Raw genomic sequence first — 56,002 nt, 5'->3', positions numbered from 1 at the left:
CGTATGCGGGCCTCGCGCATCAGACCGATCAGGGAGCTGATGCCGGAGGAGTCGCAGAAGGTGACCGCGGAGAAGTCGAGCAGCAGGCACCCCGGGCCCTCGCTGATGAGCCGGCGCGCCTGGCTGTACAGGGCGTCGGCGCTGCTGAAGTCGATCTCGCCGGTGACGGCGGCCACCGTCCACGTGCCCATCCGGCGAGCGTCGTGCACCGTCAGGTCCGTATCGGCCATGCCCTGCCCTTCGCTGTGGGTCAATCCGCCTGCCGTGGTCCTGGTAGACCCCGCTCGCGGCCTGGGCCGGCAGCCGGCACGGCCAGCGCCACCACGGCCACGTCGTCGCACACCGCGGTCTCCAGGTCCGTCAGCAGCGCACTGATCGCCTCGGTCAGTGCGGCAGCCCCGGCCCCGGCCTGCGAGGGCAGCAGACGCGCCAGGCCGTCCTCGCCCAGCAGGCTGCTGTCGGCAAGGCGTGCCTCGGTCAGCCCGTCGGTGTACAACAGCAGCGCGTCGCCCGGCCCCAAGTGGGCATCGCACTCCGCGAAGGTGGCCTCCGCCAGGGCTCCGACGAGCATGCCACCCTCCGGCCGCAGGCGTTCGACCGTGCCGTCGGCGCGCAGCACGAAAGCGCTCGGGTGGCCGCCGCTGCCCAGCACCATGGTGAAGCCCCGCTGTACCGGCGGCCGGCCGGCGGGGTCACGCCGCAGCAGCCCGTACATGGCGGTGCAAAAACCCGGCCGCCCTTCCCCGGGGGCCGTCAGCAAGGTCCGGTTCAAGGCGCCCAGCACAGCCGTAGGCGCCGGATCGTGCAGGGCCTGGGCGCGGACCGTGTGGCGGATCAGCGCGGTCAGGGATGCGGCCTGGGCTCCCTTGCCGCATACGTCCCCGACCACGAAGGCCCACTGATTCCCGGGCAGGGAGAAGACGTCGTAGAAGTCACCACCGATCTGCCGGGGGCCGACGGTGCGCAGATGACTGGCGAGTTCCAGCCCCGGCACGGTGGGCAGTTGCGGCGGGGCGAGCATGCGTTCCAGCGTGGCGGCCAGCAGCTCCCTCTCGGCCGACTCCGCCTCGGCCCGCTTTCGGCGGCGGCGTTCGGCGCGCACCGTCGAGGCGGCGCGGCAGCGCGTCTCCAGTTCGTCCATGACCACCGCGGCCAGGTCCTGCAGCGCCTCCAGTTGCTCGGTGGTGGCATGGCGGGGGCGGGTGTCCCACACGTCCACCGTGCCCAGCCGGTGGCCCTCGCGCGTGGTCAGCGGGCAGGCGGCGTAGAACCGTACGCCCGGCGGCCCGGTGACCAGCGGGTGGCCGGACGCCGCCGCGTCGCGCAGGGTGTCGGGGACGACGTACGGGCCGTCAGCCAGCAGCGCCGCTTCCGCCAAGCCAGGGCACCGAGCGGCGTCGGTGATCCCTTTCAGACCGCGGGAAGCCTTGAACCACGCCCGGTGCGCGTCGACGACGGTCACGGTGGCGATGGGTGCGTCGAACCAACGGGCCGCCAGGGCCACGATGCGGCCGAAGGACGGCTCGGCGGGGATGTCCACGATTCCGTAACGGGTCACTGCGGCCAACCGGCCCCTTTCCGTGACAGCGGTGTTCATCCTGCCCCTCCCCTGCGGCCCGGTCACGGTGCGGGCTCACCATCCCGCCCTGCTTCTCGCCCTTCAGGGCAGCGCGGTGGCCGATGCAACGGCGCCACAGCTGCTGCCGCCCCTGGGAGAACAGATCACAAAGCACGCGCCCCCGATGCACAGGCATCGTCGCGAGCGTATCGGAGCACCGCGGCACACGCTCCCCCAGCGCCGCCTTCGCCTTCGATCGTGTGAACGGGGCCACCCAAAGGTTTGATTTCGAAACCGAGGACAGAGACAGAGCACGTCGGGGGTTTCGCTCGCCACCGCGCCCCCCGCCCCGTTCGCTGCTCCGTTCGCTCTCCGCTCGCCGCTCCGGCGGGCCCGTGATCTGCCCGCACCGCGGCAACGGCAGCGCGCGGACGGCTTGTTGTCCGGTGGCGGCGGGCGCGGCGGCGGTGACCCGGTCACGGCGTACGGGCGGCGTGCCCGCCTCCGTACGGACTTGGTCCAGACCTATTGACGGCCCCTGCGCGTCACCCTACGGTTCGGGCAGCGCGACGCGCGGGTTCCGGCCACCGCCCGCACGCCGCCACCCCCGCACGCCCCCACTCGGCACCACCCCCACCCCGCTCCACCGGTCCCCCTCCTCCGTCACCGCCGGCCACCGCCGGGAAGGAGCACATCATGTTCGGTCGGGCGCTTCGCCTGCTCGGAATCGGCCTGGCGATGGTCTGCGCCGCCCAGGTGCCGGCCGCCGCGGCCCCGCACGCCGCACCCCGGGACGCCACCTGTCCGGTCAAATCCAGACCCGCGGGCAAGGTGCTCCAGGGCTACTGGGAGAACTGGGACGGCGCCGCCAACGGCGTCCACCCGCCGTTCGGCTGGACCAGGATCACCGACCCCCGGATCGCCCAGCACGGCTACAACGTCCTCAACGCCGCCTTCCCCGTGATCCGCTCGGACGGCACGGTCCTGTGGGAGGACGGCATGGACGCGACGGTGAAGGTCGCGACGCCGGCCGAGATGTGCGAGGCCAAGGCGGCGGGCCAGACGATCCTGATGTCCATCGGCGGCGCCGCGGCGGGTATCGACCTCAGCTCCAGCAAGGTCGCCGACCGGTTCGTGGAGACGGTGGTGCCGATCCTGCAGAAGTACAACTTCGACGGCATCGACATCGACATCGAGACCGGGCTCACCGGCAGCGGCAACATCAACACCCTGTCCGCCTCGCAGGCCAACCTGATCCGCATCATCGACGGGGTGCTCGCCAGGATGCCGTCCAACTTCGGCCTGACCATGGCGCCGGAGACGGCGTACGTCACCGGGGGCAGTGTGACGTACGGCTCGATCTGGGGCGCCTACCTGCCGATCGTGAAGAAGTACGCGGACAACGGCCGCCTCTGGTGGCTCAATATGCAGTACTACAACGGGAGCATGTACGGCTGCTCCGGCGACGCCTACTCCGCCGGCACCGTCCAGGGCTTCACCGCGCAGACGGACTGCCTGAACAAGGGCCTGGTGATCCAGGGCACCACCATCAAGGTCCCCTACGACAAGCAGGTCCCGGGCCTGCCGGCGCAGCCCGGCGCGGGCGGCGGCTACATGTCACCGGGCCTGGTCGGCCAGGCGTGGAACACCTACCGCGGCGGGCTGAAGGGCCTGATGACCTGGTCGGTCAACTGGGACGGCTCCAAGGCGTGGTCGTTCGGGAACAACGTCAAGGCGCTTCAGGGGCGCTGATCCGAACCGCACGTCCGAAGCGGTACGCATCCGAAGCGGTACGTGTCCGATCCGGTACGCATTCGGCCCCGTACACATCCGAACCGGTACGCGGCGGGCCCGGGCATCCGTCCGGGCCCGCCCGCGTACGGGCTCAGCTCTCGCCCTCCTGGGAGGGGTGCAGGCCCAGCATCTCCAGGAGCATCTTCAGCTCGTCGGCGTCGCGGGCCTGGCCGGCCAGGGTCAGCCGGGCCTGCTGCCGCACGGCGCCGGCCTCGTCGCCCTCGGGCGCGGCCGGGTCGGTCGGGTTCTCGCTGCGGTGGTCTTCCTTAATCATCACCGCCATTGTCCCATCACCCCGGAAGGCGCGGACACCCCGGGGCCCGGCCGGCCGCGGTTCCCCGGAGCGCAGCCCGCGCGGCCGATTCCTGAAGCCGCTCTCAGGAAATGCGAATTCCGCCGCCACGGGCCGGCCGCTCGCCGGTAATTCTGAAGGCGCTTTCAGATCCGCCGGAATTACCGAGGCCTTTTGACCACCTCACGCATTGCGTGCCATCATTCTTTTCGGCGCCGGTCGCAGGAGGCCGCCGCGCCGCCGTGCCGAAGAATTCGAGGAGGTGGTCGTTGTGCTCTACGGCGAACCTCCCAGTTACCCTCGCCGTCCCCGCTGACCGGGCCGGACGGCCCGCGGCGAACCCTGTCGGGCCGTGCTCCCCGTGGCCGCCGCCACGCCGGGCCGCCCGCATGAATTCTTACGGGTACTTCCATGAAATTCCACCGGTTTCCGGCCGGTGGCGCACTGCGCGCTGCCCGCCTGCGCCCCGTGGACCTGCTGGTCCTCTGCGGCGTTCTCGCACTCCTGTATCTCGTCATACGGGTCGGCGCCACCGCCGACCGTCCTTTCGACCCCGGAAATCCGCCGGCCGTCTCCACCGATCCGCGGCACCTGCCGTACTACGCGGCGCGTTCCGTGCTGCGGATGTTCGCGGGGCTGGTGCCCGCGGTGCTCTTCACCTTCGTGTTCGGGACGTGGGCCGCCCGGTCCCGGCGGGCGGCCAAGGTGATCGTCCCGGCGATCGACATCCTCCAGTCCGTACCGGTGCTGACCTTCCTGAGCATCACCGTCACCGGCTTCGTCGCGCTGTTCCCGCACTCCACGCTGGGCCTGGAATGCGCGTCGGTCTTCGCCGTCTTCACCGCGCTGGTGTGGAACATGGCGCTGGCCTTCTACCAGTCGCTGACCACCCAGCCCAGGGAGCTGGACGAGGCGGCCCGGCTGATGGGGCTGACCCGCTGGCAGCGGTTCTGGAAGCTGGACGTGCCCAGCGGCATGATCGCGCAGGTCTGGAACGGCATGATCAGCTTCGGTGCCGCCTGGTTCGCGCTCAGCGCCTCCGAGACGATCACCGTCAACAACCGGGACAACGCCCTGCCGGGCATGGGCTCGTACGTGGCCCGGGCGCTCGCCGACGGGGAGGGTGCCCGGGTCGCCCTGGCCATCGTCGTCATGGTCGCGATGGTGGTGTCGGTCAACTTCCTCTTCTGGCGGCCGGTGACGGCGTGGACCGAGCGGTTCCGTACCGAGGACTGCGAGATCGCCGAGCAGCCGCGCAGTCTCGTGCTGGAGCTGCTGCGCCGCTCCACGCTGCCGGGCCGCCTGGGGCGCGCGCTGCGCCCGGCCGGTGAACGGCTCGACCGCGCGATGCGGGTGCTGGGCACCGGCGGCGGGCGGCCCCGGGCGGCGCGCGACGAGGCCCGGCGCAAGCGGGGCGACCTGGTCTTCTCCGTGCTGTACGCGCTGGGCGTCGCGGCGATCGTCTGGCAGGCCGTCTCGTACGTCCTGGCCCGTGTGCCGCTCCCCGAGATCGGCCACGACGCGCTGCTCGCACTGATCACCTACGGCCGGGTGCTGCTGCTGGTCGCCTTCTCCACCGTGGTGTGGGTGCCCATCGGCGTGTGGATCGGGATGCGCCCGAGGGTCAACCGGTTCGCCCAGCCGGTCGTGCAGGTGCTGGCGTCCTTCCCCTCGAACTTCGTCTTCCCGCTCGTCGTCATCGTGCTGGGCGCCTCCGGCATCTCGCTGAACTGGGGCTGCGTCGTGCTGATGGCGCTCGGCGCCCAGTGGTACGTGCTGTTCAACGTCATCGCGGGAGCCAGCGCCATCCCCGGCGACCTCCGTGAGGCCGCCGCCGACCTGGGGCTGCGCGGCCGGCTGCGCTGGACGAAGCTGATCCTGCCGGCGGTCTTCCCCTCGTACGTCACCGGCGCGCTGACCGCCTCGGGCGGCGCCTGGAACGCGTCGATCCAGGCCGAGATCGTCACCTACGGCAGCACCACGCTCACCGCGGTCGGCATCGGCGCGTACATCCAGCAGGCCACCGCCGACGGCGACTTCGCCCGCAACTTCCTCGGCGCCGTGCTGATGAGCGTCTACGTCGTCGTCATCAACCGGCTGTTCTGGCGGCGGCTGTACCGCTTCGCGATGAAGCGCTGCGCCCTGTGACGGTCCCCTCACCCACTTCGTGACGGCCCCCTCACCCCTTCCCCCGGCCCGGGCCTCCGGACCGCCGCCGCGCCCGGGCCGCCGTACACCTCGGAGTCATCCCATGAACACCCGCACCACCCCTGTCATCAGCGTCCGCGGCCTCCGCAAGGACTTCCCCGGCCCCTCCGGCGGCGTCCTGCCGGTCCTCGACGACGTCACGTTCGACCTGTACGAGGGGCAGGTCGTCGCGCTGCTCGGCAAGTCCGGCTCGGGCAAGTCCACACTGCTGCGCCACGTCGCCGGACTGCTGGCGCCCTCCGGCGGCACCGTGCACTACCGGGGCGAGCCGGTCACCGGCCCCCACCCCGGTACGGCGATGCTTTTCCAGTCCTTCGCCCTGATGCCGTGGCTGACGGTGCAGCAGAACGTCGAACTCGGCCTCCAGGCCCGCGGCGTGCACGCCGCCGAGCGGCGTGGCCGGGCCCTGCGCGCCATCGACATGGTCGGCCTGGACGGCTTCGAGAACGCCTACCCCAAGGAGCTGTCCGGCGGGATGCGGCAGCGGGTGGGCTTCGCCCGCGCCCTGGTCGTCGAGCCGGACGTGCTCCTGATGGACGAGCCGTTCTCCGCCCTGGACGTGCTGACCGCGCAGACCCTCCGCAACGAGCTGCTGGAACTGCTCGCCCACCCCGACACCCCCACCCGCACCGTCCTGCTGGTCACCCACTCCATCGAGGAGGCCGTCCAGCTCGCCGACCGCGTCCTGGTGCTCGACACCCGTCCCGGCCGGATCAAGGCCGACCTGCGGGTCGCCCTGCCGCAGCCCCGCGACCGCCGCGACCACGGCTTCCAGGCGCTGGTCGAGGACGCCTACGAGGCGCTGACCGGGCAGCGCACCACGCCCGCGGCCGGTCCCGGCCAGGATCCGCTGCGGGCCGCCGAGCCGCTGCCGACGGCCACCGTGGAAGCGCTCACCGGCCTGCTGGAGCTCCTGGACACCCGGGGCGGGGCGGTGGACCTGCCCGCGCTGGCCGACGCGCTGGCGTACGAGGTGGACGATCTGATGCCGGTGGTCGAGGCGGCGCAGCTGCTCGGCTACGCCAGGGTCGCGGGCAACCGGCTGCACCTGACGGGCACCGGCCGCGGCTTCGCCCGCGCCGACATCCTCCCGCGCAAGCACCTGTTCGCGGCCGCCGCGCTCGCCAACGTCCCGCTCATCGCGACCATCCGCACGCTCCTGCTGGCCTCCGACAGCGGCCGGCTGCGCGAGCCGTACCTGATCGGACGGCTGCGCGGCAACGCCTCCGAGCGCGCCGCGCACCGGCAGCTGGCCACCGCGGTCACCTGGGGCCGCTACGCCGAACTGTACGAGTACGACGCGGACGACCGCGTGCTGCTGCTCCCCGCCGAGCACCGCCGCGACGCCGCCTGAACGCGGGGCCCGGCGCTCCGGGCCCCGACCGCGGCCACAGGACCGTGCCCACAGGACCGCGACCACCGAACCGCGCCCATCGGTACTCCCGAGGAGGACCACCGTGAAGCCGCACCAGATACCCGTGCAGCAGGGACCCGTGCAGCAGATGTCCGTGAAGCCGCATCGGACCGTGGCGGGTCCGACCGTGCCGGATCCGACGGTGCCGGGTCCGACCGTACCGAGACCGGTCGTCCCGGGCCCGCCGGCGTCCGGCGCGGGCCCGGCCGGGGCCCTCCGCGCCCTGCTCGCCGTGGCCGTGCTGCCGGCGCTGGTGGTCACCGCCGTCGCGCTGTCCCCGCCGGCCGTCACCCCGCTGATCTGCGCGGGACTGCTCGGCGCGGGCTGTACGGCGGTGGCGTTCGCCGTCGTGGGATGGCACTGCCTGTCCCGCCGTACGCAGAGGGGCGGGGCCCGGTGAGCACGTCCACCCGGGGCGCCGCCGCCCGTGCCGCGCGACGCCCGGGGCTGCGCATCGCCGTCCCCGCCCTGCTCCTCGCCGGGCTGCTGGCCTTCCCCGGGCTGCTGCCCAACACACCGGGGCACCTCGGGAGTCTGGCCGAGACCGCGCTGCCCTGGTTCGGTGCGGTCGTGCCGGTCCTGCTGGGGTGGGCGGCACTGCGCCGCTCGGTGGCGGGGGCGGCCGCCGCGCTGGTGCCCGGGGTGGTGTGGGCCTGTGTGTTCCTGCCCGGCTACCTCTCGGGCGGGGACGGCGGGCGGGCCGACTTCCACGTCCTGACGTTCAACGTCGGCGGCGACCGCACGGCACCCGCCGAGGTCGCCCGGCAGGTGATCGGCACGGGGGCCGACGTGGTGGCGCTGGAGAAGGTGCCCGCGTCGGCCGTGCCCGCGTACGAACGGGCGCTGGGCGCGGTCTATCCGTACCACGTGACGGCCAACACCCTCGGCCTGTGGTCCCGTTACCCGGTACGCGAAACGGCGGCCCTCAATCTGGGCGGCGCCTGGCCGCACGTCGTACGGGCGCTGGTCGGCACCCCGGGCGGCGACACCGCCGTCTACGCCGTGCGCCTGCCGTCCGTACGGGTGCGGGCCGACGCGGGATTCACCGTAGAGGCGCGGGACCGGAGCGCGGCCGAGCTGGCCGGCCGGGTGCGGGAGGACCCGGCGGACCGTGTGGTGCTGCTCGGCGATCTCAACGGCAGCCTGCGCGACCGGGGGCTGGCGCCGCTGGCCCGGCAGCTGGCCGCCGCGCAGCGGGAGGCCGGGCGCGGTCCGGGCTTCACCTGGCCCGCGGCGTTCCCGCTGGTCCGCATCGACCACGTCCTGCTGCGCGGCCTGACGGCCACCGCGTCCACCGTGCTGCCGGACCACCTCGGCAGCGACCACCGGCCGGTGCTGACGGGGCTGCGCGGGGCCGGTGGGGCGGGTGGTACGTGAGGCGGGTGGGGCGGGCGGCACGTGAGGCCGCCGGTGGCGGGTGCGGCGGACCGCGCCGCCCGGACGCGCGGCCGACGTACCGGAACGGCCGATCGCCGGGTTTGTCCGGGCGGACCGCTGGACACCCAGTCTGCGTACGGGCAGAACGATCTCCCTTCAGAACGATCTCCAGGAGGCGTCCATGACAGCGCAGGTCGGCGACGAACTGTGGGACGAGTTCCACCGGGCCGTCAACATGACCTCACGTGAGCTGCAGGAGTGGCTGAGCGTCGAGGCCGCGGGCGAGAACAGCGAGGAGGTCCCCGACCGGGCCGGGCGGCCCCTGGGGCGGCAGGTCCTGGAGATCCTCGGCAAGCGCCGCACCGACCTCACCGACGACGACGCGGCGGCCATGCGCCGCGTCGTAGAGATCGTCGGCACCCAGCGCCCGGCGGGTACGGACGTGACGGCCGGCGGTACGGACTGGCGCCACGGCCTGATGGACATCGGACACGATCCCCTGAAGCCGCAGTGAGCCCTCGGGATCGGGAACGGCCACCACGGACCGAAGTGACCGCCCGACCGCTTGCTCACCTCCCCAGCGCCCGCGTCCGCAACGCCAGCAGCGCCGCGAAGCGGAAGTCCGGGTCGGCGAGGCGGCCGTCGAAGAGGGTGTCCAGCTGACGCAGGCGCTTGCGGGCCGTCTGCGGGTGGATGCCCAGGGCCTGGGCGACCTCGGGGGCACTGCGGCCCCATGACATGAGCAGGGCGTCGAGCGTCTCCGCCAGCCGCGCCGCCCGGCCCGCGGGCAGCCCGTCGAGCGCGCCCAGCGCACGGTCCGCCAGCAGGCGCCCGATGTGCGCGCCGCCCAGCAGGTGCACGTCGGCCAGCCGGTCGGCGACGACCAGGAGGCCGCCGTCCGGCGCGCCCGTGTCCCGGTGGTGGTTCAGCGCCAGCCGCACGCACACCAGCGACACCCAGGCGTCGCGCGGCGCGACGGCCGGGCCGAGTGCCGCGGTCCGGCCGCGGACCGCGCCCCGTACGTCCTCGATACCGGCCGGGCCGCCGTCCCCCGGCTCCGGGAGAACCACCACGAGGTCCGCTCCGCGCGACAGCGCCAGGACCTCCCCGCCCAGCCCCGGCACGGTGAACCGGCTGCCCGCGGCGTCCCGTACGACGAGGCAGGCGACCTTGCGGGGCAGCGGCCAGCGGGCCCGCGCGGCGAGCGCTTCGAGCGGCTCGCGGGGCGTGCCGCGCGGCTGTTCCAGCAGCGCCTGCGCCAGGGCGCGCCGACTGCGCTGCACCTCGCCCTCCGCGCGGGCCTGCGCGGCGACGAACCCCCTGACCGCCTCGTTGGACAGGGCGTTGATGTGCGTCAGCACCGCTTCGTGCAGCGGCAGGACGATCTCGGTGGGCAGCGAAGCCGTCCGGGCGATCTCCGCGTAGCGGCGGCTGCCGACCCGCGCGCCGACGCGGAAGGCGGCCTGGAGGCCGTCCGTGGTGCGCCCGTTGAGGAATTCCACGCGCCCCAGGTGGCGGAAGTGCCGTACGTGGTGGTCCTGCGCGCTCTCGGGGGCCTCCGCCAGCTCCGCGAACTGGCGCATCGCACGGCACACCGAGTCGACCAGGTCGCGCCCCAGGGCGGAGTCGAGCGGGCGCCGGTAGGCGGGCACCTCCTCGCGGATGGCCTCGACCATGTCGGTGGCGATGGTGTCGATCCTGGGGCGCAGCAACGAGCCGAACGACGACGGCAGTTCGTGCCAGGGCCCGCGCGCGAACGTCTCGCCGGGCGGGTTCTGCATCGCGGGCCTCCTCCGGACCATGGGCGGCAGGGCGTTCGAGTCCCCGGGCCGGGATCGTGCCCCGTTCCGGCCCCGGCGGTCCAGCCTCGTACGCGCCCGGGGGCGGCGACGGCCCGCCGCCCACCGCCTCCCGTAGTCCCTCCACCGGCTCCGGTGGCTGACCCGGCGGCCCCCGAAGATGTCATCCATGTGACACATTTCTCGCCACCGGGCCCTTTTCCCTGGCGTAACGGCCCTTGCGGCGCGAGCGTGGTCCCGACGTTACGCGCCGGTAGCTTCTTCCCGGCCCCGGTACACGGGGTGCCGGTCCGGCGTGCCGCGTCCGCCCTTCTTGTGTCCGTACCGATCCACGGCAAGAGGAGTACACGTGATGCGCAGCAACGGGACCATGCGCACGAGACGCCGCCGACGGCCACTGGCCGCGCTGACCGGCCTGGTGGTGACGGCCGGTCTGGTGCTGACCGGCACGGTCACGGCACCGGGCGCCCAGGCCGCGACCGCACGGGCCACCGCCGCGACGGCGGCCTCCGCACCGCACGCGACCGCTTCCCCCACCGCCGCCGACCCCGTCGGGCCGCGGCAGGGCGACTTCCTGTCCGCCTTCCTCTACTCGGTCGCCAAGCCGACCGCCCTGCCCATCGGCGCGAACGACTGGTCGTGCAAGCCGGGCCGGGCGCACCCCCGCCCGGTCGTCCTCGTGCACGGCACCTTCGAGAACCGGTACGCCAACTGGGCCGCCCTCTCCCCCACGCTCAAGGACGCCGGCTACTGCGTCTTCGCCCTCAACTACGGAGGTGCCCAGGGTCCCGTTCTCGCCACCGGCGACATCGCGAAGTCGGCCGGGCAGCTCGCCGCGTTCGTCGACCGGGTGCGGGCGGCGACCGGCGCGGACAAGGTCGACCTCGTCGGCTACTCGCAGGGCGGCATGATGCCGCGGTACTACATCAAGAACCTGGGCGGAGCCGCGAAGACCGGCAGGCTCGTCGCCTTCGTCCCGCCCAACCATGGCACCTCGCTCCTCGGCCTCGGCCTGCTGGCCCGGCTGATACCCGGCGTCGACGTCGTGGTCGGCGCGGCCTGCCCCGCCTGCGAGCAGCAGGTCGTCGGCTCGCGCTTCCTCAAGGAGCTGAACGCCGGCGGCGAGACCGACCCGGCCGTCGACTACACCGTCATCACCACCTGGTACGACGAGGTCGTGACCCCCTACTCCTCGGCGTTCCTGGCGCCGGCCCGCAACGTCACCAACGAGACGGTCCAGAGCCACTGCCTGATCAGCCCCATCACCCACCTCAACATCACCTACAACCGGACGGCGACCCGCCTCGCCCTGAACGCGCTCGACCCGGCCCACGCCCAGCGCCCCACCTGCTGACGCGGCGGGGCCCCGGCGGGCCGCGTGCGACCGCCGGGGCCCTGGTCGGGGAAGGTCCGGAGTACTGGCAGTATCGAAGGATGGCAGAACTGATCACCGCCGCCTGCGACGGGGCGTCGAAAGGAAACCCCGGGCCCGCGGCCTGGGCATGGGTCATCGCGGGGGCCACGGGCGCCGTGGAGCGCTGGGAGGCCGGGCCGCTGGGCACCGCGACCAACAATGTGGCGGAACTGACCGCGCTGCGGGAGCTGTTGGCGGCCACCGACCCCGCGGTGCCGCTCCAGGTGCGGATGGACTCGCAGTACGCGATGAAGGCGGTCACCACCTGGCTGCCGGGGTGGCGGAAGAAGGGGTGGAAGACCGCCGCGGGCAAGCCGGTGGCCAACCGGGACCTGATCGTCGCGATCGACGAGCTGCTCGCCGGGCGGTCGGTGGACTTCGTGTACGTACCGGCGCACCAGGTCGACGGCGACCCGCTGAACGCGGCGGCGGACGGAGCGGCCAGCGAGACCGCCCGCACCCAGCAGGCCATCGGCAGCGCCCTCGGCTCCGCGCTGCCGGAACCGGAGCCGCCCGCCGCCTCCTCCGGCGGGGCGGCGCGGCCGTCGCGTGCCGGGCGGGTCCCGGCGGCGCGCCAGGGCAAGGGCCCGCGGCCGTCGCGGGGGACCATCAAGGCGCGGTTCCCCGGACAGTGCCGCTGCGGGCAGGCGTACGGCAAGGGCGAGCCGATCTCGAAGAACTCCGAGGGCTGGGGCCACCCGGCGTGCGCGGCGGGTGCCGGAGCGGCCGGATAGCAGCGCGGACGGCGGCACGGACGGCGGCGCGCCCCGGGAATTCCGGAGGTGCGCCGCCGTCGGCGTTTCCCGCCGGTTTCTCCTCGCGAAAGGCGGCGGGGCCGGATATCCGTCGCCTTCGCGGTCGCACAGCCACATGAAAAGCTTGTCCTACTTGTCGTACGACCCACTCTCGGCATGGATGTCGACTGCGCCCCGGATAACTCGTCCGAGTGAAGTACCAGCCTGTTGACGCCGGCGTACTCCTCCAAGGAGGCCCGGTGATGGAATCCTTTCTTCCTGTGATCAGGGAGCTGCCATCCGGGGAGCCCCGCGACTCTGCAACTCCTGCCTTCCGCCCTGCACTTGGACCGCCACCGCGCCCCGGCGCGCGGCGGTGTGCCGGCATTCCGGAGGACGGAATTGCGGAAAGAGTGGCTGGTAGAATTGAAGTTTTCTCGGTGTACGGCACTTGTGGCCGCGGTGGGATCCTTGGCCGCCGTTCTCACGGTCGGCGCCCCGACGGCGACACCGCAGGAACCGCCGTCGGTCGCCGCGGACTCCGCCCGTTATGCCCACGAAGGTGAGCAGCGGGCTTTCCGGGACGAACAGCTCCCGCAGAGCGCGATGCCCGGCGGCCGGTCGAAAGGGGTCATCTCCCCCATCGGCCACCAGGGCTTCCGCCTCCGTTACGACGGCTCGGACCGCGGCCGCGTCCTCGCGCTCGAACGGCGCTTCCGCGCACTGCGGCCGGTGTCCCTCACGTCCTGGCTGAACACCCGCGCGTACCCGGCGCCCCACCTCTCACGCTGCCCCACCAGGGTGCCGCTGGCCGGCGCGGACGGCTTCTGCTGGCAGCGCGGGTCGTCGGACGACCTGGGATGGGCGTACGTGCCGCAGGGCCTGACCGGTTCGGGGGAGGCCGAGCCGCGCTCCGGACGCTGGCAGGGACGCAGCATCGTCGCCGCGAGCTGGGCGTCCAGCTACAGCCACCCGAGCGCCCCGCGCAACCGGCACAACCGCCCCTGGCGCGGCGCCAAGCAGATCGACCACTTCATGAAGGTGTCGTTCACGGACGTCACCGACCAGGGCCGGGCGCGCTACCGCAGCGCCCTGCTCGTCGCCCCGCAGCGCAACGGTTTCGCCGCGCTGAAGGGACACGGCGACACCCTCTCCTGGTACGGCCCCTACCTGTTCCTCTACAGCAACGAGCGGCTGCGCGTCTTCGACGTGCGCCACCTGTGGGCCACCACCGCGACCTCGGGGCGCGTGGGCGTGCACCGCGGCGCGGTGAGCGCCAACTGGCAGGCGGCCGCGCTGCCGCAGGTCGGCGAGTACTCCTTCATCGGCCGCCGCGGGTGCGGCAGCAGCCCGCACGAGACGCCCTGCTTCAGCGGCGCCTCCATCGACCACGGCTCGTCGTTCTCGCCGTCGCTGGTGACCGTCGAGACCAGCAGGCCCACCTCCCGTGTGGTGCGGTGGCCGCTCAGCCCGACCAGCCACCTGCTGCGCTCCGACAGCCGCGGCCTGGTGCAGGCCACTGCCGGGTACCAGGTGCCGCTGGCGGGTCCGCAGGGTGTCGTGCAGCTGGAGGACCGGTTCTACTTCACCGCGATGTGCCCGGACGCGCGCCGGCGGTTCGGTGAGCCGTACTGCCTCTACCGGGGCAGCGCCAACGGCCCGGTCCGCGTATGGAGCCGCACTCCGGCGGCCGCCGAGAACCTCTCCTACTGGCCCGCCACCGAGCGGCTCTGGGTCTCCAACGAGTCCCCGTACCGCAAGTACGTACGTCCGCACCCCGAGCTGAACGGACGCGTCGTCTACAACGTGTCCCTCTCGGAGGACTGACACCGGTCCTCTTCGGAGGGCCGGCACCGGCCGTCTTCCGAGGGCCGGCGCACGACCGCGATGTCCGCCCGGCCGGGCCCCTTGACGGCCGGGCGGACCTCTCCCGGGGTGCGGCCGAACCGGTCGCGGAAGACCCGGGTGAAGTGCGGCCGGCCGGCGAAGCCCCAGCGGTGGGCGATGTCCGCGACGGTCAGCCGGGCGGACGCGGGGTCGGCCAGGTCCTGCCGGGCCCGCTCCAGGCGGCGTTCCAGGATGTACCGGGACGGGCTCGGACCGGCCTTCCGGAAGTCGCGGCCGAGCTGGCGCGTGGAGACACCGAGCGCGTCCGCCACGTGCGTGGGGCACAGCCGGGGTCGGCCAGCCGCGGGCTGCCGAGGCCGGTGTTGGCCTGCGTGGCCGGCAGGCCGTCCTCGGAGTACGGGGAGCACGTCAGGCCGACCAGGGCCCGCCGGTTGTAGTCCTCCCACAGGTCCACACGGCCCGCGGGGGCAACCGACCGGGTCGAGATCCGGGAGAAGGCGGCGGGACGTCCGGCGCGCGGGCTCAGCGGAACAGTCCGTCGACGTGGCCGGCCCCGAGGCCGACCCGCTCGTAGTGGGCGCGGCACATCGCGATGTAGTCGTGCACGTCGAAGCAGCCGGTGGGCTCGCCGTGCTCGTCGAGCCAGATCAGCGGGCCCTTGACGATGAACAGGGTCTTCATCGGCTCGTCGCTCTCGTACGCGACCAGGGTGTGGCCCTCCCCCGGCGCCTCGTACACGAAGTCCCCGGCGCGCGCCGTCCAGGGCCGTTCCAGGTACCCCCACATGCCGGAGAGGGTGTACGCGAACACCTCGTGCGGGTGGTAGTGCCGGTTGACCAGGCCGGCTTCCTTCGCGCGCAGGATGTCGGACCAGGAGTTGTCCTTGACGTTGATCCGCAGCGGGCGCGAGCCCACGGTCCCGGTGAACGGCGCGTAGTAGCGGTCGTCGCCGGTGGCCGCGCCCGGGATGCGGACCTCGGGCAGGGCGTCCGGCTTGAAGGAGTTCTCGATCGGCTTCAGGTTCTTCCAGAACCCGTCGGCTGCCTGCCGGGGCATGGCGTACTCCGTTGCGGTCGTCCGGTTCCGTCGGACGGGTGGCCGGAAGTCAACCGCGGCCCCGGCCGTCCCGTCTTGCCCGCGACGGACACCGCCGTTGCCCGATCCGGCCGTCCCGCCGGCCCGGTGCGGCTGAAGGGCGGACCCGGTGACAGCGAACGGGTGGTTGTGGGCCTTGCGGCGCCGTCCGCGGGCAGACGGATACGGAGGGGGGCGGTACGGATTGTTCGATACGGCTTCATCGGTACGGCTTATGACGAGGATGGGTCAGGCATGAGCGAATACGAGCGTTCCCGCACGATGCCCGCGCTGCCCGAGCACGTATTCGACCAGGCGAGCAACGTGGGGCAGCTCGACAGCTGGCTGCCGCAGGCTCTGCACGTCCGCGCGGAGGAGCTGCCGGCGGTGACCGTGCACGAGGACCGTACGGGCGAGGACGCGCCCGCGCTGTTCCGCGCCGAGCGCGAGCAGATGCGGCTGGAGTGGGGCACCCGCGAGACCGGCAGCTACGCCGGCTGGCTCCAGGTGTCCGGGATCGGCAGCGGCGCCAGCGAGGTGACGGTGCACCTGTCCTTCTTCGAGGAGCGGCACGACCCCGGCGAGAAGGAGGTCAACGCCGAGTTGGACCGCAGCCTGGAGCGCCTGGCGGAGCAGGTACGGCTGCGGGTCGACGTCGGGGGCAGCGGCTGACCGGGGCGGCCGGGCCACGCGTACGGCACCGCGCCCGGCCGTGGCCGCGGTGCCGCGGGCGGCCCGCCCAGCGCGGCCGTTCCCCGGCCCTTGCGCCGGCAGGTCACGCCCGGGCCGGGGAGGCAGCGCTCGCGGTACCGGAAGGCGGACCCTTCCGGCGGAGGGTCAGCGCTTGCGCTGGAAGGTCTTCCCCCGGTGCGCGTCGGCCGAGCACGACGCCTTCTCGGCCGCCGTCATCTTCCGCGTCTTGACGACCACCGCGTTGCTGACGCCGTCCGTACCGTTGGCCGCCGGACCGGTGACGGTGTCCGGGACGAACCAGTAGTAGTGCCCCCACTTGGGGCTGTCGTAGTGCGTCTGCCAGGTGCCCGAGACGGTCTGCATCACCTGGGCGCGGGAGATCCAGCCCACCTCGCCGGGCTGGACGGTCATGTCCAGCGAGCTGTTCTCGGTGTGCGAGCTGGACCAGGTGTGGCTGTACTGCGCCGTGACGCTCAGGTCGATGATGCCCGCGAGCTTTCCGCCGGCGGTGACGGAGACGCCCGCCGTGTCGGTGGACCCCACCGTGTCCGACCAGCCCATCGACTGGGTGGCGGGCGACGAGGTGCAGTTGTACAGCGAGTTGGACACCTGCCGGAAGTCGCCCAGGTACGCCTTGCCGAGCACCGGCTCGTTGAAGCTGCACTTGCCCTCGCCGGACGCGCAGTCGGCTATCAGCTGCTTGCGGTCCGGGCCGTCGGCCGCCGCGGCCGGCCCGGTCATCGCCGCGGCCAGGCCCGCGGCCGTCGCCGCGAGCACCAGCGCGCGTCCTCCGTGCCGCACGGTGCGGTTCTTCGCCATGTTCCGATTCCTGCCTCTCGCCTTGCCTCGTGGATGCGGCCACGCCGTTGAATCCTCAACCGGCCTGTGGTAACCGCCTGTTGCGTGAGAGGCTGATGCAAAAGGTGTTCCCATGACACCAAATGTTGGTCAAGTTGTAGGTGTTCGTTACAGGCATTCCCCCCGGCACCCGGCCTGCCGCGCGTCGGCGGCGTTCACGACGGACGCCGGCTCTCCGACCGGGCCGGACCGACCAGGACGTCGCTGTGCGGGGAGCGGGCCTTGGCCGGTGGCCGGACGGCCCGACCGGCGGTGCCCCCGGGGTCCGGGTACAGCAGCGCGTGGCGCCTGCGGGCTTCGGCCGCGGCCTCCGGGCGCGGCACCGCCGTGTGCTCCGCCCTGCCGTCCGGCCACAGCGTGGTGACCAGGCACAGGCCGTCGAGACGGCGCGCGTCGCGCAAGTGCCGGGCCACGCCCCGCACTCCGGCCGGCACCGTCAGACATGCCCCGCCCGCGGTGTCGAACTCCGCGACGGCCAGGCCCTCGGCCCCCAGCAGTCTCCCCACCGCCCCGCGTTCTCGCCCGGACCCGAAGCACCACACGTCGCTGTGGCGGTGCACGACGACCGCGGCCGCCTCCGGTCCCGTACCCACGGCGGTCCCGCCGTCCGGGGCCTCGCACCAGGGAAAGGGACGGCACAGCAGCCGCACTCCACCGCGCTCCGCCCAGTCCACGGCGCCCTCGTGGACGACCTTGGCCCCGTGCCGGGACATCCGGCGCGCTCCCTCGTAGCTGATGCGGGAGAGGGTGCGGGCCTCCGGGACCAGGTAGGGGTCGGCGGTGCACACTCCGGGCACGTCGGAGAAGAGTTCACAGGTCTCGGCACCCAGCGCGGCGGCCGTCGCCACCGCCGAGAGGTCCGAGCTGTTACGGCCCAGCATGACGGTGCGTCCCTCCGCGTCGACGGCCTGGCCACCGGGGACGACCGCGACCGGGCAGCAGGCCAGGGCCCCGGCCAGCGCCCCGGGGCCGGCCGAGACGAGCGCCGCCCGGTCGGCCGGCCCCTCGGCGAGGAGTCCGGTGTCCGCCGCCTGGAGGGGGCGGGCCGGCACGCCCTCGGCGTCGAGCGCGGCGGCCAGCAGGGCGACGCTCACCGTCTCACCGGTGGTCAGCAGCATGGCCGCGGCGTCCGCCGGCGGGTCCTCGGCCAGGGCGTCCAAGGTCTGCTGGAGCCTGCCCGTCGTCCCGGACATCGCGCTCGCCACCACGACCAGCGGGCGTCCGTCCTCGGCGGCGCGGCGCGCCGCGTACCGGGCCACCCGGTGGTAGCCGTCGAGGTCGGCGAAGGCCGAGCCACCGAACTTCAGCACCAGCGGAGGCCCGACGGGCACGCGGCGGGCCGTCATCCGAGCCACCCGTTCTTCAGGGCGAGTTCCACGATCTGCAGCGCGTTGAGCGCCGCCCCCACCCACAGGTTGTCGGCGACCACCCAGAGCGCCACCGCCCGGTCGTCCTCCGGCTCGACGCGTATCCGCCCGACGTGGACCAGGGCACGGTCCTCCGGCCGGGCGAAGACGGTGCGGGGCATGGGGTACGAGGGGCTCTGCGACCGGCCGTAGGCGCGTATCCCGGGTGTCGCGGCCAGGGCGGCCTCGACGGACCCGGCCGTGACCGGCTCCCGCAGCCTGACGTGCACGGCCTCGGAGTGGCAGTCGAAGACCGGGACCCGGACCGCGGTGGCGCTCACCCGCAGGTCCGGCAGGCCGAGGATCTTGCGCGGCTCGCGGACGAGCTTGCGCTCCTCGTGCGTGAGCCCGGTGGCGTCCGGCAGCCCTATCTCCGGGACGAGGTTGAAGGCCAGCGGCTGTCCGAAGCGCCCGCCGGGGGCGCCCTGCGCGCGGGGGTCGTCCAGGACGGCCCTGGACTCCTCGGCCAGTTCGCGCAGACCGCGCACGCCACCGCCGGACGCCGCCTGGTAGGTGGCCACCACGACGCCTTCCAGGCCCGCCAGTTCGTGCAGCGGCTTCAGGGCGCGCACCAGCTGGATGGTCGAGCAGTTGGGGTTGGACACGAGGTTCGACGCCGGCCGGTCGTCGAGCGCGCCGGGGTTGACCTGCGGTACGACGAGGGGAACGTCGGCGCGCATCCGGAAGGCGGAGCTGTTGTCGACGACCAGCACCCCGGCCGAGGCCAGCCGCTCCGCCTCGCGGGCGCTGATCTCCGCTCCCGCGGAGAAGACGGCGACGTCCAGGCCCCGGGGGTCCAGCCCGTCGAGCGTCACCAGCTCCGCCATGGGCAGCGACAGCCCCAGTTCGCCGCCCACGTCCCGGCCGAGGCTGCGCCCGGAACCGACGGGCACCACCTGTTCCACCGGCACGATCCCGCCGTCGAGCAGGGTCAGGCACTCCCGGCCCACCGCTCCGGTGGCCCCCACTACCGCGATGCGCAGCATGCACGTCCTCCTGTCGGCCCCCGTGCGGGGCTCATTGCCTGGTGGTGCCGGACAACCGCCCCCGGAACGCACGCCGGTACGCGTGGGGGGTGGTGTTGAGGGACCGCACGAACTGGTACCGCAGGGCCGCCGCGTTGGCGAATCCCGTACGGGCCGCGATCGCCTCCATCGTCTCGTCGGTGTTCTCCAGCAGCCGCTGGGCGCTCAGCACCCGCTGCGCCAGCAGCCAGCGGTAGGGGGTGGTCCCGGTCTCCGTCCGGAAGCGGCGGGCGAAGGTGCGCGGCGACATGCAGGCCCGTGCCGACAGCTGCTCCACGCTGATCTCCTGGTCCAGGTGCATCTCGGCCCAGACCAGCACCTCGCGTACGCCGTCCTCCCCGCAGTGGGCGACCGGCCGCTCGATGTACTGGGCCTGGCCGCCTTCCCGGTGCGGGGGCACCACCATGCGCCGGGCGATGGCGTTGGCGACGTCGCTGCCCTGGAGCTTGCGCACCAGGTGGAGGCAGGCGTCGATGCCCGCCGACGTACCGGCCGAGGTGAGGATCGGGTCCTCGTCCACGTAGAGCACTCCCGGTTCGACCTCGGCCTTGGGGAAGCGCTCGGCGAGCGCTTCGGCGTACCGCCAGTGCGTGGTGCAGCGCCGTCCGTCGAGCAGCCCGGCGGCGCCCAGGACGAAGGCGCCGACGCAGACGCTGACCACCCGGGCTCCCCGGGCCACCGCCTGGCGCAGGGCTTCCAGCAGGGCGGGCGGGAAGTCCCTGGTGTGGAAGTCGTCCCCGACCGGGATGGCGATGAGGTCGGCGTCCGCCAGCCGGTCGAGGCCGTAGGGCGTGCTGATGGTGAACCCGGGCACCGCCCGTACCGACGAGGACTCCGCTGCGACGAGCGCGAAGTCGTACGCGGGCAGGCCCTCCTCCCTGCGGTCGAGCCCGAATACTTCGCATATGACGCCCAGCTCGAATGGGTGAACGTTTTCGAGCAGGACCGCGGCTACATTCTCCAGCATGGGACCCAATGTGGCAGTAAAGCGTGGGCTTCTGACAGCCTTCACACTGTTCCATGACCGGATCGACACTCATACTTTCAGCGTGAACCTGAATCGGCGGGCAGACCCGCACGCGGACCCGCGGCCGGCGGCACATCCCCGCAGGGTTCGTCGAGGGAGACGATCCCGCTGCGGATCCCCAGGACCACCGCTTGCGTACGGTCGGACACCCCCGCCTTGGTGAAGAGCGCGGACAAGTGGTTCTTCACCGTCTTCTCGGAAATTCCGAGCTCCCTGGCAACACTGCGATTGGAATGACCCTGGGATATGAGCACCAGGATCTGGCGCTCACGGGCCGTCAGGAGGTCGAGCGCCGCCCGGGCCGCGAGGACCTTTTCGGAGGGGGACGGTCTCGCGGCCGCCCGCAGGTCCTTTATCAGCTTCCCCTGGGCTTCGAGCGCGTCCTGCGCCTCGCCGAGCGCCTTGTACGCGTTGGCGACCGTCCTGACCAGGGCCGCCACGGGCCTGGACGGCGCTCCGCAGAATTCGCAGCACTGCTGGTAACTCGACTCCGCAACGGTCCCTCGCGCAACACCTGACATGCTACGAATTCCCTCCGCCGACATGGATGGGTCGATTCGCGATTCCCTTGAGGCTCGGACTTCCCCGGGCCGCTCGGATTTCCGCGGAGCTCGGGGGGCAACAGTGCGGGCGGGTCAAGCAGGCATCCGCGCGTGGATCGCCACCGTCTTGCACCGCGTGTATGCGCGCAGCGCCTCCAGCCCCTTCTCCACGCCGATTCCGGAGCGCCGGTAGCCGCCGAACGGCAACTCGACTCCCCCGGCCGCGCTGTAGTCGTTCACGAACACCTGGCCCGCCCGCAACCGCCCGGCGAGCCAGTGGGCCGTGGTCACGTCGGACGTCCAGACGCCGGCGGCCAGCCCGTACGTGGTGTGCTCCGCCAGGGCGACCGCCTCGTCCAGCGTGTCGAAGACCGACACGCACAGGACCGGGCCGAAGATCTCCTCGTTGAAGACGCGGTGCCGGGGCGTCACCCGGTCGAGGAGGGTGGGCTCCACGTAGAAGCCGTCCGCGTACGCCTCCCCCTCGGGCACTCCGCCGCCGACGACGACCTCGGTCTCCCGGCGCGCCTCGGCCAGGTGGGCGAGCACTCTTGCACGCTGTTTCGCGGAGATGAGCGGCCCCATGTCGGGATCGCCGATGCCCGGGCCGATGCGCAGCGCGCGGAACCTCCCGGCGAGGGCGGCCACCAGTTCGTCGTGCACGGACCGGTGGACGAGCAGGCGGCTCCCGGCGCTGCAGTTCTGTCCGGCGTGCTCCGTGATCGCCTCCACGATCTGCGGCACCGCCCGCTCGGCGTCGTAGTCGGGGAGCACCAACTGCGGGGACTTCCCGCCCAGTTCCAATGTGACCGGCACGATGTTGCGCGCGGCGGCGGCCATCACGGCCTCGCCGACCTCCCGCGAGCCGGTGAACGCGATCCGGTCCACACCGGGGTGCGCGGCGAGCGCGGCTCCCGCTTCCTCCCCGTAGCCCGGCACGACGTTCAGGACTCCCGCCGGGAGTCCCGCCTCTTCCACGAGGCCGGCCAGGCGGAGCGAGGTCAGCGGCGCGTCCTCGGCGGGCTTGAGGACACAGCAGTTCCCCGCGGCGAGGGCCGGGGCCAGGGTCCTGGCGGCGATCTGCAGCGGGTAGTTCCACGGGATGATGTGCCCGCACACGCCGTACGGTTCGCGCAGGGTGAAGGCCAGGCGGTCGGGCCGCTGCTGAATCGTTTCACCACCGAGCGATTCCACGGCGTTGGCGTAGAAGTCGAAGTACCGGGCGGCGACGTCGGCATCCGTCCGCGACTGGCCGATCGGCTTGCCGGTGTCCAGGGTCTCCAGCCTGGCCAGTTCCTCGCGCTCACCGCGCAGGGCCTCGGCGATCCGCCGGCAGGCACGGGAGCGCTCCACCGGTGTCACGAACCGCCAGACTGTCTCGTACGCCTGCCGGGCCGCTTCCACGGCCGCTCGGACCTCGTCCGGGCCGCACCGGGCGACCCGGGCGAAGGGGCGGGCGTCCGACGGGTCGAGGACGTCGATCCACCGCCCGGTGGGGACCCTCTTCCCCGCGATGACAGCCGCGTGCTCCGGTAGACATGCGTGACTCACGGCTCTATCCAGCTCCTTGACGCGGGGGAGGCGGGGGGTGGTGGGGTGCTGCTCGGCCGTCAGCGGGCCATCGACCCGACGATGACCCTTTCGAGATCGCGCGCGGTGACGTCGCGCGGGCAGCACACCAGCAGCCGCTGCTGCTTGAGCGCGCCCTCGACGAGTTCACGTACGTCCTTGGCGCCGTAGCCGAAGTCCCGCAGGCCGGCGGGCCCTCCGGTGTCCGTCACGATGCTCAGCAGCGTCGCCGGAAGCACGTCCGCGCCGTTGGCCGCGGTGACTCCGGCGAGATTCGCGCCGAGCAGCTCCGCGGCGCGCAGGTGGCGTTCGGGGGAGGTCGGATACGTGAACTCGAAGGCCGCCGCCGCGGTGGAGACGACCGCGGCGCCGTGCGGGACCATGGCGTGGCCGACTTCGTATCCGTCCGGCCGGTAGTCGCGGACCAGCCCGGCGACCGGGTAGGCGCAGGCATGCGGAATGTGGGTCCCGGCGTTGCCGAATCCCATGCCCGCGAAGCTCGCGGCCCGGCTCATTCCCGTACGGGCTTCCAGGTCGTCGGGGTTGAGCACGGCCCGCCTGAGGTAGCGGCCCACCAGTTCCAGCGCCTGCTCCGCCCATATGTCGCTGATCGGGTTGGCGCCGATGTACAGCGGGCGGTCCGCCGGGGTGGCGTACGGAGGGCGCCGGTCGTAGGCGCGCGCGGTGTACGACTCGCAGGCGTGCGTCAGGACGTCGTACCCGGACGCCGCGGTGACCGCCGGGGGCAGGGTCAGCGTGTTCGCGGGGTCGACCAGTGCCAGGGAGGGCAGCAGCCGCGGGTCGCTGATGCCGGTCTTCACGTTCAGGCCCGTGACGCCGAGGGCGACCATGGCGGTGCACTCGCTGCCGCTGCCGGCCGTGGTGGGCACCGCGACCAGCGGCTTGAGCGGGCCGGGGATCGGGGACCCGGCGCCGATCGGGGCGTTCAGGTAGTCGCGTACCGGGCGGCCGGGGTGACTCAGCAGCAGGTTCAGCATCTTGGCGGTGTCGATCGAGCTGCCGCCGCCGAGGCCGACGTAACCGTCCACCTGGAGGTCCGCCAGTTCCCGGGCCGCCTCGGCGCAGCTCTCGTCGGTGGGTTCCACCCGGGCCCGGTCGAACAGCGCGACCTGGATCCCCTCCTGCTCGATCTGCTTGGCGACGCGGGCGGGCAGTCCGAGCCCGGCCAGGACGGGATCGGTCACCAGCAGAACCGAGGTGATACCGGACGCGCGCAACGCGTGGCCGATCTCCCGGGTGGCGCCGACACCGAATTTCAGCGGAGGAGCCTGCCAGCTGATAATGCGTTCCTGCTCCGGCGCATTCTCGGCCCATCCGAACGATGCCACAGTCCGACCCCCGTCTTCATTCCCTGAACTTGGAATTCTGGTCCATGGACAACATGGAGAACAGCGACGCAAAACCGAATGACTCAGACGACTCGGCCAAACTGGTTTCGATCACACTGAATTCGACCGGATGACGGCCATGGTAGACAGCCGATTTCAGTCACGCCATAGGACCCTGGTCCTATGGCCGGATCGCCCTGGTAAGCGCTTTCGGAAAAGTTGCGGAACAATGATCGACAGGGACGGCCGGCAGTGCGCCCGGGGCCGCGGAAGCCGCGCATCGGTCCACTCCGCGCCCGCATTCACGGGACGCGGGAACACCATTGGGGCCGCGGTCGCCCTACCGGAATTCTTCGTTCGGGAGCTTTCGGCGGGGGCGCATCCCGGCCATCCGCCCGCATGACGACGGCACCCTAGCGACCGCCCGCTGCCGGACGGGCGCACCGTGCGGGCGGTGGCAGGAATTCGAGGTTCCTCGTCAGTGCTGCCACTGTTGCCGTCCCGGATCCGTCCGCACAGTGAGTCGCATGGCACAGAACAACGCGACGAAAGCGTCGGACGGGGCCGGGAAGCAGCACGCGGGCGTGCGGCAGGTCTGGCGCGAGTCCCCCACAGCGGTGAAGTCCCTGCTGGCCGGCACCATGATCAACCGGCTGGGCGGCTTCGTGCAGGTCTTCATGGTGCTGTATCTGACCCATCGCGGCTTCTCCGACACCCAGGCGGGTGCCGCGCTCGGCGTGTACGGCGGGGGCGCCGTGCTCGGGACGCTGATCGGCGGCGGGATGTCCGACCGGCTCGGGCCGCGGCTGACGATCGTGTCCACCCTGCTGGGGTCCGCCGTGCTGCTCCCCTGCGTCCTCTACCTGGACAACTACTGGGCCATCCTCGCGGTCATCGGCGTCAGCGGTGCGGCCAGCATGGCCTACCAGCCCGCCTCCACCAGCGTGATCAGCCACCTCACCCCGACCGAGCGACACGTCATGATCTTCGCCATGGGCCGTCTGGCGATCAACCTCGGCACGACGGCCGCGCCCCTGCTGGGTGCCGCGCTCGTCAAGGTCTCCTGGGACTTCCTGTTCTGGGGCGAGGCGCTGGCCGTGGTGATCTTCTCCACGGTGGTCGCGACCACCCTGCCGCATGTCGCGCCGGACACGCCCGGGCCGGCGGCCGACGGCCCGGGCGACGGCGGGAAAGCCCCCCGGGCCTCGTACCTGGCGGTGCTGGCCGACCGCCGCTATCTGCTGTTCCTGCTGGCGATGTTCGTCAGCTCGGTGATCTACATCCAGCACATCTCGGCCCTGCCGCTGACCGTGCGCCACCTCGGCATGGGCGTCGAGGTCTACGCGGTGCTGATCGCGCTGAACGGCTTCCTCGTCATCGCCTGCGAACTCCTCGTCGCCAAGGTGGTGCAGCGCTGGCGGATCCGTACCGCGGTGATCATCGGTGTGCTGCTGACCGGCATCGGCATGAGCATGTACGCCCTGCCCTGGGGCCTGGCCGCACTGGTGATCGCCACCCTCGTCTGGTCGCTCGGCGAGATCATCGGCTATCCGTCCCTGTTCTTCGCCTACCCCGCGCAGGCGGGCCCGCCCGGACTGCGGGGACGTTATCTGGGGGCCTCGAACGCCCTGTACGGACTCGGCAGCGCGATCGGCCCGTTCATCGGAGTGATGATCTGGAACCGCTTCCGGGAAGGGCTGTGGATCGGCTGCGGAATCGTGGGGCTGATCGCCGTGGCAGCCGCCTGGGGCGGGGTGCGTCCGACGGCCGGCGCGGCGGACGGGGACAAGGGCGAGGAGAGCGGCGGAAGCGAGGAGAAGACGGGCGGGGCCGGCGGTTCCGGGACGGCCGACGCGGAGATCCGTACGGGAACTTAGGGCGGGCATCGCATTCGCCCGTCGGAAGACCGCACAAGCAGCGGGAACCATCGCAGAAGGGGAAGCACACAGATGCCACGCCATGTAGTCCTGATCGACCCCTATTCCGAGGCCGCCGAATACGCCAACGCCTTCCGGGCCCGCGGGGTCGAACCGGTCGCGGTGCTCAGCACACCGGCACCGCTGAAATCGTATCTGCACGGCTGGAAACCGGAGGCTTTCCACGCGACACACTTCCACGACGGGGACTTCGCGAAGCTCGTCGGCATCGTGCGCGGCTATGATCCGGTCGCCGTCATTCCCGGCAACGAGTCCGCGGTCAGGCTCGTGGACGCGCTGGTCGAAGAGCTGACCCCGGGGGCAGGAAATGTCCCCGGACTCTCCGCGGCGCGCCGCGACAAGTGGCCCATGGCCCAGGCCGTGGCGAGCGCGGGCGTTCCGCACCTTCGCACGTTCGCCACCGCGAGCGAGGAGGAAGCGGCGAGCTGGTTGCGGGAGAACGGCCTGGAGGGACGGGCACTGGTGCTCAAGCCGCGGTGCAGCGGCGGCACCGACGGCGTGCACAAGGTGGAGGCCGGCGAGGACTGGCGGCCCTCCTTCCGGCGGCTGCTGGGCTCCGTCAACATGTTCGACCTGACGAACGACAGCATCCTCATCCAGGAGTTCGCCTCGGGCACCGAGTTCGTCGTGGACACCTACTCCGTCGACGGGCGGATGGGGCTGGTGGCCGTGGTCCGCTACAGCAAGTCGGCCCGGGGGAACCGCATCGGGGTCTACGACGCGGAGGACTACCTGCAGCCCGACGACCCGCTGGTCGGCGTCCTGGAGTCCTACACGCGCCAGGTCGCCGACGCGGTCGGCATCCGTACGGGATGCACCCACACCGAGATCATGCTGACGGACGACGGCCCCCGGCTGATCGAGATCGCGGCGCGCCTCGACGGGGGCTGTGCGCAGCAGGCCGCGCGGCTCGCGACCGGAGACTGCCAGATCGACCGCGCCGTACGGCACCATCTGGACTCCGCCTTCACCCCCGGATACGAGATCGTGCGGCCCACCCGGGTGGTGTGGCTCTCCGCCGCGAACAGCGGCACCATGAGCAACGCGGAGGTGCTCGACGCGGCGCGTGAGCTGGCCTCGTTCCAGAAGCTGGCCTGCCGCTACCCCAACGGCTCCCGGGTGCCCAGGACCGAGGACCTCTTCACCACCCTCGGCTGGGTGCTGCTCTCCACCCCCGACCAGGAGGTTCTCGACCAGGACACCAAGCGGGTCCGGGAGATCGAGGCCAAGGTGGTGATCGACCCGCCCGGCCTGGTCTGACGGCGGCACGGGCGGACGGCCCGGTCGCGCCGGCGGGCAGCCCCCTCCGGCATGACCGGGCCGTCCGGCCGGCGGTCACTTGGCGTCGGCGAGTCCCGCGATGGCCTGTGCGAAAACCTCCCGCGCCCGCCGGAGCACCTGCCCGCGCCAGTCGGCGTCGTCGGGGCAGAAGGCGTCGCGGATCAGTTGTTTGAGGTCCGACCGTACGGCGTCGGCCGGTGCGTGGTGCCGGTGCAGCCAGGTGTCGGCGCACAGTGCCAGCAGCACCTGGGGCCCCGGCTGGGTGCCGAACTCCAGGGTGATCGCGGTCAGGCGGCTGCCGGCGCCGAGGCCGTCCGCCACGGCGGTCGCCGTGTTGCCGACGATCGGGGTGGAGGAGGACGTGCCTTCTTCCGAGGCGGTGAGCGCCTCGCCGTACCAGCGGCGGGCCCGCCGGCGGGCGTCCGGGTCGCGGCCGCCGCGGAAGATGGGTTCGCCGGCGCCGCGTTCGCCGAGCCCGGTGTGCAGGTCGATGTAGCCGACGTGGGCCGCGCCCGCCATCTGCTCGGCCACCACCGTCTCGAACACCCGCCGGGACCAGGCCGGTGCCCGCCCGCCGTGGAACAGACCGTCGGGGTGACGGTACTGACCCCGGGTCACGGCCTCCTGGAGCCTCTGTGGACCGAGCCGGTCGCGCAGCGCGGTGAGGTTCGCGACCAGTTCGCCGGGGTCGAACTCACTGCCCTCCGCCGGCACCAGCGTGCCGTGCACCGCGTCGTAGGAGTCGTTGTGCGGCGGGGCGTGGTGGTCGACGAAGTTGCGGTTGAGGTCGATGTTGTCCTCGTTGACGCGGCGCAGATAGGCGAAGCCGTACGGGTTGAGGCCGTGCACCAGCAGCACGCCGGTCGCGGGCCCCACGGCGGCCTCCGCGACACCTTCCCGCAGCAGGATCCGGGTCTGGCAGGCCGCACCGCAAAAGCCCTCGATGCCGTGTGTTCCGGAGACCGTCACCAGCAGCTTCACCGGGTCGGGCGGCCCCAGGTAGGCGGTGTCGACGGCGAGTTCGCCGCCGTCGGGCCCGCGGTGGCCGGGCAGGACGAAGCTCCGCAGGCGGGCGCCCGTCTCCTGTGCCGCCTCCAGGAATCGCGCGCGGGCCCGGGAGTAGTCGGGCGCGAAGTCGAGGGAGGTCTCGTCTGACATGCTGCCTCGCGTTCCTGGGGTTCCGGAGGGATGAGGGTCCTGGTCGCGGGGACGCCGACGGGCCCGGAGCCCGCAGGGGGCGCCGGGCCCGGTCGGCCGGGCGGGGCTCAGCACCGCGCCGAGGGCAGCGGCACCCCGAGGGCGGTGAGGATCGAGTGCGCCCCCGCCTGGGTGGGCACGTGCAGCAGGCACAGCACCCGGTCGCCCGGCTCGGTGTGCTCGGCGAAGTACCGGTTGGTGTCGGGCACATGGCTCAGCGGCCGCTCCCGGTACAGGTCGAGCGGGCGGCCGATGCCGGGGATGACCCCGCGGGCCGGGTCGAAGGGCGCTCCGGGCGCGAGTGCCGCGGCGACCTCTGCCGCCAGGGCCGCCCGGCTGTCGTCCTTGCCGGTGAGGTCCGGGTACAGGGCGATGTCCGGGTGGCCGCTGAACGCCGACATCGCGCGGTGCACCACGGGGTTGTACGTCTTGAGCGCGATCACCTCGGGGAACGGGCGTCCGTCGGCGAGCAGACGGGCGAAGTGCGCCGCCCAGCTCTCCTTGAAGACCACCCCGTTGCGGTACGCGTCCCCCACGAACTGGATCATGATGTGCAGACAGCCGCGCCCCGAGGGCAGCTCCGCCCACCGCGAGGTGAGCAGCGCGACGACCCGGTCGCGCTCGCGGTCCACCCCGACGACGACGTAGTCGGCTGTGGTCAGCATGTCGCGTCGGAGCGTGAAGAGCTGGCGGGTGCGCAGCCCGGGCATCGCGAGGACCAGGCCGTCCACGATCCGCTTCTCGGTCTCGGTCGGCAGGTCCCGGCCGGGCGGCAGGGTCAGGATCTCGACGCCCCGCCGCCCGTCCCGCCGTGTGGCACGGCCGTCGTCAGCCACCGCCGCCCCCGCTCAGACGTCGGCCGCGGTGGGCAGCGGGATCTGGGCGTCGCTCTTGCCGACCACGGTGAGCTGGTGCAGCTCCACGAAGTACAGCTTCCACAGCCAGTAGATGTGGTTGAGGTGTTCCATCACCCGCTGCTCGTCGGCCTCCGACATGATGAGCGTGGACAGCACCCGCCACACGAAGTCGTCGTGGTCGTCGTCGAGGTCGGTGTTGACGTGGGCGCGGGCGCCCTTGACGTTCTCCTCGCCGAGGACGTTGCCCAGGTTGTCCAGCCATTCGGGCTGGGTGCGGGTGGTGACGTACTCCACGAAATAGACGCTGGTGATCAGCGCCAGCGGGCTGTCCTCGAACTCCATGCCGTACTGGAGGTATCCGGTGAGCAGCTTGGTGGAGAGCATCGGCTCGGTGGAGTAGATCTGGTCCTTGGTGACCCCGACCTTGGCGAGGTCGGCCGCGAACAGCCGGTCGTGCAGCATCTCGTCGTCGGTGTAGTGCGCCCACGCCTTGGCCTGCACCGGGTCCACCTTGGTGAAGTACTTGATGGCCAGCGCGTCCACGGTCCGCTTGCGGCGCAGCCGCAGGATCGTCTCGATGTTGTGGCGCTTGTAGTAGTCGAGGTTCAGCTCGGCGGAGTCCTTCTGGTGCTGGGCGTACGGGACCGTCTCGTAGAAGTCCTTGATGAAGGTGTCGAGGACCGCGTCGACCTTCTTGCGCAGTTCGGGGTTGCTCGTCATGGCGTGCATTCCTCCTTGGGGGTCAGTGGCAGCCGCAGCCGGCGCTGGAGACGCGCTGCATCCGGCCGCGGCGTACCGCCTTGCGGGCGCCGAGCACGGCGGTTCCGTCCGATGTCAGCAGCGAGCTGCGGGGGCAGAGGAAGGCCAGGGCGAAGCGCGTCGCCGGAGTGACGCCCAGCCCGAGGTTGACGACGCCACCGGTCGCGCCGTACACCTCGTTGGGGCCGCAGTTCGCCGGTATGACCTCCGTGGTGGTGTTGATCCCGAAGCCGAGTTCCCAGATGACGCGGTAGCGCGGGTCGTCGGTGAGGAGCTTGTCCAGCTCCGCGGCGGCCGGTGCGGCCGCCGCCGTCTGGGGAGTGACACCCTCGATGCGGCCGGCGGTGACGTGCAGCGTCACGGCGTTGGCGACGAGTGGCGAGAGGGCTTCGAACAGCCGCTGCTGCTCGGGGCCGTCGGCCGGGTCCTCGTGGCGGTGGACGATGGGCCATCCGCGCAGGGTCAGGTCCCCGTTGAGGCCGAGCAGCCTGGCGTCCGGCGCGAAGGTGGTGATCTCCGCGGCGGTGACGCTGAGCTTCCCCGGCGGGAAGATCTGCTGGTCACCCGCTTCCATGACACCCGCCTGCTGGTTCCAGACGCAGTCGCCGAGGTGGTGGTCGAACTCGGCCTCGGTGCCGGAGGCGTCGTCGACGATGGTGAGGCGGCGGCTCTCCCCCACCCGGTCGAAGAACTCCTCGGCCACCCGCGCGTGCCGGGCCGCGTCGACGCGGGCGGCGGTGCTCAGGAAGTAGCGGAGGTGTTCGGCGGTCAGCGGCGTGGATCCGGCCGGCAGCACGGCCAGCTTGCGCCCGCCCAGTTCCCGCTCGGCCGGCGAGTCGAGGAACCGCCCGGGGCAGACCGCCAACACGTGCGCGTCCGCGGGGACGCTTCGCGCGATCACCTCGCCCAGGCGCGCGCCGGGCGGGAGCGTCAGGCGCAGTACGCGGGAGCATCCGCCGCCGGGCAGCAGGGCAGGCGGCTCGGCGTACTGTTCACTCGTGAGCAGGCAGAACGTCTCGGCCGGCGCGCCGAATTGACCGAAGTCGCTTGTCGTGATGTCCAGCGGTGGCACGGGCGCACTCCCTGGGAGAGACAGTGAGAACCCCACGGCGGGGCATGATCGCTGCCCCGCCGTGGGTCGGTACTCAGCCCAGGAGCGTGCCCAGGTAGTTGCGGTTCTTCTGCACCTTGATCTTCTTCATGGCCAGTCACCTCCTGTGTTTTTTATTTCTTTTTGTTCACCCCGCCGGGTCGTGCGGTCGTGCTCCTCTAGGCGACGGAGACGACCCGCTCGACGGTGGGGCGGTCCAGGCGGCCGAGCACCGCGACTCCATCACTGGTCAGCACGCGGGTGCCGGGCACGATGATGTCCAGGTGGTACTGGGTGTACGGAGTGAGGCCGAGCCCGTAGTGCAGGCAGCCCTCGGTGCCGCCGTACACCTCGTTCATGGCGTGGTTCCCGGGCAGGATGTCGTGCGAGACGTTGAGGGCGTGGCCGATCTCCCACACGATCCGGTAGCGGGAGTCCACCGCGAACATCTGCTCCAGCATCGCCACCGCCGGCGCCGCTCCGGCGTCCAGCGCCTCCAGGCCGGTGATCCTGCCGTCCTTGACGGTGGCCTTGATCGCGTTGTCCCGCATCGCCCAGAGCCGGGAGTGGATGCGGGCCTGGTCCGCCCGGGAGAAGGAAGGTGTGCCGCTGTGCAGGATCGGGTACCCGCGCAGCGTGATCTCGCCCTCCAGCGGCAGTTTCAGGGCCTCGTCGAACTCCCTGATCTCCACCGGCAGCACGCTGACCTCGCCGGACGGGACGATCTGCTGGTCGCCCCAGTCCAGCGGGCCGGCCTGCTGGTTCCACACCAGGCCGTCGCGCAGATGGTCGAGGGTGGCGCGGGTGCCGTGCGCGGGGTCCGCGTAGACCAGGTGCTCGGAGTCCTCGGCCAGTTCGAAGAACGTGTCGCAGAACGCCGCCTGGTCGGCCGCCGAGGTCCGCTCCATCACACCGAGGAAGTGCCGGATCTCGTCAAGGCCGGTGGGCGTCGAATTGCACGCCATGCCCATGATCTTCCGCTGTCCCACCAGTTCGGGGTCCGGCGATTCGAAGAATCTGTAGGGCGATACCACCAGCACGTGCGCGGGTTCCGGTATCTTCTTGTCGAGGATTTCCGCGAAGTCGTCGCCCCGGTCCAGGGTGATGGTGAGGAATTCCCGGTAGGGAGCCGTCCGGACGACTTCGAACCGGTCGACCAACTCGGAATTCGTGATCAGGCAGAAGCTGCTTCCGGTGGCTTCGCCGAACTGACTGAACCGGCCGGGATCAATGGTTATCTGTGCGGACACGATCACTCCCGTCATGGCCTCTGCATATTTCCTCGACGTGGTCATTACTTTGGCCGACCGCCCAGTCGCTCCGCTATAGGACATTGGTCCCTGCACCCGCGTCCCGCGCGGTCCGGGCCCCGCGGCCGCCCGGCGGCCGCCGCTCCCCCGGGACTTCGGGAGCAGGCCCAACGACCGATCGCGGGTCCGCCGCACCGGCCGCTACTGTCCGTCAAGAACCGCCGGACGGCGGCCGTCACGACCACAGGGAGAATCCCCGCATGCGCGTCATCGCCTTCGACCACCTGGTCCTCAACGTCGCGGACGCCGAGCGCGCCCTCCGCTTCTACTGCGGCCCGCTGGGGCTGGAACCGGTACGCGTCGAGGAGTGGCGCGCCGGGAAGGTGCCGTTCCCGTCGGTACGGGTGAGCCCGACCACGATCATCGACCTTCTCGAAGGCGACCGGGGCGGGTCCAATGTCGATCACATCTGTCTGGTCGTGGAACCGCTGGACTGGCAGGAGGTGATCGACTCCGGTGTCCTCACGGTGGTCGACGGCCCGGGGCGGCGGTTCGGCGCCCGGGGCGACGCGCAGTCCGTGTACGTGAAGGACCCGGACGGCAACACGGTCGAGCTGCGGTGGTATCCGCAGGACAAGGAAGCGTGAGGCGGCTCTGCCCACCGGCGCCCGGCAACGCGCGATACGGGCGGTGGCCCGGCGGGAATTCCCGCCGGGCCACCGCCCGGAATTCCGAGTGAACGCGCGGACGCGTCAGGACGGAAGTGTCACCGCTTGAACGCGTCCTTCGCCTTTTCACCGGCCTCGCGTATATCGCCCTTGGCGCGTTCCGCGCGGCCTTCCGCCGTCATGCGCTCGTTGCCGACCGCGCGGCCGACGGTTTCCTTCATGGCACCCTTGGCGCGCTCGGCCTTGCTGGAAGTCTTCTTGTCGGCGGTCATGGTCGCGCTCCTTTACGGTCGAGCCGTTTCCTTGACAGTGCATCGCGTGCCCCTGCGCCGGGACCGTAAACGGGCGGATTCGGATCGGATTCCGTTCGGATCCCGTACGGGGTTCCGCACCGCTGCCGTACGGGCCGGCCGCGGCCGGGCGCGGGGCACGCCAGGGCGCGGAGTAATGCGGCGGGCGCGGCGGGAGCCGGGGTGTACTCGGACCGTGAACTGGTACCCGATGCGGCTGACCACCCCGGTCAAGCAGCACGTCTTCGGCGGCCGGGCCATTCCCGGGCGGCTCGGCCGGACCGGGCTGCCCGACGGGCCGGTGGCGGAGACGTGGGAGATCAGCGATGTCGAGGGCGAGCACGCCCATGTCCTGAACGGGGCACTGGCCGGGCACACGCTGCGCGAGCTGGCCCTGGGCCATCCGGACGAGCTGGTCGGCCGGGGCTGGCGCGGGCCCCGGTTCCCGCTGCTGACCAAGTTCATCGACGCCCACCGGCCGCTGCCGGTGCATCTGCACCCCGACGACACGGCGGCCCGCGAGCGGGCGGGCGAGCCGAACGGCAAGACGGAGGCCTGGCACATCCTGCACGCCCCGCCCGGCACCACCGCGCTGGCCGGCGTACGGCCCGGTGTGGACCACGACCGGCTGCGCCAGGCGCTGCTCCGCCAGGATTTCGACGCGGTGCTGCGGCGCCTGCCGGTACGCGCCGGGCAGACCCTGTACGTACCGGGCGGCACGCCGCACAGCTTCGGGCCCGGCACCCTCGTGTACGAGATCGAGCAGACCTCCGACCTCCAGCAGCACGCGATGCGCCACCGCATGGAGGACGGGGCCCCGATCGGCGACGGGCAGTGGCGGGCCAACATCGAGGCGCTGCTGTGCGAGTGGCGGCCGGAGCACCGGCCGGACTTCCATCCGGGGCTGCGGCTGCCCGCGGAGGACGGTGTGGCGCGGCGGATGCTGTGTGCCGGGCCGTACTTCGCGCTGGAGAACTGGCGGGTCCGGGCGCCGGGGTCCGCGGTGCCGGCGTTCGACACGTGCGTGGTGCTCAGCAACATCGGCGCCGCTACGGCGGTGACCTGCGGGGCGGTACGGGAGTGCCTCGGACCGGCCGAGACGCTCCTGCTGCCCGCCGCCACGGCCTCCGGCGTCCGCATCCACGGCCCCGCCGACGTGCTCCTCGGCTACCTCCCCGACCTGGAGCGCGATGTCCGCGCCCCGCTGCTCGCGGCGGGGCACTCCCCCGAGGCGATCGCCGCGCTCGGCGAGGGACTGGGGTAGCGGGTGGCCGCTCGGCCGGCCCGGCCGCCACGGCCGCCTTCGCCCAGTAACCGGCCCGCACCACCGTCCGCACGGCACCTCGCCGACCGCCCGTCCGCTGGTCCGCCTGTCCGCCTGTCCGCCTGTCCGCCTGTCCGTCAAGAAGTTGATCTTCTAGGTGATTACGGCAAATAGGTAAAAGATCCCCATGCGGGGAATTTGTCGCGGGCTCCGGTGTACACCAATTAGGCCCCGTTCCGTGCGGACGCACGGGCCGGTGACGACCGAAGGATGGGATGCATGAACGACAAGCGTATGCGGCCACCCCGGCCCCCGGTGGCCCGCTTCCTCGCCGGGCGGGCGTCCGCGCCGGTTCCCGGACTTGTGACGCGCCTTGCCGATGCGTACTGAGACGCTCCCGGTCGAATCCGACTTCTTCGCCCCCCGCGCGGCCATCGACGACCTGCTGTGCGCCTTCCTGACGGAACGGGCGCAGAGCGCCGCGGTGCCCGGCCAGTCGGCGCTGGTCCTGCTGCTGCGGGACTTCATCGAGGGCGGAAAACGGGTCCGGCCGCTGCTGTGCGTGGCCGGGTGGCGGGCCGCGGGCGGGGACGGGGACCCCGCGCAGGCCGTACGGCTGGCCGCCTCCATCGAGCTGGCGCACGCCTGCGCCCTCGTGCACGACGACATCATGGACGCGGCCGACAGCCGCCGCGGACGCCCCTCGGTCCACCGGAGGCTGGCCGAGCGCCACCCCCTGCCGGAGATGGCCGAACGATTCGGCACCAGTGGCGCCATCCTGGTGGGCGATCTGGCCCTCGTCTGGTCCGACGAGCTGCTGCACACCACGGTCATGCCCGACGCCCACCGCGTCGCCGTCCTGCGCGTCGTCGACCTCGCGCGGGCCGAGCTGATCGCCGGCCAGCACCTGGACCTGCTGACCACCGGCGACCTCGACGTGAGCATGGAGACCGCGCTGACCGTCGTCCGCTACAAGACGGCCAAGTACACCATCGAACGGCCCTTGCAGGTCGGGGCCGCCCTGGCCGGCGCCGACCAGCGGCTCATGGACGCCTGCAGCGCCTACGGTGTGCCGCTCGGCGAGGCGTTCCAGCTCCGGGACGACGTGCTCGGGGTGTTCGGCGACCCGGACCGGATGGGCAAGTCGCGCCTGGACGACCTGCGCGAGGGCAAGTGCACCAGCCTCATCGTCCGCGCCCTGCGGGTCGCCACGCCCGCCCAGGCCAAGCGGCTGCGCGCGGTGATCGGCGATCCCCAGCTGGGCGAGCAGGAGGCCGCGGAGGTCCGCGACATCCTCACGAGCACCGGGGCCCGGGCCGCGGTGGAGCGGATGATCGACAAGCGGTACCAGCAGGCCCTGCACGCCCTGGACACGGCGCCCTTCACCCCCGCGGCGGTCGCCACGCTCAAGGCCGTCGCCGAAGCGGCCGTCCATCGAACGGCATGACACGGCGGTCCCGTCCCGCCGACCGGCCGGCACCGGGCCGCGCGGGCCCGGAACCACCGTCCGACCAGTACGGAGCCGCCCCATGACGACGCCCACGACGAGCGCCCCCACGGCGGTACTGCTGACCGTCTGGCGGGAGATCCGCCTGAGCTGGCTGTTCATCCGCGTCGACCGCTGGACCACGGTCTTCCCCGGCACCTGCTTCGTCACGGCGGCGGCCGTCCACGCGCGGCTGGCCCCGCGCGAGGCCGCGGTCACCGTGGTGCTGGGGGCGGTGTACTTCTGGCTGTTCATCTACGAGCACACCCTGGCCAACCAGCTCGTCGGCGTCGAGGAGGACCGCCACAACAAGCCCTTCCGGCCGCTGGTCACCGGCGAGGCCACCATCCGGGGCGCCCGGCTGCGCCTGGCCGTCGTACGGATCGCCTTCCCCGTGTACGGCTACTGCCTGGGCGTCCTGAAGTGGGCGCTGATGTGGCAGATCCTGTCCCTGCTGCAACACGAGTACGGTTGGGGACGGCACTGGCTGGGCAGGAACCTCTACGCCGGGATCGGCGTCATCGCCCAGCTGGCGGCCGCGTGGGAGATGGTCACCGTGCCCACGCCGGACGCCTGGCGCTGGATCTGGACGCTGACGATCACGGTGACCTTCCTGATGTCCGTCCAGGACCTGCGCGACATGCACGGTGACCGGCTGGTCCACCGCTCCACGATGCCCCTGGTCTTCGGCGAGCTGCCCACCCGGGGCTTTCTGTGCGCCGGCTTCGCCGTCGGCCCCGTCTTCATCCACTCCTTCCTGATGGCGCCCGCCGGCCCGCGCTGGTGGTTCGTCGCCACCGATGTCCTCCTGTGCGCTCTGAGCCTGGTGCTGGCGGCCCGGGTCTGGCTGCTGCGCGGCCCGGAATCCGACCAGCGCAGCTATCGCCTGGTGGAACAGTGGTACACCTTCGCCCTTGCCGCCTCCATCTACACGCTTCGCTGACATCCGCACACTGCGCAGAACGAAAGGGCCGGACGTGCCAGGAGAGGGGACCGAGCGGCAGTCGCGGCTGCGGCTCAGGGGCGTGTGGAAGGCGTACGGCCGCAGGCAGGTGCTGCGCGGTGCCGACCTGGACGTGCCGTCGGGGGCGCTGGTCGGTGTCGTCGGCGAGAACGGTTCGGGCAAGAGCACGCTGCTGCGCATCGCGGTGGGGGAGCTGACGCCCGACACGGGCACGGTGGTGCGCGCCGGGGCGGTGGGGTACTGCCCGCAAAGCGCCGTACTGAACGACTCGTTCACCGTCCTGCAGCATCTGCGGCTGTTCCAGGTGGCCTACCGGCTGCCGGACCTGGCGCGGGCCCACGAGCTGATGGACCTGCTGGCGTTCGCCGGCTGCGAGCGCCTGCGGCCCGGCGAACTGAGCGGCGGGACGCGGCAGAAGCTGAACCTGCTGCTCGCACTGATGCACGACCCGCAGCTGCTGGTGCTCGACGAGCCGTACCAGGGCTTCGACTGGGACACCCACCAGCGCTTCTGGGCGCTGGCCGTCCGCCTGCGCGACGCGGGCCGGTCGATCGTCGTGGTCTCGCACCTGCTGCACGACCTGCACCACTTCGACGCGGTCGGCCACCTGCGGGAGGGCCGCCTGGACGTCGAGGAGCGCGTCCGATGAGGCCGCGTCCGGCGGCGTTCACCGAGATGCTGCGCTGCACGCTGCTCGGCCGGCTGCGCAATCGCATGGCTCTGCTCCTGGCGGTCGTGTTCATCCCCCTGTGGATCGCCGTGGCGCGGCTGTGCGCCTCGGACCGGCCGGTGCGCTTCTCCCTCGACTCCCTCGGTACCGAGGCCGTCCCCCCGGCGAGCCAGGTCAGCCAGGTCGTCAACGGCCTGGCCGCCGTCACCCTGGTCACCGGGTTCGTCATGTTCATGGAGACGTTCAAGTCCGGGGAGATGGACCGCCGGCTGCTGCTGGCCGGTTACCCGCGTCTGCCGATGCTGCTGGCGAAGGTCTCCGCCGTCGCCCTCATCGCCTTGCTCCTGGCCCTGTACACCACGGCCGTGCTGTGGGCCTCGGTGCCCGTCCGGCAGGTGGGCGCCCTGGCCCTCGGGGTCTTCGGCGCCGGCCTCGCGTACGGCGGCATCGGTCTGCTGCTGGGCTCGCTGGTCCGCGGCGAGCTGGAGGGCTTCTTCCTCGTCATCATGCTCAGCCTGGTCGACACCGGCGTACAGAACCCGGTCTTCAACGTGGTCGATCTGTCCGGCCTGGGCGTGCTCCCGCTGTACGGCGCGAACCAGCTGGCGCTGGCCGCGGCGTTCACCTCCCGCGCTCCCTGGCCGCATGCCCTGCTGTCCCTGGGCTGGGCCGCCGCGACCAGTGCGCTGGCCCTGCTCGTCTTCCACCTGCGCACCCGCTCGCACTGTGCGGTCGACGCCGCCGCGGCCGCCGGGGTTTCCGCACCGGTGGCCGCGACCGGCCCGCCGGAGGCCGCCAGGCAGCCTCGCTAGCGGCGGTCCCCCGGGCCCCGGCGCTGGGCGTAGCGGCCCAGCGCCATGAGGGGGAAGACGTGCCGGTAGCCGTCGTAGTGGACGGCCACGGCCCGGGGCACGAGCGTGCCGGTGAACTGCCGTTCCTCCCAGGTGCCGTCGTCCGTCTGCCGTTCGGTCAGCCAGCGCACCCCGGACCGCACCGCGGCGCCGTCGCGCTCCCCCGCGGCGAGCAGCGCGAGCAGTGCCCAGGCGGTCTGCGACGGGACGGAGGGGCCGCGGCCGTGGAGAGCGGGATCGGCGTACGACGCCCAGTCCTCGCCCCAGCCGCCGTCCGCGTTCTGTACGGACGTCAGCCAGGTGACGGCGCGCCGGACGGCGGGGTGGTCCCGGGGGGTCCCCGCGGCGACGAGGGCCGGGAGGACGCAGCCGGTGCCGTAGACGTGGTTGGACCCCCAGCGCCCGAACCACGCGCCGCTGTCCTCCTGGTTGTCGAGCAGCCAGCGCACGGCGCGCCGGGTGGCGGGCTCGTGGTCCCTTCCGAGCGCCGCCAGCATCTCCACCGTGTGGGCGGTGACGTCGGCGGTGGGCGGGTCGACGCAGTACTCGCCGAAGTCGAAGAAGGGGAGTCTGCCGGGGAGTGAGCTGGTGTTGTCCGCGTCGAAGGCCCCCCATCCGCCGTCCGCGCACTGCATGCCGAGGCTCCACCGCGCCGCCCGGTCCAGCGCGGCGTCGAGGTGTGCCCGGTCGGGGTGGTCGACGCGGTACAGCGCGAGGACCGCTTCGGCGGTGTCGTCGAGGTCCGGGTAGGTCCGGTTGTGGAACTCGAAGGCCCAGCCGCCGGGGGCGAGGCGGGGCCGCCGTACGGACCAGTCGCCGGGGCGGTCGGACTGCCGGGTGAGGAGCCAGTCGGCGGCCTTGACCAGTGCGGGGTGGCCGGCGGGCAGGCCGGCGTCGAGCAGCGCGGTGGTGGACAGGCAGGTGTCCCAGACCGGGCTCTGCACGGTCTGGAGTCTCCGTACGTCCTCCTCGGGCCAGGAGGCGCAGTCGTCCAGGAAGGTGAAGGCGGCCTGGAACACCGGGTGGTCCGACGGGTAGCCGTGCAGGTGCAGGGCGACGAGCACCCAGGTGGTCATGGGTGTGCAGGCTCCCCAGCTGCCGTCCGCCTCCTGGCGTTCGAGCAGCCAGCGGGCACACGCGTTCAGCGCGAGCCGGCGCACCGGGCGGGGGGCGATCCTCCGGTACCCGCGCAGCACGGCGTTCGTGCGCAGGAAGGCGCCCTCCCAGCTGATGACCGGTGCCGACGGCCGTGCGGGGGTGTCGGTCCCGTCGGACACGGTGTGGAGCTCGTCGATGCCGAAGGGGACCGGTCGCACGGGCCGGTGGGCGCTGATGATGCCGAGGGCCACCAGGGCCACCCGCATGATGGCGCTGAAGGAGTGGATGTTCAGGGGCGCCCAGGTGGGCAGGGCGATGATCTCCGGCGGGACCTCGGGGAGGTCGTCCCAGGTCCACAGGCCGAGCATGGCGAGCCACACCCGGGGCTCCAGCTGGGCGGCCGCGACGCCGCCCTGCCCGCGCACCCATGCCGCGCACCGGAGCATGTGCTCCTCGTCCGGGCGGTGTCCGGCGAGCCGGAGCGCCACGTACGCCTGGACGGTGGTCCCCAGGTGGCCGGCCCCGTCGAAGACGAGGGGCCAGGAGCCGTCCGGGCTCTGCTGTGAGCGGATCCACCGGCCGCTCGCCGCGGCCACCCGCTCGTCCAGGACGCCCAGCAGGTGCCGCAGGAACAGGTCGTGCGCGTCGTAGCTCACGTCCGTGGTGAAGACTTCCTTCCACCACCCCTCGCCGTGCTGCCGCGCCAGCAAGTGGTCCGTGGCCCGCAGCACCGCGCGCTGGGCCGCGTCCTCCGTCGCGTCGGCCGGGGGGAAGGCGAAGGCGACCTCCGCCTTCCCCGCCGCCGGGGACGGGCTCTTCTCGCGTGGCGCGTCGTCGGCTGTCGTCGTCATGGCACAGAACTATCCACAAGCCAGGAAAAGACTCACCCGCCACGCGGGTTTCACCTGCCTGCCGCACGCGGGGACCGGGCCGCTCGCCCGCTCATACGCAGTTGCGCAGCACGCCCCAGAGAAGCAGTACGGCCACGGCCGCCACGCCCGCCCACACCGAGGTCAGGACCGGCGGCCGGCCCCGTACCGCGCGCAGCCAGGCGAGCAGGACCAGTGGCAGGGCGGCCACGAAGAGGGCGTTGTGGGCCAGGGCCGCGGCCACCTCGCCCTCGGTGAGGGCGCGCAGGGCCCGCAGCGTGCCGCAGCCGGGGCAGGACAGGCCGGTGAGGGCGCGGAACGGGCAGCCGGGGTAGTGGCCGGGCGCCTCCGGGTCGCGGAGGGCCACCAGCGCGGTCAGGGCGGCGAACAGCACGGCGCCGGACCAGGCCGTGCCCGTCCGGCGCCGGGCGGGGCGGGGCGCGGTCAGTAGCCGCCTCCCCCCGACGCGCTGGAGATGACGACGATCAGCAGGACGAACAGGCCGACCCCCAGGCTGATGAACGTCCACAGCTTAGCCTTCCCGGCCGCCTGCTCGGCGCCGGCGTAGTCGCCCGAGTTGAACTTCGCGTTGGCCTGGGTGGCGAAGACGATGGCCGCGATGCCGGTGGGCAGGAAGCACAGCAGGGTCACCAGGATGGCCGGGACGAGGTAGTTCTGCGGTGGCCTGGCGTACTGCTGGTATCCGGGCGCGTACTGCGGCGGCGGTGGCGGTCCGGTGGGCGGCGGCTGGGACTGGCTGTTCCAGGGGGTGTTGCCGCCCCAGTCCTCGCCGGGCGGGCCTTGCGGATAGGCCATGACGGCCTCCTTCTCCAGTCGGTTCGGCCGTACGGGCTGCCGGTGGCCTCTGCCGTACGTCCGACGGGGGCTCAGCCGGCGGGACCGGCGGTCTCGGTGCGTTCCTCGAAGCGGATCCAGGTCTGCCGCTCGTGCTGCCAGGCCCACCGGCCCGGTGCGGTGCCCGGATCGAGCGCCAGGGCCTGCCGGTAGGCGGCGTCCGGCAGGCCGTGGGTGAAGACGAACTGGGCGCGGGTGCGGACGCATTCGAAGACCACGCCGTCGGGGGCGTCCGGGGCGGGCTTGCGGCCGATCAGACGGCGGACGAAGCCGCGCAGCCCGGTGTACGCGTCCTCGCCGACCCGTTCGAACACGGCCCGCAGAAAGGGCTGGAGCGTGTGCCCGGCCAGCAGCACCAGCGCGTAGGTCTCCGGGCCTCGGCGCATCGGCGCGCGCCGGTAGGTGGCCTGGACGCCGGCCTCGCGCAGCAGGTCGTCGGTGGCGTGCACCGCGTCGAGCGGGTAGGCCGCGGGCCAGAAGATCTCGATGTCGGTCATGGGGCCTCTTCGGGGTGGTCCGGCCCGGTGGGGACGGTGGTGCCCGGGTGGATCTCCACGACGCCGTCGTCGGTCGCGGTGAGCACCGCGCCGTCCCGGCCGGTGCAGGCGACGCCCACCGGGCGCCCGGCCAGCTCGGCGCGCTGCCGCGGCGTGCCGTCGCGGTCCCAGCGGACGAGGACGCCGTCGTCGCTCGCGGCGGCGAGCACCGCGCCGTCCGGTGCGAACGCCAATTCCCGTACGGCGCCGCCCTGGTGGACCCGGTGCAGCAGCCGCCCGCTCCAGGCCCAGGCGCGGACCCGGCCGTCGGGGCTGCCGGTGGCGAGCCGGTCGGCGCACGCGGCGATGGCGCAGACGGGCTGCGGGTGGGGCCATTGCGCGGTGGTGCGCCCGTGGACGTCGAGCCGTCGTACGGCGCCGTCGGCGGTGCCGGCCAGCAGGTGCCGGTCGCCCGGCCCGAAGGCCAGGCAGGGCACCAGCGGCGCCGGGGCCACCGGCAGGCTGCGCACGGTGCGGCCGTTCGCGTCGTGCACCTGGACGCGGTCGCCGCCCGCGGTGGCGAGCCAGCGCCCGTCGCCGCTGAAGGCCAGCGCGCCGGTCTGTCCGGCGCGCCCCGGCAGGGTCCGTACGGGGACTTCCGTCTCGATGTCCCAGACGACGGTGGTGCCGCTCTCGTGGAGGGTGGCGAGGTTGCGGGGCCAGGGACTCCAGGCCAGGCGCAGGACCGGGCCGTGCTGCCGGGCGGCGCACTCCGCCAGCAGTTGCGGCGGGTCCAGCCGGAAGACCCGCAGCGAGCCGTCCAGGCAGGCGGCGGCGAGCAGGCCGCGCGGGCCGAGGGCGGCCTGGGAGCACGGGCCGAGACCTGGCAGCAGTCCGGGCGTGCGGGGGCGTCCGGCGGAGCGCGAGGTGAACACCGGTGGTGGGTACGAGGGCGGCGCGGTGGAGGCGGCGGACGGGGCCGCGGTCGCGGGTGGTGCGGTGGGCTGCGGCGGGACGGTGCGGTCGGCCGGGGCGGCGGACGCGCCGGGTGCGGGTCCGGGGCGCGGGGTGTCCGGCCGGGCGCGGATGTAGCGGGCGAACTTCTCCCGTACACCGGCCGCCCAGGGCTGTTCGGTGGCCGGCGGGGGCTGGTACGGCGGGGGCTGCGCGGCCGGCCGGTCCGGTGGCGAGCCGGGGCCGGGCGCCCGTCGGGGCACGGTCCGTCCGGACGCCAGGCTCCCCAGGTCGCCGGTCGTGGCGGACGGCGGGACGGTCCGCTCCCCCGCGCCGGACGGCGCCGTCTGCCCGGCCGGGCCGGGCGTTCCGGCCGCCTCCGCCCCCTGACCGGGCTGCCTCGACTGCCTGGTCTGCCCCGGCTCCTCCGGCTGCTCCGGCTGCTCCGGCACGACGAACAGCTGAGTCTCGTCGGACCGCAGGAACAGCACCGGCGTCGCCCACTCCAGGCTGCCGGGCAGCGTCATCTTCACGCTCTCGCGCGCCAGTGTCATCGCCCGGTCGACCGGCAGCCCCCGGGCCATGCCGGTGTAGAAGGAGGGCGCGAAGGCGAGCGCGGCCGGGTCGGTGATCTCGTACTGCATCGCGACCACCGCCGGCACCCCTTCCCGCATGATCTTCGCGGCGGTGCTGCTGAAGACGCCCTCGGCGCCGCTGGTCGCCGATTCGCAGGCGTTCAGCACGACCAGCCGCAGCTGGGGGCTGTCGTGCATCAGGCGGCCCAGGTCCGTGCCGGAGACGTGCATCGCGGTGCCGTCCTCGGCGGACAGTTCCAGGTACCCGGACCCGGTCTCGGTGTCGAAGCCGCCGTGGCCGACGAAGTGCAGCACGTGCGGGGCGCGGGTGCGGACCGCCTCGGCCAGTTCCCGCCAGCTGTCGCCGTGCAGCCAGTCCACGGCCACATCGGTGCTCAGCCGCTGGAGCGCCTGGGTGATCTCGTCGCGTTCGCGCTCGCTCTGGAGCGTGGGCAGGTCGGTGGGCCGGGAGATCACGCCGAGGACGCGCAGCGGCGGGGTGACGCACACCGGCGCGGGGGCGCCCATCAGCTGCGGGGAGCGGACGACCGGCACCCGCAGGCCGAGGTAGCTGTCGCGCGCGTACGGGTCGATCGCGAACTCCCAGGGGATGCCGGAGACCTGCGGGCCGTCCAGGCCCAGCACGACGCGCAGCGGTTCGCCCTGCCGTCCGGCGTGTTCCCGGCAGCGGTCGAAGAGCAGCCGGATGTCACCGGTCAGCACGGTGTCGGAGAGCCGTTCGCCGAAGTCCCGGACGCTTTTCTCGACCAGGGAGGCGCGGCGGGTGATGACCGGGCTGGCGGACCGGATCAGGGCCGTCCGGACCTCGGAGAGCATCAGCCGCAGCTCGTCCGGCCCGTAGGGCGGGCGCACCTTGGCGCTGGCCCGGCCGAGCGGCGACGTACACATGATCACCCACTCGTCCCGGACCTCGAAGACGTCCAGGCGGAACGGCAGTCCCCCCATACCGCTACCTCCCGCGTGCGATCACGCGTCTCTCGTCAGCGCCTCCAGGACGCGCCGGGTCTTGGTCTGCTGGGCGAGGTCCGGCTGCAGGTCCAGGTGGCGCAGCAGGGCCAGCAGCGACGCCCGGACCACCTCCGCGCCCGCCGGCTCCACCCGCTCGGAGACCTCCAGCCAGGCGAGCGGCGGTCCGCCGCGCGAGGTCAGCGACCAGCGCTCGACGGTCAGTTCGTGGTGCCGGCGGCGGACGCCGCGCCAGCGTTCGGCGCGCACCGGCCCGTACACGGTCAGCTCGCGGAAGTCGACGGGCAGGTCCGCGCAGTCGGCCAGGAAGCGCTCCTGGGCGTGGGAGAAGGCGGTGCGCAGCGGCCGCCGCCCGCCGGTCACCGCGTCGATGGTGCGGCGGTCGCGGGTACGGGTCAGCGCGGCCGAGAGCACCTGGCGCTCGCCCGACCAGTCGCTCTCCAGGCGGAGTTCGTCGTCGCCGTTCCGGTGGAAGTCGAGCCAGTGGCGGGGGACCCGGGCCCGGCGGCAGGGCCGGAGCTTGACCGTGGAGTCGCCCTCGTCGTCCTCGCGTGTGCGCAGGCGCAGGATCAGCCCGGCCTCCAGCAGCGGCAGTTCGTCCGGCCGGTGGCGGGGGCCCTCGCAGAAGAAGACCTGGCACCAGACGCCCCCGTCGTCCGGTGCCAGAGCCTTGGCGGCCACCTCCGCCCGCGCGTCGGAGAACGTGACCTTGATCTCGACCGAATCCAGCCGGTGACCGGGTTCTGCGGAGCCTGTCATGACCTGCCCCCCGAGTTCGCCGTCCGCGTTCTCCGTCCGCGCGTGCCGCCATTCAACTCCCGCCGTCCCTCCCCTGCTTCGGGGACCTCCCCACATATGCGCGGACCCTTCAGGGCTGCTGTGGCGGGGGGCATGATGGTCCCGGCGCCGACTACGAGCCGCATACGGCATCTGCGAGCGCCCGGGGGGCGACATGGACGGCAGACAACGGACTCCTTCCGGCTGGTCCCGGCCCGCCCGCCCGGCGGGCCCGGGCCTCGTGGGCCGCGGGCGCGAGCGCCGTCTGATCGACGACCTCCTGGCGGCGGGGGCGGACGGGGGCGCGGCGCTGCTGCTGTGGGGTGAGCCCGGGGTGGGCAAGACGGCGCTGCTGGAGTACGCGGCCGAGCAGGCCGGGGACGCCGCGCTGTGGGCGCGCGGCATCGAGTCCGAGACGGTCCTGCCGTTCGCGGCCCTCGCCGACCTGTTGCTCCCGTTTGATGCGGAATTCAGGGAACTCCCCGGGGTGCAGCGCGCGGCGCTGGAATCATGTCTGGCCCTCTCGGGCGAGCCGCTGGCCAATCCGTACGCGGCCTGCATGGGCGCGCTGAACGTGCTGGCCGCGCTCGGCGAGAGGCGGCCGGTGGCCGTCCTCGTCGACGACCTCCAGTGGGTGGACCCGTCCTCGCAGCGGGTGCTGCTGTTCATCGCGCGGCGGGTGGCGGGCGAGCGGGTCGCCCTCGCGTTCACCTCGCGGGAGGACCACGGCGAGCCGGGCGTGCCGTACAGCCTGCCGTCCGTCGAGGTCACCGGGCTGTCGCGGAGCGAGTGCGGTCAGCTGCTGCGGCAGCACGGCGTCGTGGCCGCGCCGGCGGTGGAGGCGGAGCTGGTCAGGATCAGCGGCGGCAACCCGCTCGCCCTCCTGGAAGCCGCCCGCTCCCTGACCCCCGAACAGCGGCGCGGCGAGCAGCCGATGCACAACCCGCCGTCGCTCGGCCGGCACCTGGAGCGGGCCTGGTCGGCCCGTATCCGCGCGCTGCCGGAGGCCACCCGGCAGGCGCTGACCGTGCTCGCCGCGCACCGGTCGACGGAGCTGTCCGGGCTGTGCGAGGCCCTCGCCGTGCTCGGTCTGTCGCTGGAGGCGCTGTGCCCGGCCGAGGAGGACGGGCTGGTGACGGCGACCGGTGACGGGCTGGACTTCCGCCACCCCGTGCTGCGCCCGCTGGTCCTCGGGCGGGCCCCGCTGGCGCACCGGCTCGCCGCGTTCGGCGCCCTCGCGGAGGTCACCCGCGGCCCGCTGCACGCCTGGTACCGGGCGTCCGCCGCCACCGGCCCGGACGAGCGGGCCGCCGCCGCCCTGTCCGAGGCGGCGGAGGAGGCCCGCCGGCGCAGCGCGTTCGAGGAGTCCGCGCTCGCCTGGCGGCGCGCCGCGGAACTCACCGGGGACCGGGCGGCCCGCGCCGGCCTGCTGCACCGGGCCGCATCCGACGCCTTCCTGGGCGGTTCGGCGTCCAGCTCGCAGTGGTGCGAGGAGGCCCTGCGCACGACCGCGGAGCCCACCGTGCGCGCCGACATCGAACTGCTGCTGGGCCGTATCCACACCTGGAACGGCGAGCCCGCCCGCGCCTATGAACTGCTCGTCGAGGCGGCGCGCAACATCCGCCGCACCGATGCCGTACGGGCGTGCGTCCTGCTCGCGGAGGCGGTGGTGCCCGCCAGCATGGACGGCCGGGTGGCCTCGGCGGTGCGCACGGCCGAGGACTCGTTCCGGCTGGCCTCGGAGTCGGGCCCGGACCGCTGGCTGAGCATGGCGCTGCTGGGGTCCGCGCTGACGCTGGCCGGGCAGACCGACCGGGGCACGGCCATGCTGGACGCGGCCGACGGCCACTGCACGGGTGATCCGGTACGCAATCAGCAGCTGTACGCGCTGGCCGGGCAGGCGTGGAACTGGGTCGAGGACCGCGACCGCAGCCGCCGCCTGCTCAACTCCGCCGTCGAGTCGGCCCGGCGGCACAGCGCTCCCGGCGTACTGCCGTTCACCCTGGCCGTGCGCAGCGATCTGGAGGCCCGCGTCGGCCACTGGACTGCCGGGTACGGCGATGCCACCGAGGCGCTGCACTGGTCGGAGGAGCTGGGCCAGATCTCCTGCGTCGGCTACAGCCTGGCCTGTCTGGCGCGGCTGGAAGCGCTGCGCGGCGACCGGGTGCGGTGCGAGGAGCAGGTGAGCCGGGCACGGCGGGAGATCGGCGGGTACGGCATCGGCTGCCTGGAGATGCACCTGACCGCCGCACTGGGCCTGGCGGCCCTCGCGCACGGCGACCACTGCGCCGCGGCCGACCAGTTGGAGCAGAGTTTCGCGCTGGTTACCGCGCAAGAGGTGGGCAATCCGCTGGTGGTGCCGTGCGCCGCCGACCTCGCGGAGGCACAGTTGCGGGCGGGCGACGCCACGCGCGCCGCGGAGGTCACCGACTGGCTGGAGGAGCGCGCGCGGGCCACCGGGCTGGCCGCCCCGGAGGCGGCCGCCGCGCGCTGCCGGGGCCTGCTGGCCGAGTCGTACGAGGCGGCGCGGGCCGCGTTCGCCGCCGCGCTCACCGCGCACCAGCGCGCCCGGGACCCGTTCGAACAGGCCCGTACGCTGCTGTGCGAGGCGGAGCTGCTGCGCCGCTACCGCCACCCCGCGGCCGCCCGCGCCCCGCTCACCTCGGCGCTGGCGCGCTTCGAGAGCCTGGGCGCCGTGCCGTGGGCCCGCCGGACCGCCGGCGAACTGGCGGCCACCGGCGCCCCGCTGACGGCTCCGGCCGCCCGCGACGGCGCCCTGCGGCAGCTGACGCCGCAGGAGTTCCAGGTGGCGCGCGCGGTGGCGCGCGGCCTGAACAACACCGAGGCGGCCGTCTCCCTGTTCGTCTCCCGCAAGACGGTCGAGGCCCATCTCACCCGCGTCTACCGCAAACTGGGCGTCCGCTCGCGGACCGAACTGGCGCGGCTGATGGCGTCCGCGGAACCGGTCGACTGACACCGGAGGCCGGGGCCGCGACCATTCCCACATCCACCGAAAAAGGGGCCAACACCCCCGCTGACCAGGGCCGGAATTGACGTACGCCACGGGCTCGTGTGTCATGCGTCGGCAAAGGAATGGCAACGGGGGTCTCATGAGCCAGGGCACCAACGTCGAGAGCGACGCGCTGCGCGCCTACGCGCGCGCCGCCGAGAGCGCGGCCGACCGGATCGCGAAGATCCGCAGTCGTACGGCCGCGCTGGATCTGTCGGACGGCACCTTCGGACAGCTGCCGGAGGCCAACAGTCTGCGCGCCGACTACATCGACCAGAAGGACCGGTCCGGTACGGACCTGGAGGACAGCGCGGCCATGCTGCGCACCGTCGCCGAGGCGGTGCGCGGGTCCGCGGAGAACTACGACGCCAACGAGGACGAGACGGCGCGCGGCTTCGGGGGCGGCGCCTGATGGGCGTCGGGCAGGCCGCGGGCAGCGCGCTCGACCGCGTCAACTACGTCCTGGACTGGAGCAACCCCCTCGCCGCCACCCTCGACGAGGTCATCAAGGGCATCCTCAAGCAGTGCGGCGCCGACGACTGGTTCGACTGGGTCACCGGTGACAGCGAGCTGCTGGAGAAGACCGCCCGGGAATGGCGCGACGCGGCCCGCGACCTGCGGGACGTGGTGGCGGACCTGGTCGCCGAGCGCAAGTCGGTCGAGCGGGTGTGGGAGAGCGAGGCGGCCCAGGGCTTCAGCACGACCATGACCGATTTCGAGCAGGCGCTGCTCGGCGAGGCCGACGACATGGACACCGTCGCCGAGCTGCTGGAGATGGCGGCGGCGGCCTGCGTCATCGCCGAGCAGGCGATGACGGACCTGCTGGTGGAGATCGTCGAGGCGCTGATGGTCACCGCCGCGACCACCGCGATCCTGTCGGTGCTCACGGCGGGCGCGGCGGCGGCCATCGGTCCGCTCGCGGGCGCGGCGAACGTGGCGTACCGGGCGGCCAAGGCGACCCGTATCGCGGCGAAGCTGGCCGACAAGCTCGCCGACCTCGCCCGCCGGACACAGGCCCTGGCCAAACTCTCCCGGCTGCGCCGTTACCTGCGCGGTCTGGACCGGGCGAAGATCAAGGAGTGGAAGGGCGCGCGGAAGCGGATCGCCGGGAATCTCCTGCGCGGCGAACGGCCCGAGATGTCCGACCTGGCCCAGTACATGGCGTGGAAACAGGGAAAGAAGGTGGCCAAGGGCGTGCTCGGTGTCGACATCGGCGGTGCCGTGACGGGCTCCGTCGCGGAGAACGGCCCGGGGCTCGCGGAAGAGGCGTACGAGTACGGCAGGCGCCCGCCGTCGCAGAGCTTCGACGAGCGCATGGGCCAACATCCCGACCAGGCCGGGAAGTCCGTGCGGGAGGCGTTCGGATGAGGATCGGCGAGGCGCTCTGGTCCGGGATCAAGGCATGGGTGACGCCGCCCGACCGGCACGCGCTCCTGCGCGCGGCCAAGGCGCGGGCGGCGGCGCTGCTGCCGCCCGGCGAGACGGTGGTGGACGGGCACACCGTCGAGCCGGGCGAACGGGTGCCGCAGCCGCCGAAGCCGTACCGGGTGGACGCCTTCGGCCTCCGGCCCCGGGCCACCGACCGGCTGCTGAACGGCGCGGAGCGGATCGACTTGGCGCTGGACCGGATCAACCCCTTCAACGCGGCGCTGGACGCCTGGGACCGGCGGGGCGAGGACCGCGGCGCGCAGTGGCACGGCGGCTGGGAGAGCGCCGCCGGGCGGCTGGCGGCGGCGCTGCGCCCGCGTACGGAGGAGAAGTACCTGTCGGTGCTGCTGCTCACGGGGGACGCCCTGCGGGTGGTGCGCGTACAGCTCGCCCCGGACGGCAAGAAGGTGGCGGGCGCCGCCGAGCCCGCCTACGGCGTCGCCCGCCGGGACATCACCTGGCTGCGGGACCGCAAGGACGTACGGCACGGCACCCACGAGATCGGCTTCGCCGACGGGTCGTGGGTGACGGTGTTCTTCCCCCTCGGCGGCTGGGGGACGCTCGTGGAGGCGTTCCCGCACCGGCTGCGCCACACCGATCCCAGGCCCTGAGCTGCGGGGCCCGCCCGGCGAGGGCGCGGCCCGGCGCGCTGCCGGAGGACCGGGTGGCGCATGCCACAACGGCTCCGGAACGCCCGCGCCGTGCGGGACGCCACCGCCGAATGGGTTAGGTTCGCAAGTCGAGGCGCCTTCCGGGCCGCCGGTGGCCGTCGCCCACTGTCCGCTCCCGGCGCCCCGGTAACGGACCCTACCCGGGAGAAGAAGCCATGCAGGAGCCGGAGGACCCGCCGTCCTCAGCGTACGTGCCGGACGCGGCCGCCGTAGCGCCCAGCGCGAACGGCGGCCCGGACGGCAGCCGGGAGGGCGGCCCGGACGGCAGCCCGGACGACGACCGGCAGGCGGAGCTGGACCGGCTGCGCCGCGAGGTGCGCGACCTGCGGGGCAAGCTGGTCGCGCATCCGCTGATATCCCAGGCGCAGGGCATGCTCCAGGAGCGCTACCGGCTGCCGGACGCGGAGAGCGCGTTCGAGCTGATGAAGCGCTGTTCACAACAGCACAACATGAAGCTGCGCTCCCTGGCGTCCGCCGTGGTGTCCGTGCCCCGGCCCGATGAGGAGCGGGGCCTGTGGTTTCCGGGCCGTTCCGGCCGGACCCCGCCGGCGCTGCGGTTCCTGCCCGGCCACCGGCCGGACAAGGTCAACCGCAGCACCGTACTGAAGCAGGTGCTGCACCAGGCGCTGTCGCTCACCGACGCGTCGATGGGCGACCTGCAGACGATGGAGCCGGCGGTGGGGCTGAGGATGGAGCACCACTACGGGCTCAGTGAGGAATTCCTGGACTTCTTCGCCTTGGTCGAGGAGGGCACGCCCTGCTTCCTCGCCGCCCGGCGCCAGGTCCGCGTCGTCTCCGACATCGCCACCGATCCGGTGGTCGGCGAACCGGCCCGGGAGATGATCCTGTCGGTGGGCAGCCGCACCGCGCACAGCATCCCGATGCTCTCGGCCACCGGCCGGACCGTCGGCGTGTTCTCGCTCCACCTCCCCCGGGAGAACCAGGAACTCACCCGGGCCCAGGCCACCGCCCTGGAGGGAGTGGCCGCCCAGGCCGGCCGCTGGCTCGAATGGCACCAGCGCACCATCCTGCTGAACGCCCTGGAGGATCTGCACCGGCGCGGTACGGCGCTGCGGGCGCGGCCGCCGCGGCGGCCGACAGACTGAACGGCCCCTTCAGAGGCAGACGGTCCCGCCCTCCCCCGCCCCGTGTTCGACGAGCATCGCGCTCCACGCCGCCGCCGGGCTCATGTTGAGGACGACGGCCAGCCCGCCTTCGGGCAGCTCCCCGCGGTCCAGGGCGGTGGTGAGGTTGAACAGGGCGTCGTTGGGGCCGAGGTGGCCGTTGCGGCGCAGGTTGTCGGCGCACGCGTCGGAGAGCCGGGCGTCCAGTGACTCGGCGACGATGCGGTGCGCGGCGGTGGACAGGTTCTGCCCGACGTAACAGGAGACCGCGTCCCGGTCCAGGCCGTTGCGCTCCAGCAGCCGGCCGGTCAGCGCCGCGATCCGCTTCCTGGACTCCACCGCGAGCCGGAACGCGTACGTGGGGACGTCGGTGCATTCCTCGCGCCACTGGTCCGGTGCCCGGCCCCGGTAGTCGACGTGGAAGAGGTCCCAGTAGGTGCCGCTGGTCTCCAGCAGGATGTCGCGGACGCGCAGCGGCCCGTCCCGGGAGACCAGGACGGCCTGGCCGCTGTCGCCGTTGACGGTCACCGGGTGCCGGTAGCGGCGCGCGGTGACCGGTTTGCTGCCGTGGGCGACCAGGATGTGCGCCGCGGCCGGATCGGTGGCGAGCCGTCCGGCGGCGGCGAGCAGGGCGGGTACCACCGAGGCGCAGCCCAGGCCGCCCACCGAGAACGCCCACGCCCGGCCGGCGCCGAGGAGCCGTTGCAGCCGGGTCGCCTCGGAGGTGGAGAACGCCTCCGGCGCCCGGGGCTCGATCAGGATCAGGCCGTCCAGCCCGGCCGGGTCCAGCCCCGCCGTGGCGAGCGCCTGCCGCCCGGCACGGGCCGCCAGGTCCACCGCCGACAGGTCCGGGCCGACGGCCACCTGGTCGATGCCGAGGGACAGGCACGCGGCCCGTTCGGCGGCGTCCAGTTCGGCCAGCTCCGGCAGGTCTGCCAGGGCGGTCCGGCCCGGCAGGTGGGTGGCCGTGGTGCGCAGCGCGACGCTCATTCCCCGATCCCCGCTTCCAGTTGCTCGATCTGCCGCTGGCTCAGCGCGACGAGCGGGAAGTCGGACGGTACGTGCCCGCCCGCGCCGGGCCGGTCGGCGTACGCCGCGAGCCCGGTCAGCAGGGCGGCCCAGTCCTGGCACAGTTCGCGGGCCGCGCTCTCGTCCACGAGGTCGCGCGAGCCCGTGACGGCGAGGTGCAGTTCGGGCCCGTCCGGCCCGTCGACGACCGTGCCGGACGTCTCCAGGGCGTGGCCGAGGGCGGTGTGCTCCGCGATCTCGCCGCCCAGTCCGAGCAGCCGCCAGCCGCCGTCCGGGGCGGTTCCCGCGCCGAGGAGTCCGCCCAGGTAGTTGAAGCCGATCAACGGGGCGGGCAGCCCGGCCAGTGCGCTGCCGGTGCCGGGGGCGAAGTAGCGCAGGGCTCCGTGGCCCAGGCCGTTGCCGGGGACGGCACCGAGCTGTTCCTTGATCCGTTTGACGAGGTGTCCCGCCGCGGGCCCGCCGGCCCGCACCTCGGCCAGGTCGGCCGTGCCGGGGTCCAGCCGTACGGGGTAGACGCAGGTGAACCAGCCCACCGTGCGGGACAGGTCCATGTCCTCGCCGAGCGGTTCGCGGCCGTGGCCCTCCACGTCGACCAGCACCGGCCCGGTGCCCTGGCCGCGCGCCGTCCGCCAGGCGGCCACCGCCGCGGCCAGGGTGGCCAGCAGGAGGTCCCCGGTTCCGGAGTAGAAGGCCGCCGGGACGGTGGTGAGCAGCGCGGCGGTCACCGGGGCCGGCAGCGATACGGAGACGTGTCCGGCGTGCGTGACCGTGTCGCGCGCGGCATCCAGGGCCCGGCCGCCGAGCAGTGGCTCACCAGGCGCCATAATGCTTTCCCAGGCGGGTAGTTCGTCCTGCCACTGCGCGGTTCGCGCCAGCGACGCCAGGGTCCGCGCCCACTGTCCGAAGGAGGTCGGTACGGGCGGGAGGCTCACGGGTTCACCGGCGGCCAGGGCTTCGTACGCCGCCTCCAGATCGTGCAGCACGGCCTTCCAGGACAGCACGTCGACCACGAGGTGGTGAACGGCGAGCAGCAGCCGGCCCTCCTCGGCCGTCCCCCGGTCCAGCAGCACCAGCTGCGCGGTGCTGCCCGCGCGGGGATCGAGGCGCCCGGCCGCGGCCCGGCTCTCCTTTTCCAGGAGAGCGGCCAGCTCCCGCGGGCCGAGCTCCGCCGCGTCCACCCGGCGGACCGGGGCGGCCGCACCGTCCGCGCCGTCCGCTTCGGCTTCCGGCACCGTCAGCGCCCAGGTGGCCGGGTCGGTGCCCGCCTCGCCCACGAGCCGGGCCCGCAGCATCGCGTGGTGGTCCCGCACTGCCCGGAAAGCGGCGGCCAGTACGGCGGGGTCCGTTCCGGCGGGGACGGCCAGGGTCGCGGTCTGCGCGAACAGCCCCGGCATGCCCGCCCGTCCGGCGAATTCCCGCATCACCGGCGTGAGCGGAATGCGCCGGTCCGCCCCGCCGTCCGCCTCGGTGCGCGGTGGCGCGGCCGCGGCCGTGGCCACCGCCGCGATCGCGGCGGCCGTCCGGTGCTCGAAGACGTCGCGCTGCGAGATCATCACTCCGGCGCGGCGGGCGCGGGCCACGAGCTGGATGGACATGACCGAATCCCCGCCGATGGTGAAGAAGTCGTCGTCGGGCCGGACCGTGGTCCCGCCCACCAGGTCGCCGAACAGCTTCCGCAGGACCGCCTCGGTGTCCCCCGGGGGTTCGGTGGCACGGGACGGCTCCGGGGCGGACGACGGTACGGGAGCGGGCTCGGGCGCCGGGCACACCGCGTGCGCCTCGGCCCGCGCCTCCCCCGTCGCCCCTTCCGGCTCCAGCTCCCCCAGCGTCCTCCCCGGCTCCGCCATCGCCGCCGCGACCAGCTCGGGGAACCACCGTACGAGGCGGTCCGCGGTGGCCCGGTCGAAGAGGGCCGTCGCGTAGTCGAGTTCGCCGATCATCGGCCCGGTGCCGGCGTCCACGATGCCGAAGGACAGGTCGAACTTCGCGGTGCCCGGCACCACCCCGCCGACGTCGGTGTCCGCGTACCGGGAGATCTCCACACCGGCCAGGCCGCCTTCGTACTGCGGCACGTTCTGGTAGGTGTACGTCACGTCGTACAGCGGGTGCCGGGCGAGGTCGCGCCGGGCGCCGGCCGCCGAGACGATCTGGGCGACCGGGATCTCCTCGTGGTCCAGGACGCCCGCGACGGTGCCCGCGCACCGCCTTACCAGCTCGTCGAAGGTCAGGTCCGCGGTGGTGTCGGTGCGGAACGGCGGGAGGTTGTTGAAGTAGCCGAGGACGTCCTGGAGGTCGGGGTGGACGCGCCCGGAGGTGGCGACGCCGATGACGATGTCGCGGTGCCCGGACCACAGGTGCACCAGCGCGTCGAGCACGGCGAGCATGGTGACGAAGGTGGTGACCCCGTGCCGGCGGCTGTACTCCCGTACCCGTTCGGCGTTTTCGGCGTCGATGAGGAAGGGGAGCACTTCGCCGTCGTACGACTGGACGTCCGGGCGCGGGCGGTCCAGCGGCAGTTCGGGGCGGTCGAGACCGGCCAGCTCCGCGCGCCAGAAGTCCAGGCTGCGCCGCCAGCGCGGTCCGGCGGGCAGGGAGCGCTGCCAGGCGGCGTAGTCCTGGTACTGCACGGGCAGTTCGGGCAGCCGGGCCTCGGTGCCGGTGCTGCGGGCCCGGTAGAACTCGGCGAGGTCGCGGGTGAACAGCGCGGTGGAGCCGCCGTCGAAGACGGTGTGGTGGAAGGTCAGGACGAGGACGTGGTCCGCGGCGGCCCGCTTGATCAGCAGTACCCGCAGCAGGGTGTCGCGGGTGAGGTCGAAGGGCTGCGCGACGGCGTCCCGGATGAGGGTACGGACCCGCGGGCCGCGTTGCTCCTCGGGCATCCGGCTCACGTCCAGGACGGCGAGCAGCGGTTCGGGCGCGGTGAACGCCACGTACGGCGCGCTGTCGTCGTCGGTCAGGAAGACGCTGCGCAGCACCTCGTGCCGGGCGGCCATGTCGGCCAGCGCGTCCTGGAGGGCGTCCGTGTCCAGCGGGCCGGTCAGGTGCAGGGGCGCGGGAACGTTGTAGAGCGGGCTGCCCGGGTTGACCTGGTCGAGGTACCACAGGGGTTCCTGGCCGAAGGACAGCGGCAGCGGGCCGCCGCGTCCGATCCGGGGGATCGGCCGGTCGTCCGGCACCGCCGCGGGCGCGCCGTTCCCGCGCGCCTCGGCGGTGAGTTCGTGCAGCCGTCCGGCGAGGGCGCGGACCGTGGGGTGGGCGTACAGGTCGGCGAAGGTCACCGGTACGCCGAAGTCCTGCTGGAGGCGGCGCAGCAGCCCGACGCCGACGAGGGAGGTGCCGCCGAGCATGAAGTAGTCGGAGTCGGGCCCGGCGTCGGGTCGGTCGAGCAGGTCCGCCCACACCGCGGCGACGCGCCGTTCGGTCTCGGCGAGGCCGGACGGCGCCGCCGGGGCGGTCCCGGCGGGGCGGGACGGGGCGGCCGGCTCGGTGCGGGGGCGGCCGAACGGGCAGCGGGTCGGCTCGAAGGGGTACGTCGGTGCCTCGATGCGCCGGATGGCGGTGCCGCGGTAGTGGCGCTCCCAGTCGAGGGCGGCGCCCAGGGTGT

The 56,002-nt window shown here is 73.0% G+C and carries 50 protein-coding genes (2 of these 50 cut by a window edge); 23 read left to right on the top strand and 27 right to left on the bottom strand.

The features are described from left to right. Both CP973_RS19175 and CP973_RS19170 read right to left on the bottom strand, forming a co-directional pair. On the bottom strand, nt 1-230 hold the 5' portion of the coding sequence (locus CP973_RS19175) for an STAS domain-containing protein (RefSeq protein ID WP_150242331.1). 151 nt of this gene lie to the left of the window's left edge; the window shows 230 of its 381 coding nt (coding positions 1-230); its start codon is at nt 228-230; its stop codon lies beyond the left edge, outside the window. Between the two features lie 20 nt (nt 231-250). Next, nucleotides 251-1,558, bottom strand: coding sequence for a PP2C family protein-serine/threonine phosphatase (locus tag CP973_RS19170; protein WP_244409604.1), 1,308 nt, complete (start codon nt 1,556-1,558; stop codon nt 251-253). 696 nt (nt 1,559-2,254) lie between these two features. Here CP973_RS19170 and CP973_RS19165 point away from each other — a divergent pair. Continuing rightward, nucleotides 2,255-3,310 carry a chitinase gene (locus tag CP973_RS19165; protein WP_150242327.1) on the top strand — a complete coding sequence of 352 codons (1,056 nt, stop codon included), beginning with the start codon at nt 2,255-2,257 and terminating at the stop codon, nt 3,308-3,310. 133 nt (nt 3,311-3,443) lie between these two features. Here the strand turns inward: CP973_RS19165 and CP973_RS19160 are convergent, their stop codons facing one another. Then, complete coding sequence (locus CP973_RS19160; RefSeq protein ID WP_150242325.1) at nt 3,444-3,626, bottom strand: hypothetical protein; 183 nt, start codon at nt 3,624-3,626, stop codon at nt 3,444-3,446. Nucleotides 3,627-4,055: 429 nt separating this feature from the next. Between CP973_RS19160 and CP973_RS19155 the strand changes: the two genes are divergently transcribed. The 5 genes from CP973_RS19155 to CP973_RS19135 all read left to right on the top strand — a co-directional run bounded on the left by CP973_RS19155 (nt 4,056) and on the right by CP973_RS19135 (nt 9,157). Continuing rightward, the gene (locus CP973_RS19155) at nt 4,056-5,792 is read left to right on the top strand and encodes an ABC transporter permease (protein WP_150242323.1); all 1,737 of its coding nucleotides are present in this window, start codon (nt 4,056-4,058) and stop codon (nt 5,790-5,792) included. A gap of 103 nt (nt 5,793-5,895) precedes the next feature. Beyond that, complete coding sequence (locus tag CP973_RS19150; protein WP_150242321.1) at nt 5,896-7,206, top strand: ABC transporter ATP-binding protein; 1,311 nt, start codon at nt 5,896-5,898, stop codon at nt 7,204-7,206. 103 nt (nt 7,207-7,309) lie between these two features. After that, nucleotides 7,310-7,666 (top strand): hypothetical protein, encoded by a 357-nt coding sequence (locus CP973_RS19145; protein ID WP_150242319.1) that lies wholly within the window; start codon nt 7,310-7,312, stop codon nt 7,664-7,666. Further along, the gene (locus tag CP973_RS19140) at nt 7,663-8,643 is read left to right on the top strand and encodes an endonuclease/exonuclease/phosphatase family protein (RefSeq protein ID WP_167538372.1); all 981 of its coding nucleotides are present in this window, start codon (nt 7,663-7,665) and stop codon (nt 8,641-8,643) included. Before CP973_RS19145 ends, CP973_RS19140 begins: the two co-directional genes overlap by 4 nt. 181 nt (nt 8,644-8,824) lie before the next feature. Beyond that, entirely contained in the window at nt 8,825-9,157 is a 333-nt protein-coding gene (locus CP973_RS19135) for a DUF3140 domain-containing protein (RefSeq protein ID WP_150242315.1), read from the top strand. A 55-nt stretch (nt 9,158-9,212) separates the two neighbouring features. Here the strand turns inward: CP973_RS19135 and CP973_RS19130 are convergent, their stop codons facing one another. Further along, on the bottom strand, nt 9,213-10,424 hold the full coding sequence (locus tag CP973_RS19130; protein ID WP_150242313.1) for a PucR-like N-terminal domain-containing protein: 1,212 nt from the start codon (nt 10,422-10,424) through the stop codon (nt 9,213-9,215). A gap of 370 nt (nt 10,425-10,794) precedes the next feature. On the opposite strand from CP973_RS19130, the gene CP973_RS19125 reads away from it, so the two are divergent. From CP973_RS19125 to CP973_RS19115, 3 genes are all read left to right on the top strand, one after another. After that, on the top strand, nt 10,795-11,796 hold the full coding sequence (locus CP973_RS19125; protein ID WP_150242311.1) for an esterase/lipase family protein: 1,002 nt from the start codon (nt 10,795-10,797) through the stop codon (nt 11,794-11,796). 80 nt (nt 11,797-11,876) lie between these two features. Then, a complete protein-coding gene (locus CP973_RS19120; protein ID WP_150242309.1) occupies nt 11,877-12,590 on the top strand; it encodes a ribonuclease H family protein in 714 nt (237 codons plus the stop codon). 471 nt (nt 12,591-13,061) lie between these two features. Further along, nucleotides 13,062-14,417: a hypothetical protein gene (locus CP973_RS19115; RefSeq protein WP_150242307.1), complete on the top strand. Its 1,356-nt coding sequence runs from the start codon at nt 13,062-13,064 to the stop codon at nt 14,415-14,417. Here CP973_RS19115 and CP973_RS19110 read toward each other — a convergent pair. Together CP973_RS19110 and CP973_RS19105 are read right to left on the bottom strand one after the other, a co-directional pair. Then, a complete protein-coding gene (locus tag CP973_RS19110) occupies nt 14,390-14,749 on the bottom strand; it encodes a helix-turn-helix transcriptional regulator (protein WP_244409603.1) in 360 nt (119 codons plus the stop codon). The genes CP973_RS19115 and CP973_RS19110 overlap by 28 nt on opposite strands. 211 nt (nt 14,750-14,960) lie before the next feature. After that, the gene (locus CP973_RS19105) at nt 14,961-15,494 is read right to left on the bottom strand and encodes a 2,4'-dihydroxyacetophenone dioxygenase family protein (protein ID WP_150242303.1); all 534 of its coding nucleotides are present in this window, start codon (nt 15,492-15,494) and stop codon (nt 14,961-14,963) included. Nucleotides 15,495-15,767: 273 nt separating this feature from the next. Between CP973_RS19105 and CP973_RS19100 the strand changes: the two genes are divergently transcribed. After that, entirely contained in the window at nt 15,768-16,184 is a 417-nt protein-coding gene (locus CP973_RS19100; protein ID WP_150242301.1) for an SRPBCC family protein, read from the top strand. Between the two features lie 165 nt (nt 16,185-16,349). Here CP973_RS19100 and CP973_RS19095 read toward each other — a convergent pair whose 3' ends face one another. The 7 genes from CP973_RS19095 to CP973_RS19065 all read right to left on the bottom strand — a co-directional run bounded on the left by CP973_RS19095 (nt 16,350) and on the right by CP973_RS19065 (nt 23,981). After that, complete coding sequence (locus CP973_RS19095; protein ID WP_150242299.1) at nt 16,350-17,024, bottom strand: hypothetical protein; 675 nt, start codon at nt 17,022-17,024, stop codon at nt 16,350-16,352. A 194-nt stretch (nt 17,025-17,218) separates the two neighbouring features. Continuing rightward, a complete protein-coding gene (locus CP973_RS19090; protein ID WP_150242297.1) occupies nt 17,219-18,409 on the bottom strand; it encodes an amino acid kinase family protein in 1,191 nt (396 codons plus the stop codon). Continuing rightward, nucleotides 18,406-19,455 carry an aspartate-semialdehyde dehydrogenase gene (locus tag CP973_RS19085; protein ID WP_150242295.1) on the bottom strand — a complete coding sequence of 350 codons (1,050 nt, stop codon included), beginning with the start codon at nt 19,453-19,455 and terminating at the stop codon, nt 18,406-18,408. The genes CP973_RS19090 and CP973_RS19085 overlap by 4 nt, the downstream gene beginning before the upstream one ends. A 31-nt stretch (nt 19,456-19,486) precedes the next feature. Beyond that, entirely contained in the window at nt 19,487-20,461 is a 975-nt protein-coding gene (locus CP973_RS19080) for a GlxA family transcriptional regulator (RefSeq protein ID WP_150242293.1), read from the bottom strand. 77 nt (nt 20,462-20,538) lie between these two features. Further along, nucleotides 20,539-20,961, bottom strand: a complete 423-nt coding sequence (locus tag CP973_RS19075) for a helix-turn-helix domain-containing protein (protein ID WP_208853213.1) — start codon at nt 20,959-20,961, stop codon at nt 20,539-20,541. A 195-nt stretch (nt 20,962-21,156) separates the two neighbouring features. Further along, complete coding sequence (locus tag CP973_RS19070) at nt 21,157-22,614, bottom strand: aldehyde dehydrogenase family protein (protein WP_167538371.1); 1,458 nt, start codon at nt 22,612-22,614, stop codon at nt 21,157-21,159. Between the two features lie 59 nt (nt 22,615-22,673). Next, on the bottom strand, nt 22,674-23,981 hold the full coding sequence (locus tag CP973_RS19065) for a hydroxyacid-oxoacid transhydrogenase (RefSeq protein WP_150242289.1): 1,308 nt from the start codon (nt 23,979-23,981) through the stop codon (nt 22,674-22,676). Between the two features lie 527 nt (nt 23,982-24,508). Between CP973_RS19065 and CP973_RS19060 the strand changes: the two genes are divergently transcribed. Further along, the gene (locus tag CP973_RS19060; RefSeq protein WP_150242287.1) at nt 24,509-25,858 is read left to right on the top strand and encodes an MDR family MFS transporter; all 1,350 of its coding nucleotides are present in this window, start codon (nt 24,509-24,511) and stop codon (nt 25,856-25,858) included. Between the two features lie 72 nt (nt 25,859-25,930). Then, on the top strand, nt 25,931-27,178 hold the full coding sequence (locus CP973_RS19055; protein WP_150242285.1) for an ATP-grasp domain-containing protein: 1,248 nt from the start codon (nt 25,931-25,933) through the stop codon (nt 27,176-27,178). Nucleotides 27,179-27,253: 75 nt separating this feature from the next. Here CP973_RS19055 and CP973_RS19050 read toward each other — a convergent pair whose 3' ends face one another. From CP973_RS19050 to CP973_RS19030, 5 genes are all read right to left on the bottom strand, one after another. Then, nucleotides 27,254-28,357, bottom strand: coding sequence for a M14 family metallopeptidase (locus CP973_RS19050; RefSeq protein WP_150242283.1), 1,104 nt, complete (start codon nt 28,355-28,357; stop codon nt 27,254-27,256). A 107-nt stretch (nt 28,358-28,464) separates the two neighbouring features. Next, nucleotides 28,465-29,232, bottom strand: a complete 768-nt coding sequence (locus CP973_RS19045) for a hypothetical protein (RefSeq protein ID WP_150242281.1) — start codon at nt 29,230-29,232, stop codon at nt 28,465-28,467. Nucleotides 29,233-29,244: 12 nt separating this feature from the next. Further along, nucleotides 29,245-29,973 (bottom strand): hypothetical protein, encoded by a 729-nt coding sequence (locus CP973_RS19040; RefSeq protein WP_244409602.1) that lies wholly within the window; start codon nt 29,971-29,973, stop codon nt 29,245-29,247. A 22-nt stretch (nt 29,974-29,995) separates the two neighbouring features. Then, nucleotides 29,996-31,084 (bottom strand): hypothetical protein, encoded by a 1,089-nt coding sequence (locus CP973_RS19035; protein WP_150242277.1) that lies wholly within the window; start codon nt 31,082-31,084, stop codon nt 29,996-29,998. A 197-nt stretch (nt 31,085-31,281) separates the two neighbouring features. Continuing rightward, on the bottom strand, nt 31,282-32,367 hold the full coding sequence (locus tag CP973_RS19030; RefSeq protein WP_150242275.1) for a hypothetical protein: 1,086 nt from the start codon (nt 32,365-32,367) through the stop codon (nt 31,282-31,284). A 245-nt stretch (nt 32,368-32,612) separates the two neighbouring features. Here CP973_RS19030 and CP973_RS19025 point away from each other — a divergent pair, with 245 nt between their 5' ends. Further along, a complete protein-coding gene (locus CP973_RS19025; RefSeq protein WP_150242273.1) occupies nt 32,613-32,999 on the top strand; it encodes a VOC family protein in 387 nt (128 codons plus the stop codon). 119 nt (nt 33,000-33,118) lie between these two features. On the opposite strand, the gene CP973_RS19020 is transcribed toward CP973_RS19025, so the two are convergent. Continuing rightward, nucleotides 33,119-33,292 (bottom strand): CsbD family protein, encoded by a 174-nt coding sequence (locus tag CP973_RS19020; protein WP_150242271.1) that lies wholly within the window; start codon nt 33,290-33,292, stop codon nt 33,119-33,121. A 214-nt stretch (nt 33,293-33,506) separates the two neighbouring features. On the opposite strand from CP973_RS19020, the gene CP973_RS19015 reads away from it, so the two are divergent. The 5 genes from CP973_RS19015 to CP973_RS18995 all read left to right on the top strand — a co-directional run bounded on the left by CP973_RS19015 (nt 33,507) and on the right by CP973_RS18995 (nt 38,506). Next, complete coding sequence (locus CP973_RS19015) at nt 33,507-34,574, top strand: type I phosphomannose isomerase catalytic subunit (protein ID WP_150242269.1); 1,068 nt, start codon at nt 33,507-33,509, stop codon at nt 34,572-34,574. Between the two features lie 379 nt (nt 34,575-34,953). Beyond that, the gene (locus CP973_RS19010; protein ID WP_150242268.1) at nt 34,954-36,021 is read left to right on the top strand and encodes a polyprenyl synthetase family protein; all 1,068 of its coding nucleotides are present in this window, start codon (nt 34,954-34,956) and stop codon (nt 36,019-36,021) included. Between the two features lie 82 nt (nt 36,022-36,103). Beyond that, a complete protein-coding gene (gene stsC / locus CP973_RS19005; RefSeq protein ID WP_150242266.1) occupies nt 36,104-37,003 on the top strand; it encodes a somaliensene A/B synthase in 900 nt (299 codons plus the stop codon). A 34-nt stretch (nt 37,004-37,037) separates the two neighbouring features. Then, nucleotides 37,038-37,673, top strand: a complete 636-nt coding sequence (locus tag CP973_RS19000) for an ATP-binding cassette domain-containing protein (RefSeq protein ID WP_244409601.1) — start codon at nt 37,038-37,040, stop codon at nt 37,671-37,673. Beyond that, on the top strand, nt 37,670-38,506 hold the full coding sequence (locus CP973_RS18995; protein ID WP_150242265.1) for a hypothetical protein: 837 nt from the start codon (nt 37,670-37,672) through the stop codon (nt 38,504-38,506). The genes CP973_RS19000 and CP973_RS18995 overlap by 4 nt, the downstream gene beginning before the upstream one ends. On the opposite strand, the gene shc is transcribed toward CP973_RS18995, so the two are convergent. The 6 genes from shc to CP973_RS18965 form a co-directional block, all read right to left on the bottom strand. Beyond that, nucleotides 38,503-40,494, bottom strand: coding sequence for a squalene--hopene cyclase (shc, locus tag CP973_RS18990; RefSeq protein WP_150242263.1), 1,992 nt, complete (start codon nt 40,492-40,494; stop codon nt 38,503-38,505). The genes CP973_RS18995 and shc overlap by 4 nt on opposite strands. A 91-nt stretch (nt 40,495-40,585) precedes the next feature. After that, nucleotides 40,586-40,906 carry a DUF2752 domain-containing protein gene (locus tag CP973_RS18985; RefSeq protein ID WP_167538370.1) on the bottom strand — a complete coding sequence of 107 codons (321 nt, stop codon included), beginning with the start codon at nt 40,904-40,906 and terminating at the stop codon, nt 40,586-40,588. A gap of 50 nt (nt 40,907-40,956) precedes the next feature. Next, nucleotides 40,957-41,328: a CD225/dispanin family protein gene (locus tag CP973_RS18980; protein ID WP_150242259.1), complete on the bottom strand. Its 372-nt coding sequence runs from the start codon at nt 41,326-41,328 to the stop codon at nt 40,957-40,959. Between the two features lie 71 nt (nt 41,329-41,399). Beyond that, nucleotides 41,400-41,864: a hypothetical protein gene (locus tag CP973_RS18975; protein WP_150242257.1), complete on the bottom strand. Its 465-nt coding sequence runs from the start codon at nt 41,862-41,864 to the stop codon at nt 41,400-41,402. Next, a complete protein-coding gene (locus tag CP973_RS18970) occupies nt 41,861-44,338 on the bottom strand; it encodes a CHAT domain-containing protein (protein ID WP_150242255.1) in 2,478 nt (825 codons plus the stop codon). Before CP973_RS18970 ends, CP973_RS18975 begins: the two co-directional genes overlap by 4 nt. Nucleotides 44,339-44,359: 21 nt before the next feature. After that, complete coding sequence (locus CP973_RS18965; RefSeq protein WP_150242253.1) at nt 44,360-45,118, bottom strand: hypothetical protein; 759 nt, start codon at nt 45,116-45,118, stop codon at nt 44,360-44,362. Between the two features lie 193 nt (nt 45,119-45,311). On the opposite strand from CP973_RS18965, the gene CP973_RS18960 reads away from it, so the two are divergent. From CP973_RS18960 to CP973_RS18940, 5 genes are all read left to right on the top strand, one after another. Beyond that, nucleotides 45,312-48,110 (top strand): helix-turn-helix transcriptional regulator, encoded by a 2,799-nt coding sequence (locus CP973_RS18960; protein ID WP_150242251.1) that lies wholly within the window; start codon nt 45,312-45,314, stop codon nt 48,108-48,110. Nucleotides 48,111-48,246: 136 nt separating this feature from the next. Then, nucleotides 48,247-48,558, top strand: a complete 312-nt coding sequence (locus CP973_RS18955) for a hypothetical protein (protein ID WP_150242249.1) — start codon at nt 48,247-48,249, stop codon at nt 48,556-48,558. After that, complete coding sequence (locus CP973_RS18950) at nt 48,558-49,514, top strand: WXG100 family type VII secretion target (RefSeq protein WP_150242247.1); 957 nt, start codon at nt 48,558-48,560, stop codon at nt 49,512-49,514. The genes CP973_RS18955 and CP973_RS18950 overlap by 1 nt, the downstream gene beginning before the upstream one ends. Continuing rightward, nucleotides 49,511-50,185 carry a hypothetical protein gene (locus CP973_RS18945; RefSeq protein WP_150242246.1) on the top strand — a complete coding sequence of 225 codons (675 nt, stop codon included), beginning with the start codon at nt 49,511-49,513 and terminating at the stop codon, nt 50,183-50,185. Before CP973_RS18950 ends, CP973_RS18945 begins: the two co-directional genes overlap by 4 nt. Before the next feature lie 215 nt (nt 50,186-50,400). Further along, nucleotides 50,401-51,351, top strand: coding sequence for a GAF and ANTAR domain-containing protein (locus CP973_RS18940; protein ID WP_150242244.1), 951 nt, complete (start codon nt 50,401-50,403; stop codon nt 51,349-51,351). A 9-nt stretch (nt 51,352-51,360) separates the two neighbouring features. Here the strand turns inward: CP973_RS18940 and CP973_RS18935 are convergent, their stop codons facing one another. Continuing rightward, on the bottom strand, nt 51,361-52,359 hold the full coding sequence (locus tag CP973_RS18935; RefSeq protein WP_167538369.1) for a 3-oxoacyl-ACP synthase: 999 nt from the start codon (nt 52,357-52,359) through the stop codon (nt 51,361-51,363). Further along, nucleotides 52,356-56,002, bottom strand: partial view of a condensation domain-containing protein gene (locus CP973_RS18930; protein WP_150242242.1) — the 3' portion only. Its footprint extends 2,008 nt past the window's final position; only the last 3,647 of its 5,655 coding nucleotides appear in the window; its start codon lies off the right edge, out of view; the stop codon is at nt 52,356-52,358. The genes CP973_RS18935 and CP973_RS18930 overlap by 4 nt, the downstream gene beginning before the upstream one ends.

The organism is Streptomyces albofaciens JCM 4342 (assembly GCF_008634025.1).
Classification (GTDB): Bacteria; Actinomycetota; Actinomycetes; order Streptomycetales; family Streptomycetaceae; genus Streptomyces; species Streptomyces albofaciens.
Note: the sequence above shows the minus strand (reverse complement) of the source record. Positions and strands in the feature narration are given on the sequence as shown.

Excerpts from the sequence above, each read along its gene's own strand:
- CP973_RS19165 (WP_150242327.1), top strand. The coding sequence starts at position 2,255 with ATGTTCGGTCGGGCGCTTCGCCTGCTCGGAATCGGCCTGGCGATGGTC.
- CP973_RS19160 (WP_150242325.1), bottom strand. The coding sequence starts at position 3,626 with ATGATTAAGGAAGACCACCGCAGCGAGAACCCGACCGACCCGGCCGCG.
- CP973_RS19155 (WP_150242323.1), top strand. The coding sequence starts at position 4,056 with ATGAAATTCCACCGGTTTCCGGCCGGTGGCGCACTGCGCGCTGCCCGC.
- CP973_RS19150 (WP_150242321.1), top strand. The coding sequence starts at position 5,896 with ATGAACACCCGCACCACCCCTGTCATCAGCGTCCGCGGCCTCCGCAAG.
- CP973_RS19135 (WP_150242315.1), top strand. The coding sequence starts at position 8,825 with ATGACAGCGCAGGTCGGCGACGAACTGTGGGACGAGTTCCACCGGGCC.
- CP973_RS19130 (WP_150242313.1), bottom strand. The coding sequence starts at position 10,424 with ATGCAGAACCCGCCCGGCGAGACGTTCGCGCGCGGGCCCTGGCACGAA.
- CP973_RS19125 (WP_150242311.1), top strand. The coding sequence starts at position 10,795 with ATGCGCAGCAACGGGACCATGCGCACGAGACGCCGCCGACGGCCACTG.
- CP973_RS19120 (WP_150242309.1), top strand. The coding sequence starts at position 11,877 with ATGGCAGAACTGATCACCGCCGCCTGCGACGGGGCGTCGAAAGGAAAC.
- CP973_RS19105 (WP_150242303.1), bottom strand. The coding sequence starts at position 15,494 with ATGCCCCGGCAGGCAGCCGACGGGTTCTGGAAGAACCTGAAGCCGATC.
- CP973_RS19100 (WP_150242301.1), top strand. The coding sequence starts at position 15,768 with ATGAGCGAATACGAGCGTTCCCGCACGATGCCCGCGCTGCCCGAGCAC.
- CP973_RS19095 (WP_150242299.1), bottom strand. The coding sequence starts at position 17,024 with ATGGCGAAGAACCGCACCGTGCGGCACGGAGGACGCGCGCTGGTGCTC.
- CP973_RS19090 (WP_150242297.1), bottom strand. The coding sequence starts at position 18,409 with ATGACGGCCCGCCGCGTGCCCGTCGGGCCTCCGCTGGTGCTGAAGTTC.
- CP973_RS19085 (WP_150242295.1), bottom strand. The coding sequence starts at position 19,455 with ATGCTGCGCATCGCGGTAGTGGGGGCCACCGGAGCGGTGGGCCGGGAG.
- CP973_RS19080 (WP_150242293.1), bottom strand. The coding sequence starts at position 20,461 with ATGCTGGAGAATGTAGCCGCGGTCCTGCTCGAAAACGTTCACCCATTC.
- CP973_RS19060 (WP_150242287.1), top strand. The coding sequence starts at position 24,509 with ATGGCACAGAACAACGCGACGAAAGCGTCGGACGGGGCCGGGAAGCAG.
- CP973_RS19055 (WP_150242285.1), top strand. The coding sequence starts at position 25,931 with ATGCCACGCCATGTAGTCCTGATCGACCCCTATTCCGAGGCCGCCGAA.
- CP973_RS19050 (WP_150242283.1), bottom strand. The coding sequence starts at position 28,357 with ATGTCAGACGAGACCTCCCTCGACTTCGCGCCCGACTACTCCCGGGCC.
- CP973_RS19040 (WP_244409602.1), bottom strand. The coding sequence starts at position 29,973 with ATGACGAGCAACCCCGAACTGCGCAAGAAGGTCGACGCGGTCCTCGAC.
- CP973_RS19030 (WP_150242275.1), bottom strand. The coding sequence starts at position 32,367 with ATGACGGGAGTGATCGTGTCCGCACAGATAACCATTGATCCCGGCCGG.
- CP973_RS19025 (WP_150242273.1), top strand. The coding sequence starts at position 32,613 with ATGCGCGTCATCGCCTTCGACCACCTGGTCCTCAACGTCGCGGACGCC.
- CP973_RS19020 (WP_150242271.1), bottom strand. The coding sequence starts at position 33,292 with ATGACCGCCGACAAGAAGACTTCCAGCAAGGCCGAGCGCGCCAAGGGT.
- CP973_RS19010 (WP_150242268.1), top strand. The coding sequence starts at position 34,954 with ATGCGTACTGAGACGCTCCCGGTCGAATCCGACTTCTTCGCCCCCCGC.
- stsC (WP_150242266.1), top strand. The coding sequence starts at position 36,104 with ATGACGACGCCCACGACGAGCGCCCCCACGGCGGTACTGCTGACCGTC.
- CP973_RS18995 (WP_150242265.1), top strand. The coding sequence starts at position 37,670 with ATGAGGCCGCGTCCGGCGGCGTTCACCGAGATGCTGCGCTGCACGCTG.
- shc (WP_150242263.1), bottom strand. The coding sequence starts at position 40,494 with ATGACGACGACAGCCGACGACGCGCCACGCGAGAAGAGCCCGTCCCCG.
- CP973_RS18980 (WP_150242259.1), bottom strand. The coding sequence starts at position 41,328 with ATGGCCTATCCGCAAGGCCCGCCCGGCGAGGACTGGGGCGGCAACACC.
- CP973_RS18975 (WP_150242257.1), bottom strand. The coding sequence starts at position 41,864 with ATGACCGACATCGAGATCTTCTGGCCCGCGGCCTACCCGCTCGACGCG.
- CP973_RS18970 (WP_150242255.1), bottom strand. The coding sequence starts at position 44,338 with ATGGGGGGACTGCCGTTCCGCCTGGACGTCTTCGAGGTCCGGGACGAG.
- CP973_RS18965 (WP_150242253.1), bottom strand. The coding sequence starts at position 45,118 with ATGACAGGCTCCGCAGAACCCGGTCACCGGCTGGATTCGGTCGAGATC.
- CP973_RS18960 (WP_150242251.1), top strand. The coding sequence starts at position 45,312 with ATGGACGGCAGACAACGGACTCCTTCCGGCTGGTCCCGGCCCGCCCGC.
- CP973_RS18955 (WP_150242249.1), top strand. The coding sequence starts at position 48,247 with ATGAGCCAGGGCACCAACGTCGAGAGCGACGCGCTGCGCGCCTACGCG.
- CP973_RS18950 (WP_150242247.1), top strand. The coding sequence starts at position 48,558 with ATGGGCGTCGGGCAGGCCGCGGGCAGCGCGCTCGACCGCGTCAACTAC.
- CP973_RS18945 (WP_150242246.1), top strand. The coding sequence starts at position 49,511 with ATGAGGATCGGCGAGGCGCTCTGGTCCGGGATCAAGGCATGGGTGACG.
- CP973_RS18940 (WP_150242244.1), top strand. The coding sequence starts at position 50,401 with ATGCAGGAGCCGGAGGACCCGCCGTCCTCAGCGTACGTGCCGGACGCG.
- CP973_RS18935 (WP_167538369.1), bottom strand. The coding sequence starts at position 52,359 with ATGAGCGTCGCGCTGCGCACCACGGCCACCCACCTGCCGGGCCGGACC.